49 protein-coding genes (1 of these 49 running past the window's edge) are annotated in these 51,096 nt (G+C 35.5%); 13 read left to right on the forward strand and 36 right to left on the reverse strand.

Annotated features, from left to right (window positions below; all coding sequences use genetic code 11):
- Window positions 1–542, forward strand: partial view of a glutamate synthase gene (locus Q0E03_RS06530; RefSeq protein WP_294835922.1) — the 3' portion only. 190 nt of this gene lie to the left of the window's left edge; the window shows 542 of its 732 coding nt (coding positions 191–732); its start codon lies off the left edge, out of view; the stop codon is at window positions 540–542.
- Between the two features lie 47 nt (window positions 543–589).
- A complete protein-coding gene (gene purF, locus Q0E03_RS06535; protein ID WP_297130658.1) occupies window positions 590–2,041 on the forward strand; it encodes an amidophosphoribosyltransferase in 1,452 nt (483 codons plus the stop codon).
- A 68-nt stretch (window positions 2,042–2,109) separates the two neighbouring features.
- Here purF and Q0E03_RS06540 read toward each other — a convergent pair whose 3' ends face one another.
- From Q0E03_RS06540 to Q0E03_RS06555, 4 genes are all read right to left on the reverse strand, one after another.
- The gene (locus Q0E03_RS06540) at window positions 2,110–2,952 is read right to left on the reverse strand and encodes an NAD-dependent deacetylase (protein WP_367270245.1); all 843 of its coding nucleotides are present in this window, start codon (window positions 2,950–2,952) and stop codon (window positions 2,110–2,112) included.
- A complete protein-coding gene (locus tag Q0E03_RS06545) occupies window positions 2,924–3,697 on the reverse strand; it encodes a protein-ADP-ribose hydrolase (protein ID WP_297130663.1) in 774 nt (257 codons plus the stop codon). The genes Q0E03_RS06540 and Q0E03_RS06545 overlap by 29 nt, the downstream gene beginning before the upstream one ends.
- On the reverse strand, window positions 3,694–4,305 hold the full coding sequence (locus Q0E03_RS06550; RefSeq protein ID WP_297130666.1) for a 4Fe-4S binding protein: 612 nt from the start codon (window positions 4,303–4,305) through the stop codon (window positions 3,694–3,696). Before Q0E03_RS06550 ends, Q0E03_RS06545 begins: the two co-directional genes overlap by 4 nt.
- Window positions 4,306–4,366: 61 nt before the next feature.
- The gene (locus tag Q0E03_RS06555) at window positions 4,367–5,200 is read right to left on the reverse strand and encodes a nuclear transport factor 2 family protein (RefSeq protein ID WP_297130669.1); all 834 of its coding nucleotides are present in this window, start codon (window positions 5,198–5,200) and stop codon (window positions 4,367–4,369) included.
- A gap of 284 nt (window positions 5,201–5,484) precedes the next feature.
- On the opposite strand from Q0E03_RS06555, the gene Q0E03_RS06560 reads away from it, so the two are divergent.
- Window positions 5,485–5,820 (forward strand): helix-turn-helix domain-containing protein, encoded by a 336-nt coding sequence (locus Q0E03_RS06560; protein ID WP_297130672.1) that lies wholly within the window; start codon window positions 5,485–5,487, stop codon window positions 5,818–5,820.
- A gap of 69 nt (window positions 5,821–5,889) precedes the next feature.
- On the opposite strand, the gene Q0E03_RS06565 is transcribed toward Q0E03_RS06560, so the two are convergent.
- The 3 genes from Q0E03_RS06565 to Q0E03_RS06575 all read right to left on the reverse strand — a co-directional run bounded on the left by Q0E03_RS06565 (window position 5,890) and on the right by Q0E03_RS06575 (window position 10,235).
- Entirely contained in the window at window positions 5,890–7,983 is a 2,094-nt protein-coding gene (locus Q0E03_RS06565; protein WP_297130675.1) for an alpha-galactosidase, read from the reverse strand.
- A 148-nt stretch (window positions 7,984–8,131) separates the two neighbouring features.
- Complete coding sequence (locus tag Q0E03_RS06570; protein WP_297130677.1) at window positions 8,132–9,238, reverse strand: 5-methyltetrahydropteroyltriglutamate--homocysteine S-methyltransferase; 1,107 nt, start codon at window positions 9,236–9,238, stop codon at window positions 8,132–8,134.
- Between the two features lie 91 nt (window positions 9,239–9,329).
- On the reverse strand, window positions 9,330–10,235 hold the full coding sequence (locus tag Q0E03_RS06575; RefSeq protein WP_297130787.1) for a LysR family transcriptional regulator: 906 nt from the start codon (window positions 10,233–10,235) through the stop codon (window positions 9,330–9,332).
- Window positions 10,236–10,456: 221 nt separating this feature from the next.
- Between Q0E03_RS06575 and Q0E03_RS06580 the strand changes: the two genes are divergently transcribed.
- The 4 genes from Q0E03_RS06580 (at window position 10,457) to Q0E03_RS06595 (ending at window position 15,398) form a co-directional block, all read left to right on the forward strand.
- Window positions 10,457–11,062: a TetR/AcrR family transcriptional regulator gene (locus Q0E03_RS06580; protein ID WP_297130681.1), complete on the forward strand. Its 606-nt coding sequence runs from the start codon at window positions 10,457–10,459 to the stop codon at window positions 11,060–11,062.
- 80 nt (window positions 11,063–11,142) lie between these two features.
- A complete protein-coding gene (locus Q0E03_RS06585; RefSeq protein WP_297130684.1) occupies window positions 11,143–12,969 on the forward strand; it encodes a ubiquitin-like protein in 1,827 nt (608 codons plus the stop codon).
- A 60-nt stretch (window positions 12,970–13,029) separates the two neighbouring features.
- Window positions 13,030–14,952: a choice-of-anchor J domain-containing protein gene (locus tag Q0E03_RS06590; RefSeq protein ID WP_297130687.1), complete on the forward strand. Its 1,923-nt coding sequence runs from the start codon at window positions 13,030–13,032 to the stop codon at window positions 14,950–14,952.
- 62 nt (window positions 14,953–15,014) lie between these two features.
- Window positions 15,015–15,398, forward strand: a complete 384-nt coding sequence (locus Q0E03_RS06595; RefSeq protein ID WP_297130690.1) for a hypothetical protein — start codon at window positions 15,015–15,017, stop codon at window positions 15,396–15,398.
- A gap of 76 nt (window positions 15,399–15,474) precedes the next feature.
- Here Q0E03_RS06595 and Q0E03_RS06600 read toward each other — a convergent pair whose 3' ends face one another.
- Both Q0E03_RS06600 and Q0E03_RS06605 read right to left on the reverse strand, forming a co-directional pair.
- Window positions 15,475–16,536: a leucine-rich repeat domain-containing protein gene (locus Q0E03_RS06600; protein ID WP_297130693.1), complete on the reverse strand. Its 1,062-nt coding sequence runs from the start codon at window positions 16,534–16,536 to the stop codon at window positions 15,475–15,477.
- A gap of 13 nt (window positions 16,537–16,549) precedes the next feature.
- Window positions 16,550–16,924, reverse strand: a complete 375-nt coding sequence (locus tag Q0E03_RS06605) for a hypothetical protein (RefSeq protein WP_297130696.1) — start codon at window positions 16,922–16,924, stop codon at window positions 16,550–16,552.
- 119 nt (window positions 16,925–17,043) lie between these two features.
- Here Q0E03_RS06605 and Q0E03_RS06610 point away from each other — a divergent pair, with 119 nt between their 5' ends.
- Window positions 17,044–17,178, forward strand: coding sequence for a hypothetical protein (locus Q0E03_RS06610; protein ID WP_297130699.1), 135 nt, complete (start codon window positions 17,044–17,046; stop codon window positions 17,176–17,178).
- Window positions 17,179–17,394: 216 nt separating this feature from the next.
- Here the strand turns inward: Q0E03_RS06610 and Q0E03_RS06615 are convergent, their stop codons facing one another.
- Together Q0E03_RS06615 and Q0E03_RS06620 are read right to left on the reverse strand one after the other, a co-directional pair.
- On the reverse strand, window positions 17,395–18,753 hold the full coding sequence (locus Q0E03_RS06615; RefSeq protein ID WP_297130702.1) for an MATE family efflux transporter: 1,359 nt from the start codon (window positions 18,751–18,753) through the stop codon (window positions 17,395–17,397).
- A gap of 497 nt (window positions 18,754–19,250) precedes the next feature.
- Complete coding sequence (locus Q0E03_RS06620) at window positions 19,251–20,753, reverse strand: glycosyltransferase family 39 protein (RefSeq protein ID WP_297130705.1); 1,503 nt, start codon at window positions 20,751–20,753, stop codon at window positions 19,251–19,253.
- A 135-nt stretch (window positions 20,754–20,888) separates the two neighbouring features.
- Between Q0E03_RS06620 and Q0E03_RS06625 the strand changes: the two genes are divergently transcribed.
- Window positions 20,889–21,857 (forward strand): glycosyltransferase family 2 protein, encoded by a 969-nt coding sequence (locus tag Q0E03_RS06625; RefSeq protein WP_297130708.1) that lies wholly within the window; start codon window positions 20,889–20,891, stop codon window positions 21,855–21,857.
- A 133-nt stretch (window positions 21,858–21,990) separates the two neighbouring features.
- On the opposite strand, the gene Q0E03_RS06630 is transcribed toward Q0E03_RS06625, so the two are convergent.
- The 5 genes from Q0E03_RS06630 to Q0E03_RS06650 all read right to left on the reverse strand — a co-directional run bounded on the left by Q0E03_RS06630 (window position 21,991) and on the right by Q0E03_RS06650 (window position 28,878).
- The gene (locus tag Q0E03_RS06630) at window positions 21,991–23,787 is read right to left on the reverse strand and encodes a recombinase family protein (RefSeq protein ID WP_297130711.1); all 1,797 of its coding nucleotides are present in this window, start codon (window positions 23,785–23,787) and stop codon (window positions 21,991–21,993) included.
- Between the two features lie 183 nt (window positions 23,788–23,970).
- Window positions 23,971–24,336, reverse strand: coding sequence for a type II toxin-antitoxin system PemK/MazF family toxin (locus Q0E03_RS06635; protein ID WP_367270242.1), 366 nt, complete (start codon window positions 24,334–24,336; stop codon window positions 23,971–23,973).
- Window positions 24,337–24,749: 413 nt separating this feature from the next.
- Window positions 24,750–25,274 carry a hypothetical protein gene (locus Q0E03_RS06640; RefSeq protein ID WP_297130714.1) on the reverse strand — a complete coding sequence of 175 codons (525 nt, stop codon included), beginning with the start codon at window positions 25,272–25,274 and terminating at the stop codon, window positions 24,750–24,752.
- A gap of 280 nt (window positions 25,275–25,554) precedes the next feature.
- Window positions 25,555–28,170 (reverse strand): ABC transporter permease, encoded by a 2,616-nt coding sequence (locus Q0E03_RS06645; protein ID WP_297130717.1) that lies wholly within the window; start codon window positions 28,168–28,170, stop codon window positions 25,555–25,557.
- 24 nt (window positions 28,171–28,194) lie between these two features.
- Window positions 28,195–28,878: an ABC transporter ATP-binding protein gene (locus Q0E03_RS06650; RefSeq protein WP_297130720.1), complete on the reverse strand. Its 684-nt coding sequence runs from the start codon at window positions 28,876–28,878 to the stop codon at window positions 28,195–28,197.
- A 249-nt stretch (window positions 28,879–29,127) separates the two neighbouring features.
- Between Q0E03_RS06650 and Q0E03_RS06655 the strand changes: the two genes are divergently transcribed.
- Both Q0E03_RS06655 and Q0E03_RS06660 read left to right on the forward strand, forming a co-directional pair.
- Entirely contained in the window at window positions 29,128–29,850 is a 723-nt protein-coding gene (locus Q0E03_RS06655) for a LytTR family DNA-binding domain-containing protein (RefSeq protein WP_297130723.1), read from the forward strand.
- Window positions 29,851–30,116: 266 nt separating this feature from the next.
- Entirely contained in the window at window positions 30,117–31,148 is a 1,032-nt protein-coding gene (locus tag Q0E03_RS06660; protein WP_297130726.1) for an ATP-binding protein, read from the forward strand.
- 42 nt (window positions 31,149–31,190) lie between these two features.
- Here the strand turns inward: Q0E03_RS06660 and Q0E03_RS06665 are convergent, their stop codons facing one another.
- The 19 genes from Q0E03_RS06665 to Q0E03_RS06755 all read right to left on the reverse strand — a co-directional run bounded on the left by Q0E03_RS06665 (window position 31,191) and on the right by Q0E03_RS06755 (window position 48,818).
- Window positions 31,191–32,879 (reverse strand): CHAP domain-containing protein, encoded by a 1,689-nt coding sequence (locus Q0E03_RS06665; RefSeq protein ID WP_297130729.1) that lies wholly within the window; start codon window positions 32,877–32,879, stop codon window positions 31,191–31,193.
- Between the two features lies 1 nt (window position 32,880).
- Window positions 32,881–33,612: a class B sortase gene (gene srtB, locus Q0E03_RS06670; RefSeq protein WP_297130732.1), complete on the reverse strand. Its 732-nt coding sequence runs from the start codon at window positions 33,610–33,612 to the stop codon at window positions 32,881–32,883.
- A 70-nt stretch (window positions 33,613–33,682) separates the two neighbouring features.
- A complete protein-coding gene (locus Q0E03_RS06675) occupies window positions 33,683–36,016 on the reverse strand; it encodes a VirB4-like conjugal transfer ATPase, CD1110 family (RefSeq protein WP_297130790.1) in 2,334 nt (777 codons plus the stop codon).
- A complete protein-coding gene (locus Q0E03_RS06680; protein WP_297130735.1) occupies window positions 35,997–36,371 on the reverse strand; it encodes a PrgI family protein in 375 nt (124 codons plus the stop codon). Before Q0E03_RS06680 ends, Q0E03_RS06675 begins: the two co-directional genes overlap by 20 nt.
- A gap of 11 nt (window positions 36,372–36,382) precedes the next feature.
- The gene (locus Q0E03_RS06685; protein ID WP_297130737.1) at window positions 36,383–37,219 is read right to left on the reverse strand and encodes a hypothetical protein; all 837 of its coding nucleotides are present in this window, start codon (window positions 37,217–37,219) and stop codon (window positions 36,383–36,385) included.
- A gap of 109 nt (window positions 37,220–37,328) precedes the next feature.
- Complete coding sequence (locus Q0E03_RS06690) at window positions 37,329–38,654, reverse strand: ATP-binding protein (RefSeq protein WP_297130740.1); 1,326 nt, start codon at window positions 38,652–38,654, stop codon at window positions 37,329–37,331.
- A gap of 175 nt (window positions 38,655–38,829) precedes the next feature.
- Complete coding sequence (locus Q0E03_RS06695; RefSeq protein ID WP_367270188.1) at window positions 38,830–39,186, reverse strand: glutamyl-tRNA amidotransferase; 357 nt, start codon at window positions 39,184–39,186, stop codon at window positions 38,830–38,832.
- Window positions 39,187–39,197: 11 nt separating this feature from the next.
- On the reverse strand, window positions 39,198–40,997 hold the full coding sequence (locus Q0E03_RS06700; protein ID WP_297130743.1) for a VirD4-like conjugal transfer protein, CD1115 family: 1,800 nt from the start codon (window positions 40,995–40,997) through the stop codon (window positions 39,198–39,200).
- On the reverse strand, window positions 40,984–41,175 hold the full coding sequence (locus Q0E03_RS06705; protein ID WP_297130746.1) for a hypothetical protein: 192 nt from the start codon (window positions 41,173–41,175) through the stop codon (window positions 40,984–40,986). Before Q0E03_RS06705 ends, Q0E03_RS06700 begins: the two co-directional genes overlap by 14 nt.
- 3 nt (window positions 41,176–41,178) lie before the next feature.
- Window positions 41,179–42,033 carry an LtrC-like protein gene (locus Q0E03_RS06710; RefSeq protein ID WP_297130749.1) on the reverse strand — a complete coding sequence of 285 codons (855 nt, stop codon included), beginning with the start codon at window positions 42,031–42,033 and terminating at the stop codon, window positions 41,179–41,181.
- Between the two features lie 5 nt (window positions 42,034–42,038).
- Window positions 42,039–42,767: a PcfB family protein gene (locus tag Q0E03_RS06715; RefSeq protein WP_297130751.1), complete on the reverse strand. Its 729-nt coding sequence runs from the start codon at window positions 42,765–42,767 to the stop codon at window positions 42,039–42,041.
- Entirely contained in the window at window positions 42,760–44,091 is a 1,332-nt protein-coding gene (locus Q0E03_RS06720) for a relaxase/mobilization nuclease domain-containing protein (protein WP_297130754.1), read from the reverse strand. The genes Q0E03_RS06715 and Q0E03_RS06720 overlap by 8 nt, the downstream gene beginning before the upstream one ends.
- On the reverse strand, window positions 44,082–44,417 hold the full coding sequence (locus Q0E03_RS06725) for a plasmid mobilization protein (protein ID WP_297130756.1): 336 nt from the start codon (window positions 44,415–44,417) through the stop codon (window positions 44,082–44,084). Before Q0E03_RS06725 ends, Q0E03_RS06720 begins: the two co-directional genes overlap by 10 nt.
- Window positions 44,401–44,544, reverse strand: coding sequence for a DUF3789 domain-containing protein (locus Q0E03_RS06730; protein ID WP_297130759.1), 144 nt, complete (start codon window positions 44,542–44,544; stop codon window positions 44,401–44,403). The genes Q0E03_RS06725 and Q0E03_RS06730 overlap by 17 nt, the downstream gene beginning before the upstream one ends.
- A 114-nt stretch (window positions 44,545–44,658) precedes the next feature.
- Window positions 44,659–45,003: a DUF3846 domain-containing protein gene (locus tag Q0E03_RS06735; protein WP_297130762.1), complete on the reverse strand. Its 345-nt coding sequence runs from the start codon at window positions 45,001–45,003 to the stop codon at window positions 44,659–44,661.
- A complete protein-coding gene (locus Q0E03_RS06740) occupies window positions 44,966–45,964 on the reverse strand; it encodes a DUF3991 and TOPRIM domain-containing protein (protein ID WP_297130765.1) in 999 nt (332 codons plus the stop codon). Before Q0E03_RS06740 ends, Q0E03_RS06735 begins: the two co-directional genes overlap by 38 nt.
- Window positions 45,965–46,039: 75 nt before the next feature.
- Entirely contained in the window at window positions 46,040–47,602 is a 1,563-nt protein-coding gene (locus tag Q0E03_RS06745; protein WP_297130768.1) for a hypothetical protein, read from the reverse strand.
- A gap of 4 nt (window positions 47,603–47,606) precedes the next feature.
- Complete coding sequence (locus tag Q0E03_RS06750) at window positions 47,607–48,578, reverse strand: radical SAM/SPASM domain-containing protein (RefSeq protein ID WP_297130771.1); 972 nt, start codon at window positions 48,576–48,578, stop codon at window positions 47,607–47,609.
- Window positions 48,579–48,590: 12 nt separating this feature from the next.
- Window positions 48,591–48,818 carry an LLM class flavin-dependent oxidoreductase gene (locus Q0E03_RS06755; protein ID WP_297130774.1) on the reverse strand — a complete coding sequence of 76 codons (228 nt, stop codon included), beginning with the start codon at window positions 48,816–48,818 and terminating at the stop codon, window positions 48,591–48,593.
- Between the two features lie 308 nt (window positions 48,819–49,126).
- On the opposite strand from Q0E03_RS06755, the gene Q0E03_RS09095 reads away from it, so the two are divergent.
- Together Q0E03_RS09095 and Q0E03_RS06760 are read left to right on the forward strand one after the other, a co-directional pair.
- The gene (locus Q0E03_RS09095; RefSeq protein WP_367270243.1) at window positions 49,127–49,414 is read left to right on the forward strand and encodes a nucleotide kinase domain-containing protein; all 288 of its coding nucleotides are present in this window, start codon (window positions 49,127–49,129) and stop codon (window positions 49,412–49,414) included.
- A 97-nt stretch (window positions 49,415–49,511) separates the two neighbouring features.
- Entirely contained in the window at window positions 49,512–50,114 is a 603-nt protein-coding gene (locus Q0E03_RS06760) for a nucleotide kinase domain-containing protein (RefSeq protein ID WP_297130777.1), read from the forward strand.
- Here Q0E03_RS06760 and Q0E03_RS06765 read toward each other — a convergent pair.
- Window positions 50,097–51,020, reverse strand: coding sequence for a hypothetical protein (locus tag Q0E03_RS06765; RefSeq protein WP_297130780.1), 924 nt, complete (start codon window positions 51,018–51,020; stop codon window positions 50,097–50,099). The two genes, Q0E03_RS06760 and Q0E03_RS06765, sit on opposite strands and share 18 nt — an antisense overlap.
- Window positions 51,021–51,096 lie beyond the last annotated feature (76 nt).

Here is a 51,096-nt window from a genome sequence, read left to right on the forward strand (position 1 = left end):
GCAAAATCGTTGTGTACGGCAACTGTCAGGACGCTGTCGGCAACACAATGAACGGCGGAGAAATCGTTGTTCACGGTCACAGCGGTGACGCTATGGGCTACGGTATGCGTGACGGACAGATTTACATCAGAGATAATGTTGCGTGCCGTGGCGGCATTCATATGAAAGAATTTAGGGAAATGCGCCCTGTTCTCGTCATCGGTCAAAACGCAGGTTCATTCCTCGGCGAATATATGGCGGGCGGAACGATTGTGCTCCTCGGTCTTGACATCAAGCACGGCGAAAAACTGTTCGGAACTCATTGTGCAAGCGGTATGCACGGAGGCAAAATCTTTGTCCGTGGCACATTTCCAAAGGAGAATTTGAGCTACAACATCAAGGTTGAAAAACTCGATGCCGAGGACGAAAAAGAGCTAAAATCTTATGTAAAAAAATACTGCAAATACTTTGACGCCGATTTTGAGGAAATTATGGCAAAGCCTTTCAAAAAGCTTGTGCCTGCAACTTCAAGACCGTACGCAAACCTGTACACACCGAATTAAACCAAAAAATCGTTTGTTTAATTTTGTGTTTTAGAGAGGTGTTTTGAATGTTTAATAATTTACACGAAGAATGTGGTGTTTTTGGCATATTCGAGCCGAAAACTTCTTATGTTGCACAATCGGTTTACTTGGCACTTTATGCGCTTCAGCACAGAGGTCAGGAAAGCTGTGGCATAGCCGTCAACGATGACGGAGTGTTTGCTCATCACAAAGGCAACGGACTTGTACCCGATGTTTTTACAAAAGACAAACTCGAACATTTGGGTATGGGAAATATCGCCATCGGTCATGTTCGATATTCAACAACAGGCGGAAAAAACATAAACAATGTTCAACCGCTTGTTATTCGTCACATCAAGGGCAATCTTGCGCTTGCACACAACGGAAACCTTGTTAACGCTATGGAAATCCGCAAGAATTTTGAACTCAACGGCGGTATCTTCCACGGAACAAGCGACACGGAATCCATAGCTTACGAAATCGTTTCGAACCGACTTTCGTGCAAGAGCACGGAAGAAGCCATAAAAAAAACTATGCCAACCCTAAAAGGTGCTTATTCCTGCGTTGTTATGACTGCCACAAAGCTGATTGCTTTTCGTGACCCAAACGGTTTCAGACCGCTTTGTTTCGGCAAAACCGCTGACGGGGCAATTTGTGTGAGCAGCGAAAGTTGTGCGCTTGATACTGTCGGCGCAAAAATAATCCGTGATGTTCTCCCCGGCGAAATAATCACGATTGATTCAAACGGTATTCATTCCGACAAAACGCATTGCAAAATCAACGGAAATCTTTGTGTGTTTGAATACATCTATTTTGCAAGACCAGACAGCATAATTGACGGTGCATCGGTTGAGCACGCAAGAATGAAGGCAGGTGCATTTCTTGCAAAAGAAAGCCCTGTTGACGCAGATATTGTCATCGGTGTTCCCGACAGCGGACTTGATGCGGCGCTCGGCTATGCCAACGAAAGCGGAATACCTTACGGCATTGGCTTTATCAAAAACAGATACATCGGCAGAAGTTTCATTCAACCAAATCAATCACAGCGTGAGGACGCAGTCAGAATCAAGCTGAATGTCATCAAAGAGAACATCGAGGGCAAGCGTGTTATTATGATTGACGACTCAATCGTTCGTGGAACGACCTGTGCAAGAATTGTAAATCTGCTCCGTGAAGCAGGGGCAAAAGAGGTGCATATGCGTGTGTCATCTCCTCCGTTCAAGCATCCGTGCTATTTTGGAACAGATGTTGACAGCCAGGAAAACCTCATTGCGTGCAAATACAATTCGGTTGAAGAAATCGCAAAGGTCATCGGCGTTGACAGCCATGCGTATTTGTCTGTGGAATCAACGCACAAATTAGCCGAAAGCGCAAGCACACATTGTTGTGACGGTTGCTTTACGGGCAAATACCCGATTGAAGTACCAAAAGAACAGCCAAAGGACAAATTCGAAGAAAAAATCAGCAAAACCTCAAGCTACTACCAAGTACTTGATTGATACAGTAAAAGCCGTAAGCGTTTTCACTTACGGCTTTTTTGGCGTGTTTCAGGAGCTTTATCGACAGTCTAAAAAGGAAAAATTTTGGTTATATCCACATCAAGGCAGATGGATTTATGCCGTATTTCGGGCGGGCAAACCGCTTGTCCGTTATTGATACAAGCATAGGTGGCATTGGGATTTTTCGCCGTCATCTGCCAAAACGGATATTTGATGATAACCGGTGTGTTGTAGCCGACTCCCAATTCAAGAAAGAGAATTTTTTCGTTTGCACGGGTGCGGAGAAAGTTTTGATACCGTTCTGACGCAAGATGCCAGCCCTCGTCCTCAACGAATTTGTCATCGCTTCGCAAGTTCATTGTGAGCGGTTTTCCGCAATGCGGACAGACAGGCAAAAGCTCGGTCGGAATTTTCATATCCTTTTGCCGTTTGAACATTTCAAGAACAACAGCCTCATTGTCAAAGGTTTCCTGACAGCACGGCTCACTGCATTGAAACAGTCCGTAATCACCCTGCGTGTAGAAAAGTCGCTTTTTGTCAAAGCCTGCCTTTTGAAAGCAATGATCAACATTTGTTGTGATTACAAAATAATCTTTATCCTTAACCGAGTCATACAGTTTGTTGTATAAATCGGTAGGCGGGTCCATATAGCGATTAACAAAAATGTATCTGCTCCAATATGCCCAATACTCCTCCGGAGTTTTGTAGGGGTAAAATCCACCCGAATACATATCCTCAAATCCGTATTTTTGGCGAAAATCGGAAAAGTATTTTTCAAACCTCTCACCGCTGTAAGTGAAGCCTGCTGCGGTGGAAAGTCCTGCGCCTGCACCGATTACAACAGCGTCAGCCGTGCGGATTTTTTCTTTTAATTTTTCTATATTATCCGAGATATTCTCGGTAAATTTCATAGTCTGAATTCTTGAAAACATTGAATATCACCTTAATTTTACTGTTTGTCAGCTTTTTGTATTCGCCGACTGTTTCGATTGCGATTTTTGCCCCTTTGTCGTTCGGAAAATGAAATTCGCCTGTGGATATGCAACAAAATGCAACACTGTTTAGCTTGTATTCATCTGCAAGTGCCAAGCAAGAACGATAGCAAGAACGCAGTAATTCGCAGTCCTTTTCTGTCAATTTGCCTGTAACAATCGGGCCTACCGTGTGCAAAATATATTTGCACGGAAGATTATATGCAGGCGTGATTTTCGGCGTTCCCGTTTCTTCATCTTTACCTTGATTTTTCATGATTTCGGCACATTTTAAACGAAGCTGAACGCCCGAAAAAGTGTGAATTGCATTGTCTATGCAACCGTGATTCGGGCAAAAGCAACCGAGCATTTGACTGTTCGCCGCATTGACGACGGCATCACATTTCAGCGTTGTAATGTCGCCCTGCCATAAATAAATATCAGGCTTAATCGGCTCTAAATCGTCAATACTTGTTATGCCTTTTTGAGCGATTTCCTCTTGCAAATATTCATCCTGCACTCCGAGAAACTCATCACATATCGGCAACGGCATACGAACATTGAATAACGCTCGAAGCAATTTCTTCTGTTCGGTTTCGTCTTTCGGAATTGAAATATCTGCGTATTCGGATCGCTCGTTCAATAATTCTGTTATTAAATATTGTCTTTTTTCAGCTTGGGTCATAATTTTTCAACCGCCTTTACGGGACAAATATTAAAGCAATTTCCACAATGCAGGCAACTGCTTTGAATAATTTTTGCGTATCCGTTTGCAAAATCAATACATCCTTGCGGACAGGCTTCCAAACATTTCTTGCAACCGATACACTTATCCGTTATACAATAGCCGTCAATTGTTTTTATACCTTTTCCAAATGAGAAAGAAGCTCTCTCAATAGGCTTTTTTGAAAGGTCAAACCATTCTCCGCAACCGTCATAAATTCTAAACACGGTAAGAGCCGTGCGTGACTCTTTTGTGGGATAGATTTCGCTCATATAGCTGTTTTTCTCAAACAACCTATTAAGATAATCACTTCCGACTTCCTCAACCTTTCCTCTGACGGAAATTGCAACGCAAGAAAGCGTGTCCGTGCCTTTTGTTCCTGTTAAAGAAACATATCCGTCACGCTTTAATCGAGCATAAAAATTCTTGCCCCTTGCGGTAATAAAGTACAGCCCGTTTTCGTCATAGTCCATAATGTCTATGGCGCATGTTATGGGCAAGCCGTTCTCATCCACAGTTGCCATAACGGTTGAATGTATTTCTTTCGTAAGATATTTAAGATAATTCATTGTTCCCTCCGTGCAAGGCAGAAAGCCACGCAAGAAAGGGCTTGCGTGGTTCTCGTGCTCATTAGAACTTGCCGTTCTGATTTTGCCAAGTTGATTTTTCGGCAATCGTTTCCATTACATCCCAATGTTCTGCGATTTTGCCGTTTTCAACTCTCCACAAATCATAATAAGATGTAGGTGCTCCGCCGAAAGTTCCCTCGCTTACTGCAAGCACATAATTGCCCTGTGCAAGCACTTGATGAACAGTAGTATAAATCATCTGAATGCCCTGCTTGCCGAGTGCTTCAAGTGCTGCACCGAGTCCTGAAAGTCCGTCTGCAATGCCTGTGTTGTGCTGAATGTAAGTGTCACCGTCAAAGTAATCGGGTGTCTTTTCAGGACGATTGCCCTGCATTACATCATAAAGGAAATTCTTTACAAGCTCACGGTTTGCCTCTGTTTTGTTAAGGTCTTTAATTTCTTTTGTGCCGTCTGTTTGTGTGTGACCTGACGGGTTAGGCTCTGCCTTGTTTGCAAGGTTGTCCCAATGCTCTGCAATTTTGCCGTTTTCGTCAAAGCGGAAAATGTCAAACGCAACCTGTTCGCCCGCACCTGCAAAGTTATAAACCGTCTGCAAGAACACCTTGTCGCCGTCCTCGAAAGCACGAATGTTGTTTACGGTTGTTTTTACGGGAGCGGATGCAAGGTAGGAAACCGAACCTACAAAAGCATCCCTGCCTGTGCCGTATGCAAGATTGTGTTGAATGTATCCCTCTGCAAGAAGCTCGGAAGCCTTTTCTGTGTCGCCTGTTGAAAATGTGTTAATAAGTGCAAGAGCTTTTTCTGTATTTGTCATTGTAATTACCTCTTTGTTGTCGTTTGATTTATTGCTAAAAATTTTTCTAAAGATATTCATTTTGGATTTCTCCTTGTCTGTGCTTTGAGCTACGAATCGGCCGTTCTCCGTAGCTCTTGACTTCATTATATCTGCGTCGGTATCACTTGTAAAGTAAGCACAATATTGTGCCGTAGTTACCAAAAAGATACTATTGGGCAGTTACCAAACAGAAACTAATGCGTAAACACAAGGGTTTTCGGAGTTTTTCTGATTTGAAAAAAATTTTTCACTTGACGGAAATAATTTCTGTATGGTATATTAAATCTGTAAGTAACCAAAAGATACTATTGCGGAGGTAGCATATGAACGAGAAAACAAAAGAGCTTCCGGCTTGCCCTGTGGAAACAACCTTGACATTAATCGGCGACAAATGGAAAGTTCTGATATTAAGAGATTTAATGCCGGGCACAAAGCGTTTCGGTGAACTGAAAAAATCCATTGGCACGGTATCACAAAAGGTGTTGACCGCACAACTTCGTGATATGGAAGCAAACGGACTTGTGCACAGAGAGGTATATGCCGAAGTTCCGCCGAGAGTTGAATATTCGCTTACCGAATTGGGTCAAAGCCTCAAACCGATACTTGACGCTATGTGGAACTGGGGCGAAGATTACAAAAGCAGTATAGAAAATAAATAGTAAAAAGTAAGAGCTATCAGATTTTTAAAGTCTGATAGCTCATTTTGTTTGCAATGAATGAAGAAAAATTTAATTTTTCAGTTTTTCGAGCAGCACGATTTCGTTATAACACGCACCGTGGATGTGGGCAGGAATTCCCACATTTGCCATATATGCGCCGCTCTTGATGTATTCCCTGTTTTGGAAGGTAAATCTATATTTTGCATCGTTTTCAAGTCCGTCAAAAAGGATGTTTATTCTCTTTTTAAAAAACCGTGTTCCCCTGCTTGCAATGAATGCAACGGCGCTTGATTTGTCACGCTCAACATAGACATTTATCAACACCTCGTTTTCATCGGGATTTGACACTCGATACAAATCGCCAAACTGCACGGTGTGTCTAATCGCCTTGTAAAGTGCGATGTTCTTCTTGGAAATCTCCTTGTCATCATCGGAATATTTCAGCAAATTTCCGCCGAGACCGAGTGCGCCCTGCATGGCGATGTTGAAACGAAAATCCAAAGTGCAAGGCTTGTTGATGCCTGCAATGTCCGTCACCCACGCACGCATTGCCTTAATCGGTCGCAAAAGAGAATAGCCGTGCTGAATTGTCATTCGGTCAATACCGTCTGTGTTGTCACTCGTCCAGCATTGGTCAAAATGGGAAAGTGCGCCCAAATCAGCTCTGCCGCCGCCCGATGCACAGGCTTCAAACTGAACATTGCAATGCTTCTCTTTCAATCTGTCAACAATGTCATAAACCGCCTTGGTGTGCAGATAATAAAGCATTTTAGGGCAGTCCAAATTTTCCGCTCCCGTTTCTGAAAACGGACGGTTCATATCCCACTTGATGTACTTGATGTTATGCTCACTCAAAAGCTTATCCACGCAGTCAAAAACATATTCCTGCACATCTGCTCTTGTCATATTCAGCACAAGCTGATGCCTAAGCTCGCTCTTAACCCTCGTGTCATAATGATATGCCCAATCGGGATGTGTGCGATAAAGGTCAGAATCGGGATTTACCATTTCAGGCTCCACCCAAATGCCAAAATCCATTCCGAGAGCGTTAACTCCGTCAATCAGTTCATCCAAACCGTTAGGGAATTTGTCCCGGTTAACAGTCCAGTCGCCGAGTCCTGCTCTGTCGTTATTCCTCTTGCCGAACCAACCGTCATCCATAACAAAAAGTTCAACGCCCAAATCGGACGCAATTTTTGCAAGTTCAAGTTGTTGCGACACATTGATATTGAATTCGGTTGCCTCCCACGAATTGTACAAAACAGGAAGCACCTTGTCATTAAACCGGCGAGGCAAAATATGATTGACCGTAAAAGTGTTCATCTGCCTTGACATTTCGCCAAAACCTTGGGTGTATCCCGCATAAACGCACGGTGTTGTAAAACTTTCACCGCTTTTGAGCAAATACGAAAAGTCAAAATCATTCATACCCAAAAGCACTCTTGTGTTTGAATACAAATCACGGTTTGCAATCACCTTGAAATTGCCCGAATAGGCAAGTGAGCCGAAATATACATCACCGCTGTTTTCATCGGCATTTTGATACGCAATAAAATACGGTGAATTGTTGTGACAGCTTGTTCCTTTTTTGCTGTCAAAAACCAAACTGCCTGCTGTCAGCGTGTCGTTTGTTTCGATGAACTCTCCGCCCCACGCACCGTTTGTGTTTGAAAATGTATATGCGTTCTTTGACGGCAAAGAGAATTCTGCGCTGAACAGCCTTTCAAATTGAATGTCGTTTTTGCTTTCATTTTTTACGGTGACACTTTTTTCAATAATATCGCAATCCGAAAAAATCCTGTAATTGACTGAATACACCAAGCCGTAATGCTCATCCTTAAAATTGAGCGTCAGCCTGTCGTTTTCAACATTTGCACCGCAAAAGCAAGAATTAATTTCTCTGCAAGAATCATAAAAATTTGCTTTAAGCACACATTCACGATACATTGTTTTGCCGAAAACCGTGCACTCCTGCTTCATTTCGTCGAGCGAAGTGTGATTTGAATTTTCGTCACCAAAAGTGAAAATTTCGTAGTCGTCCGCATCACATTTTTTGCCCCAATGAATCAACCTGTCCGTGCCGAATTCATCAACACCAACCACATAATGCGTGTTTTTCATATCAAGCACAAAAATGTTCTTTTTACATTCAATAATTTTCATAGCAGTCCTCCTGTTTCAAGGCTGATTTTATTTTACCATTCAATTTGACTAATGTCTATAAAAATCGCTCCGAATGAAAAATAATTTATTCCTTTATGATACAAAAAGGCTTGAAGCAAAAACACTTCAAGTCTTTTTTGTTTCGTGCTTATTTCCACACTTCATCTGCAATTTCTTTCACAAGTTTCAATTTTGCCCACTGCTCATCCTCTGTGAGTTTGTTGCCGATTTCGCAAGAAGCAAATCCACACTGCGGGCTGAGGCAAAGTCTTTCGAGAGGGATAAATTTTGTTGCTTCGTTAATTCTTGCAATAATCTCATCCTTACTTTCAAGTTTTGGAGATTTTGTTGTGACCAATCCCAAAACAACGATTTTATCCTCTGTCACCTTTGCAAGCGGTTCAAATCCGCCCGAGCGTTCGTCATCATATTCCAAAAGAAGTGCATTTACATTTTCGTTTGCAAAAACCCAATCTGCAACAGGAGTGTATGCACCACTTGAAAAATATGTTGAATGATAATTGCCACGGCAAATATGTGAAGTGATCACCATATCCTCCGGCTTGTCCTCAATTGCAAGGTTGTTCACTTTAAGAAGTCGGTTTTTGTATTCATCGGCACTTACGCCAAAAATCTCTGTTCCGCCCTCCGTAAGAACTGAACCCCAAGAGCAATCGTCAAGCTGAAGATTGCGACAACCTGCCTCGTAAAATTGAGCAATAACATCTCGATAAGCCGATGCAATGTCCTCAATCAGCTCGTCATCTGTTGCGTAAAATTTTCTTGTTTGTTCAATACTGCCCGGAACAGTGAACTGCAAATAAGTTTGTGCCGGTGCGGGAATTGTGTATTTTGCAACTGTGTTTTCATCCTCAAACTGCTTTAAGAATTTGAAATACTCAACAAAAGGATGCGCTTTTGCCTTGAATTTTCCAACCAAATAGGTGTCGTCAAGCACCGCAAGTTCACCGTTGAACGGAACTCCGCCGCCTGTTGCCTTGTGCTCAACACCGTCAAATCCCCACATAAAATCAAGATGCCAAAATGTTCGTCTGAACTCGCCGTCAGTGATTGCGTGATAGCCGAGTTCCTTTTGCTTTGCAACGAGTTTTGCAATTTCGTCATTTACGATGCTGTCGTATTCCTCTTTTGTAATTTCGTTATTGTTAAATCTGACTTTCGCATCTTTCAATGCCTGCGGTCTTAAGAAACTGCCTACAAAATCGTATCTAAATGGTGTTTTTAATGTGCTCATATTTAAACTGTCCTTTCAATTTGTTATGAACACAGTTTATCACATAAAAAACATTTTGAAAAATACATATAATTTGCTGTTTACCATAGTTTTAACCTATGGGCAAGTGCTTTTTCAATGCCTGAATATATGTGTCCGCATAACGAGAAAGCATAATATTCTTCTTTTTTATAATGCCTATGTGCATAGAACAATTCATATTCAAAGGTCGTGCAACAATATCTTCGCCGTTCAGCTTGCTGTCAATAACACCCGAACTGACAGTAAATCCGTTTAATCCTATTGCAAGATTGAAAAGCGTTGCACGGTCACGCACCTCGATGTTTTTCGGCATATCAAGCACGCTCAAAAACTCCTCGCTGAAATAAAAAGAATTTCGCTCCCCTTGCTCATAAACTAAATAAGGATAAGGCTTCAATTCCTCAAGGTTTATCTTTTCTTTTTCGGCAAGAGGGTGATTTTTGCTTATAAAAATATGCGGAGAGGCTTCGAATATTTCTTCAAAAACAAGGTCGTTTTTCTTAAACAGCTTTTGCAAAACTTCCTCATTGCTTTCGCTCAAATACAAAATTCCAAGCTCGCTGTTACCGCTTGCAACATCATCTATAATTTCGCCCGTTTGAGTTTCACGCAGAGTAAAGTTATATTCCGACGCATCATATTTTTGCACCACATCCACAAAGGCGTTCACGGCAAAGGAATAGTGCTGGCACGATACACAAAACTTGGGCTTTCTGTTTGTATCCGTGCAGAATTTATCCCTCATAATATCCGCTTGTTCAAGCAAATTGCGTGCATACGAGAGCAGTTCCTCGCCCTCTTTTGTAACAGTCATACCTTTGTTTGAACGCACAAATGCGGTGACATTCATTTCTTTTTCAAGACTGTGAATAGAAGCGCTGAGGCTCGGTTGAGAAATATACAACTTTTCTGCCGCAAGAGTTATGTTTTTACATTCGGCAACCGTCACAAGATATTTAAGTTGTTGCAGGGTCATCGTTCCGCATCCTTTCAAAATCATATTCTTAAATCGGTTAGTTATCATTAAATATAGCTTGATTATAATATCATTATATTTTGATGTCAATGCGATACCTTAAATTATACGAGAACACATTGTTGACACAAAAAAGCAATTATGTTATATTATATTTGAACGAACGGTCGTTCTGATACTAACAACATCTAAACAAATTACATATATTATTGGAGAAGAAAATGCAAACCGAAGAACAACACAGACAAAAGAAAATAGAAATTATGGAAAAATGCTTTGAATGCTACGCAGAACACGGCTTGACGGGAACGGGCGTGCAGATGCTTGCAGACGCCTGCGGTTGCAGCAAAAGCAATCTATACTCCTACTTCAAAAACCTTGACGAATTGATTATAGAATCAACCGCCTACTGCATGGAAAAGGTTGAAGACGATTATATGGCACTAGCACCCACAGACCCTGAGGATGTTATGCGTTATATAAAAGAAATCCCATATTGGACAGCCAAAAAACACGGCAAAAAATACCGCCTAATGTACCAAGTCTACACTCACCCGAAATACATTGAATACGGCAAAAAATTCTTTCTGGGCGTTAACGAACGATACACGGAATACGCAAAGCAATTAGAGCCGAAAATCGGCATACCGCACGAAATTATCACACCTCTTATATTTATTCTCGTAAGAGCCAGCGTGCACTATGCAATGTTTGAGGACGAATACTACCTAAAAAGTCAAATGGAAGTGCTAAAACAAAGCGTTATGCTTTTTATTGAAAAATATCAAACAACCATTTACATTAACCCGGAAAAAAAAGGACGATGACAAATAGAACGACCTTTTTTCAATTAATGAGCTAAAAAGTCAAAACTGAACCGACATACAAAAAACGGAGGTAACGGAAAATGAAAAAGCGAATTATATGTATCATCACGGCAATTTGTATGATTGTCTGCGCAATTCCGATTACAGCAAACGCAATGGATATATTTGTTGATTTTAACATTGCAGGAATAGCTAAAATGAGGCTTGGCGTTGAAAGTGGCGACAGCATTGATAATGTTAAAGAAAAAATTAATAAGAAAACAAATATAGACATCAATAAACAGGAACTGTATTTTAACGGCAAACGACTCCAAGACGACAGAACGCTTGCGGATTACAACATTCAAAAAGAAAGCACAATCGCACTTGAAATTACGCCAACCGAAGTTTCATCTTCTGACGAATTAACCAAAGCCACAAATCACGGCGGAATAATAAAACTTAACAACAACATCGAATGCGGCGAAATTCAAATAAAAGACAACAATTTTATAATACTCGACCTCAACGGCAAAACAATAAAGAACAACACAAGTTATTATACAATCGGTGTTTACGGAAGGGCATTCCTTTCAATTACAGACAGCGCCGTGGGCGGCAGGCTTGAAGGTGAGGTGTTGTTGTTTGCATCTTCAACCTGCTCACTTTCGGGTAATGCAAAAATAGAGAAACTGACGCTTACATCAGGCAACACAAATTTAACAATGGACGAAAATGCCGAAATAACAGGAGAGCTTTTGGTACATGAGCAGTCGCCATTAAATCCCATAATTATGCGTAGCAACGCAAAAATAACCGGTTCAGCAATATTTGAGTACCAGTCGGAAAACTCAGCAGGTTTTAAGCTTGAAGACAACGCTTATATTAACGCCATATATGGAGCTACCTTTGATAAAAAAATCAAAATCGAAGCAAAAGACAAAGCTGTCATTAATTATATTAAAGACTCTGTCGATTTTGATCTGTTTATAAGCGATAACGCAAAAATAGGCTCGCCGGAAACGAATTTAATTCTCCGTCATAGTAATTTGACAATAAAAGATAATGCCCAACTTATAGGAAAAAGTGTGCAACATTATTACAACCCGGACAGCGTTTTTACACTTGAGGATAACGCACAAATTATCGGCGATCTTGTACTTTTTAATGACGCAAAAATGACCTTTAAAATGAAAGACAACGCTGTTCTAAAAGGTTCTTTGATTTGCGAAGATAAGAATATTTCCATTGTAATGCAAGACAATGCAAAAATTGACGGTGACATTGAAGCAAATGATAACACGGTTGACGGAAAAGTTATTTGCTCGGGTGAGATTAAAAGCGGAATATTCAACGCCGATGTTGAAAACGACGGCACAATCACGGGCGGAACATTTTTTGGCAAGGTCACAGGCAACGGCACAATCGCCGACAGCGCAACGGTAAATGTAAACTTCAACCTCGACGGCGGTACGGGCACAACGCTCCAAAAAGTTTTGAGAGGTCAAAAACTTACCGAGCCGACAAAGCCGTACAAATCCGCTTACACCTTTGACGGCTGGTACAACGGAGAGCAAAAATACGATTTTGACACTCCTGTGTTTAGTGAAGTCACCTTAACGGCAAAATGGACTTATGTGGGCGGTTCATCATGGAATACAACAGAGCCTACCACCGAAAAGCCGACCGAACCGACAACAAAACCGACAACCAAGCCGAACAAGCAAAACAACAGCAAAAACGCCAAAGACAAAACAGATAAAACAGACAAAAACTCGTTATCGGCAGGTGCAAAAAAAGCCGATGCAAACTCAAACAATTACGAAAAATCTCCGCTCACGGGCAACGCATCAATATTTGCATCAATCATCAGCGCAGACGCAGGACTGATTATCCTTGCCGCAACGAAAAAAAGAAAAGACCGATAATGTTTCCGCATCTTTACCTAAACGGTAATTACACTTAACCGAATTTAAGGAGAAACGCAAATGAAAAAGAAATTATTTAGTATTATTATTGCAGTGTGCTTGGTTATTGCTACTGTTCCAACCATAGCTTTTGCAAGCAACAGCCAAAGCACATCACCTATTAAAATAAGAGTTGCTCCAAGTGAGCACGAAAAATCCGGTTGGAATGTTGAATGGAGTGAGAGTTTTGAACAGGGCATACCGTCAACATGGCAAAATATTGACAACGACGGCGACGGCTACAAGTGGTGGAAAGTGAAAGAAGAATCAGGTTTTGAAAATGACGACAAATCAACGCACCACGGCGAACAATCAATTCATTCAAATTCTTTTATAAAACAAAGCCGAAAAATACTTACGCCTGACAACTGGCTCATTTTACCCGAACAAAATCTGAGTAAGAAAAAAATCTATTCACTTACTTTTGATATTGTAGCATTTGACGGATTATATCTTAAAGATAAAATCGGTATATATATTTCGACCGACGGCGGAAACAGCTACACCCAGCTCGGTGATGATTTTGATTTCACTCAAAGTGAACTTGGCGACAGCTATAATGTCAAGGATGTTTGGCAAGAAGTAGAAGTTGACTTGTCTGCTTATTCAGGTAAAAAAGTCACCATTGCAATAGTTCACCATAATTCCCGTGATGAATATATGGTGGTTATGGACTGTATGTATATGTGGAGCAAGGATAAACACATGCACTGTGTATGCGGCGGCAACACTGAATTTAACGGTCACGACACGCACACAAATGTTGAGTGGAGTGAATGGAACAGCACAGATTCTTTGCCTACCGCTTCGGGAAATTATTACCTTGCAAACGACATTAATCTTGCTACAGAGCAAACTGTCAAAAACGATATAAACATCTGCCTCAACGGCAAAACAATAAAGAGCAACACAAGTGATTATGCAATCAGCGTTAACAGCAATGCGTCCCTTACAATTACAGACTGCACCGTGGGCGGCAAACTTGAATGTTCGATTGATAACTACGGTTCGTTTAATATGTATGCAGGCACGCTTCAAAGCGGATATGAGCTTTATACAGAACCTAATTCAAAAATGGCACTCAGCGGTAATTCAAAATTCATCGGCAATGTAATTTCAGAAGGAAACGCCGAAACTAAAATTGACGGCAACTCTGAATTTCAAGGTATGCTTCTTGTTAAACAATTGACAAGCGACAGCCGTGCATATATCGGCGGAAATGCAAAAATCACAGGCAAAATTGAATTTTTCCAACCACAGGAAAATGCCAAAATTGAAATAAAAGACAATATGATAATTGACGGTGATATTAAGTTTGATTACTTCACACTTAACAGCAACATTGTCTGCAACGGTAATATAATCAGCGGTATTTTTAAGGGAAATGTTGAAAACAACGGCACGATAACAGGCGGAACATTTTATGGCAAAGTCACAGGCAACGGCACAATCGCCGACAGCGCAACGGTAAATGTGAACTTTAACCTCGACGGCGGTACGGGCACAACGCTCCAAAAAGTTTTGAGAGGTCAAAAACTTGCCGAGCCGACAAAGCCGTACAAATCCGCTTACACCTTTGACGGCTGGTACAACGGAGAGCAAAAGTACGATTTTGACACTCCTGTGTTTGATGAAATCACTTTAACGGCAAAATGGACATATGTGGGCAGTTCGTCAAGCGGTTCAACAATTGAGACCACCACCGAAAAGCCGACCGAACCGACAACCAAGCCGAGCAAGCAAAACAACAGCAAAAACGCCAAAGACAAAACAAACAAAACAGACAAAAACTCGTTATCGGCAGGTGCAAAAAAAGCCGATGCAAACTCAAACAATTACGAAAAATCTCCGCTCACGGGCAACGCATCAATATTTGCATCAATAATCAGCGCAGGCGCAGGACTGATTATCCTCGCCGCAACGAAGAAAAGAAAAGACCGATAATTGCAATCTATTCTGTTTGTAATATAATGATATAGTAAGGTTGCAGAAAGCGAGATGATATTGTGGCTAAAGGTAATGAAAGCAAAATTAAAAAGCTTATGCTTTTGCAAAAAATTTTATTTGTAATTACAATCATATGCTTTTTCGGCTCGTTTGTTCCGTCATATTTGGTATTGATTTTGGTTGTGTTTTTTTCTATGGACGGCGGAATGTATTTTAGCGAAATGCTTGAATACATACTTTCGCTGTTTGCAGTTAACCTGCTGTATCTAATTCCGCAAGGCATAACTTTGTTTATCGACAAAAAATTCAAAAGTGTTTTTTCTGCCGACGACAAGGCTTTAAACCTGTCTTGCAAAATAAAGCAAATGAGCAAAATATTTATGATAGTATGGGCAACAGCTTTTGCAATCGCAATTGCCGCAATAATGTTTTTTTGTATTTAAAAGAACAATTTATTGACTCATAAGAATTGTTAAAGCACCGCAGACATTGAGTTTGCGGTGCTTTTTATATTTTGTGCTATTTAAAATTTAATGTAACAATACATTCGTGATTAACATCGGCGGCAAATTTGAACCTGATTTTTGTAGGATTGCCTTTTTGAACAACCTTTATTTCACAGGCATTATTTGTAGCTTTTTTAAGTTCGTCACCGTATTTCAAAGGGTCAAAATCTTTTTCTTTGCACGGTTCATTAACCGTTATTTTGTCGGCAGAAAGCAAAAAATACAGATCTCGACACGGATAAAAAATTTCCTTGCTGTTTACGGTATAGCTGCCGTCAAAATAATAAGGCGAACCCTCTCTAAACCCAAAATAAACAATGCCAATATCACCAAACGCATCGTAGGAACAATTTATGTTGAGCACTTTAAGATTATCGGACGAGCCGACAACAAAACTGCCGCACGAGGTTACGGTTGAAGGAATTGTGATTTTTGTAAGACTTTCGCAAAGAAAAGCTTTTTGACCGATTGTTTGCAAACCCTCGGGCAAATCAGCCTCTTTTAGCATACTGTCGGCAAATGCCTCCTTGCCTATGGTTTTAACGCTGTTCGGAATTTTTACATCGGTTATTTTGCTTTTGTAAAACGCATAATCGCCTATTTTGCAAACACCGTCGGGTATAACTGCCGTTGTGCTGTCGTTAAAACAGCAAAGCAATGTTGTTTTATCTTTATTGTACAAAACATCGTCCTCAATTGTGTAGTATGGACTTTCGGACTCAAAATTGAGTTTTGCGGAATTTTCGTTTAATTTTCTGAAAAACGAAGTTTCAAACTTAACATATTTGCCCTCGTACTTTACGGGAACGGTAAGGATTTTGCCTGTATCGAAATTATCGGCAATACCGCTTATGTAATATCCGTCATCTTGCACACAGCCGACAAAAGACAAACCGTCAGCCGAACCGTTTTGAGCGTTATTCAAAGTTGTTGATTTGTCAACAGCTGTCACCTCGTTGATATCTAAAGCGTTATTTGAATTTTTCTGCACGGCAAAAATCACACCGCAGTAAGCGGCAATTAAAACCGCCGCAACAACAAGAGCAGCAAGAACGGAATTGATTTTTTTACTCATAACGCACCTCTGTTTAACCGAAATCATCAAGAAGTTTAATAAGTCCGACGGATATTGTTATCCAAATGCCGAAATTAACGATATTAAAAGCTGTCATCATTCCGCTAAAAACGGATAAATCAAAATGCCTGCCGAGTTTTTGCTTGATTTTGAAATTACTGTTTTCCATAGGGCAGAAAATGATTGCCAAAATAGCCTCGGTTATATTGACAAAAGGAAAAAAGCCTGTCATAACCACATTACCTGCCGTTGAATTTACATCATCGAACAAACCCGTACCGCCGAGCAAAAGCAAGCCTGCATAGCCCATCAAAGTTGAACAGGCAAGCGAAGCAAGCAAAATAATCAATTTGAAAATAAATCTTTTTTCGTTTGTACTTTTTTTCATAATTACTCCCGACATTCAAGAAGTTTATATCCTTTCAGTTTTAAAATAACATATATTTATACTTATTGCAACACATTCCACAAGTATGATATAATAAGTATATAAAAGGGGTTGATATTATGAGAAAATGGTACAAGGGCGACACGCATTTGCACACAACAAATTCCGACGGTAATATGACGCCGGAAAAGCTGATTGACGCAAGCCGAGAAGCCGGAGCAACGATTTCGCTCAATCATCTGACGAAGATATAATCAAGCACATCATCAATGTTTGCAAGTGTGTCCCTCGTGAGGGCAAAGTAACAACCGGCGTCTTTCATTTAAAGAAAAACTCCTGCTCAAAACAGTGATGAAGAAAGTTAAAGGTACAGATGTGAAGCAGCTTTTGAGAGAATGCGGATTAATTAAATAATCAAGAATATAAAAATGCAGAGGTAGCTCAAATGAACGAGCTGCCTCCTTTTTGCATTATTCTTTTTGTTGTTCTTTCAAAGCCAATGCCTTAAATTTTTTCTGCTTCTTTAGGTATATGATTGCGAGAGGAATATCTGCAAGCAACCACGCCGCCGGAGCCGCATAGCACACGGCGTTGAAGCCGATGAGCGGAGTGAAAATGAGCGCTATTGATATTCTGCCTATCAATTCTCCTGCGCCTGCAACCGCATTTGCATATGTGAAGCCAAGACCCTGGAGTGTGTTCCTCAAAACGAACAACACGGCTACAAGGCTGAAGCACTCTGCCGTTGCAAGGAGATATTTTTTAGCCGCAAACAAAATTTCTTCGTTTGGCTCTGTCATAAACAATCTTACAATCGGCATACCGACAACGAGCATTGCAACGCTCAAAACAACAGAAAGCAATATATTGAGAATGAATATTTTTTTGACGGATTTTGTGATTCTTTCGTAATTTTTAGCACCGTAGTTTTGACCAACGAAAGTTTGCGTACCAACGCTCAAACCGCTCAACGGAATGTTTGCAAGATTTTCTACCCTGCCTGCTGCGGTGAAGCCTGCAATAGTTGCCGTGCCGAATGAATTTACCGCACTTTGAAGAATCATCGAACCTATGGAAGTGACGGTGAACTGCAAAGAAACAGGTATTCCCAATTTCAGCTGTATCAAAGCGGTTTTCTTGTCAAACTTGAGATTTTCTTTTGAAACCTCAACGCATTTGTTGTGCCTTAAAATATAATTACCCGTGAGAACTGCCGCCACGATGTGCGAAATAAGAGTTGCGAGAGCAGCGCCCTCAACGCTCCAATGAAACCCTACAATGAACAGCATATCCAGAACAAAATTCACAAAAATGCTCACTATAAAATAGTACAGCGGTTTTTTGCTTTCGCCGACCGCCCTCGAAATTGCGGTGAAATTGTTTGAAAGCATCTGAAACGGAATTGCAAAATAGAGAATATTTACATAAGATGACGAAAGTCCGAGGATTTCATCCGGCGTTCCGATAAGTTTTAACAGCGGAGTTGAAATGATGTGCGCAATCACAACAAGCAAAATTCCGAGCAAAAACGACACCGTAATACTGCTTCCGGCAAACCTGTTGATTTTGTTTTGGTCCTTTGCACCGAAAGCCTGTGCCACAGGTATAGTAAATCCGCTTGTAAGACCGAGCGCCGCACCGACAATAAATGAGTTTATCGAAGCAACTCCACCGACGGCGGCAAGAGCGTCCGTGCTCACATATCGTCCGACAAGAATATTATCCACCAAAGTGTAATTATACTGCAAAAGCGACGAAGCCATAATCGGTAAAGAAAACCTGACTATACTTTTTATAGGGTCGCCCGTTAGCATTGAATTCTGTTTCATTTTATATTCATCCCGCAAAATGTTTTTTTCATTATATAACCAAACCATTCATTTTTTCAATACTTTAAAAGAATTTTTACGAAAATATTTTGATTTGTGCTATAATATATTTGCAATAATATTGCGCTACCCGTTTACAACCCACTTTCAGTAAAAATTAAAAAAACACCGTGTTCAAGTCCTAAAAAATGTACTCATGCCTATTGCCATATTGCCTGCCTGCAAGATTTGTGATATTGTAGGTTCAGAAACAAGAAACGGTTGGAGGAGAAACAATTATGTCTGATGAGGAGTTTTTAGCAAGCTACAATTCCGACACCGCAACAAAGGAAGAAGAATTGCGATTGATAAACATATTGCTGAATATGCCTGATGAGGACGACTGACGGCACGAGTTTTTTAGAAAATCCTGTCAACACAGCCACCGCAAAACCGAATATTCTAACAAAAAGATAAAAACCGCTTGGGAATTTGAATTGTCCCAAGCGGTTTATTATTCACGCTACGCATCGTTCATACAAATAAAAGTTTACATAACACCCTTGATACAAATACTTGACTTTTTTGACAAGTTGGTATTTAGGGTTATTTTGACACAGCTCATCATTATAAACACAAATCACATAATCATATGTGCCATTTTGCAATCCTGTTCTATAATGTTTAATCATATCAGGAAAACCTGCATTAAGCGGTGAAACATATTTAAAATCCTCGAAGCACTCCATATACTTAAAAAACGGCGCCGAGTCAATACAATTTCCGCAAACGGTTACGGTTTTTGATTTGTTTTGTTCATCGATATACTGTGCAAATTGATAATAAGGAGTTTCTTCTTCATTTTCATTAATATAATGTATCGTAGAAGAATACGAGGTTGAAATAATTACACAAATCAAAACACAAAAAGAAGCAACGAATAGCTTTTTCAACCCATCTTTTTTCATTTTACTTACAAGCAATTCAAGACAATATACGACTGCCATAAAACCGGGAACGAGCAACACGGATAATTCCATAAAATAATAATCTATTCTTCCGCCGTTTCCTATAAGATAAATAAAAATGAAAAGCACAACATACATAAGTAAATTATAAGAAACTAATTTTTTAGGCAATTCTTTTTTGCTTTTTATAAAATGCAAAATTGCACCAAACAAGCCGATTATCGGAACGAACATATATATAAAAGTATATCTCACTCCGTTAGAAAGGCTCCTAACCAAATCTGCTTTTTGATAATATGTTGCCTGCTCTAAAAAATAGAACTTCAAAAATTCGACCAAATAATTATTTGCACCGAAATAAATAATCCACGGTATTGACGAAATCAAAACACCGGCTATGATTATCAAAACGGTTTTAAACAACTTATCTATTCTTTTTGCTTTTATCATATCTATTGCAGGAAAAACAAACCACGCAAGATAAATGCCGAGCAATGTATATTTGCTCCACAATACGCAACCTGATGTTATGCCGACAATTAAATACTCATACGGCTTTATTTCCACATTTTTGTAAATATATCTAAAGCCCAAATAATATAAATACATCAAAAACGGCATCATCATTAATTCAGCCGTGTCGCCACCATAAGTATTAAGCGGATAGCAATACATAACCGATGCAACAAGCATTGTGCAAAGCACGGCTTTGTCCATAGAAAACTTCAAAGAAGCGATTTTATAGACAAAAGTCAATGTCAAAAAAGCAAAAAGGATTTCTATAAAATATAAGCCTATATAATCAGCCGTAGAAATAAGGGAAGCAATACCATATATTGCAAATAGAAACGGACCTTTTTGGTCAACAACATCTCTGTAAAGAACGCTTCCGTCAAACATTCTTCTGCCAACTTCGAATATCACGGTTGCATCGGGAGAATTGTTAAAACCGTACAACGGTGAGCATTTTGAAAATACAGTTATAAAAAATGTTGCTATAACAAAAACAAATAAATAAGCAACTGTACTTTTATTCTTTTTCCTTATCATCATTTCAACTCCAAACTATTGTATAAATAAAATTTTAACATAATATTTCTTATATGTCAAAATTATTTGGCAGAAACTATTGAAACAATGCCCAATTTGATTTATAGTATTATTATAAGATGCAAAAGAGGTTAGGTTATGACAAAGCTCTACATTGTTATTCCTTGCTACAATGAGGACGAAACATTAGATTATACAACAGAAAAACTTTCTGAAAAGCTTGAACAATTAATTTCTGAAAAAAGGATTTCGGCTGACAGTAAAATATACTACATTGATGACGGAAGCAAGGACAAAACTTGGGATAAAATTGAATCTTTGCACAACTCAAATAAATTTGTAAACGGAATTAAGCTGAGCAAAAATCGTGGACATCAAAATGCTTTGCTTGCAGGACTTCTGCACATCAAGGACGATTGCGATTGTTGCATTTCAATTGATGCCGATTTGCAAGACGACATAAATACAATTGACAAAATGCTTGCAGAATTTGAAAACGGCTGTGAAATTGTATACGGAATTCGTAACGACCGAAAGAGTGACACATTTTTAAAGCGTTCAACTGCACAACTATATTACAAAATCCTGTCTTTTTTCGGTGCAGACATCGTATATAATCATGCAGATTTCAGACTTATGAGTTCAAATGCCTTAAATGCACTTGACGGATTTAAAGAAGTCAACCTGTTTTTAAGAGGAATTGTTCCACTATTAGGTTTTAAAACAGGCACGGTTGAATACGCAAGAAACGAAAGACTGTACGGCAAAACTAAATACAACCTAAAGAAAATGTTTGCCCTTGCAGTAGACGGAATAACAAGTTTTTCAATCAAGCCAATCCGTATGATTACTGCGGTTGGACTTATTGCTCTGCTAATCAGTTTGGGAATGTTGATATACAGTTTTGTTCAATGGGCACTCGGCAACACCACAAAAGGCTGGACATCAATTGTTTGGTCAATTTGGTCTGTCGGCGGACTTGAACTTCTCGCCATCGGAATTATCGGCGAATATATTTCTAAAATATATTTGGAAACCAAATCTCGCCCGAGATTCATAATTGAAAAAACACTTGAGGAAAACAAAATCGATAAACAAATTCAATAATTTTAAACGACTGCGTAAATCAACATACCGTACGCAGTCGTTTTTATATGCAAAAATACCGAGGCTCAAATGAGCCTCGGCTTTGTGTTATGCCGTTAAAACGGCGATATTGCATTATGCGATGATTAGTCGTTCATCTCAGCGATTGCTGCCTGTGCAGTGTTTCCACCGTAAATGATTTTTTATCATTGAAATATAAAATATCACTTGTATGTAAAGGGGAAGTATCCCCAAATTCATCTATTGATACTAAGGCATTTTTCTTATTACCTACAATATCAACATTTAATTGAGTATCTGATTTACCATCCAAATTCAAATACCATATAAAATGATTTTCACCATTTGGCACAACTTTTGCAATAAATCTCTGCAATAGTTCTCTATCCATCTTGGGATTTGAAAAATCAACGATCTCATTTAATGATTTCAAAATTTCATCATAATCAATTTGTATTTGTTTTGTGTCGATTTCAATACAATTTTGAAGTTCACTTTCAAGCAAAGACAGTTTTTTATTCAATACTTCTTTTTGTTCCAAAAATTCATCTTTTGTAATTTCTCCGCTGGTTCTCATATCCAGTAAAATATTCTTTTTACTTTTAATTTTTTCAATTTGGAATATTATACTATTCTTTTGGTTATTTTCGCCCTTATTTTCCCTATAGCATCTTTTAATTATTTTAATTGTTTCTGATATGCAATCAGTGCGATTCTTCCAAACTTCTTCAAAAACCATTTTTGCCATAAGTTCAAGTTTCCAATCTGCAATCATCCTTTGATCACAATAACCCTCATCATCTTCTCCGGCTAATCTTCTTTGTTTTGCCGAACCGTTATTTAATTGATTATAACATTGATAACCATATGACCAATCACAATTTTTATTTTTGTGCCATCTATTTTTTCTAAATGATGCACCACAAGAACATTTTAATTTTTTAACCCACACATCTTTTGATTCTATCTTTCCGTGATTTTTTGGTTTTCCATTAACTGTAGTGCCAAAACAAGAAGTAACACGATTTCTCTTGATTTCTTGACACTTATTCCATACTTCTTCAGAGATAATAGGTTCAAAATCCCCTTTGGCATACATATATGTTGATGTATCGTAATTATTCACTCTACGCTGTTCCAAGTAATTATTACTATATGACTTCCCATAAACCACATATCCGGCATAAGTTTTATTATTTAATATTCGATTTATTGTTGCCGCAGTCCATTTTACAACTCCCGAAGCATTTAATTTATGCATTTCTATTAGTTTATTTGCAATTTTCATTGTTCCGATGCCGTCATTCATATACATATTATATATAAGACGCACAGTTTCTGCCTGTTCTTCATTTATAACATAGCTTTTTCCACATCTGTCATATCCTAAGATATTACCCGAACCATATAATGTTGCTTTTTCTCGGCTAATTTGTTGTCCCGCTTTTACTCGCTCAGAAACTTTTCGACTTTCTTCTTGTGCTAAAGTCGCCATTAGTGACAAGCGTAATTCACCATCTCCGTCCATAGTCCAAATGTTATCTTCAACAAAATATACCTCTATACCAATATTTTTTAATTCTCTTGTAGTCACAAGAGTGTCGACAGTATTTCTTGCAAATCTGCAAACCTCTCTTGTTACAATTAAATCAAACCGTTTTTCTTTGGCATCATCTATCATTTTTAAAAATGCCGGACGCTTTTTTGCCTGTGTTCCCGTAATACCTTCATCAATATATTTATCAATAATAGTCCAATTCGAGTGATTTTTTGCTTGTTCATCATACCATTGAATTTGATTGCCCAATGCAGATATCTGAGCCTCGTGTTCGGTAGATACACGCCCATAAAACACAACCCTTCTTTCTCTGTTTCTATCAAGAAAGTCATATGGATTAAAAGACTTTATTGATGTTCTTTGATTAAACATATTAACACCTCCAAATAATTTGTCATTATTATAGAATGATGATACTGATTTGTTAATTATGCGATTTAATATTATTACAAAATGCTTTTATGTTTTGCATTGTTTCATCATTTATTAAACCTTTTTCATACAATATTTCAGTCAATATCATAACAGCATACTTTTCATTTACTTGTTTCATCATTATTCACCCAACATTCCTAATCCAACACTTATTGAAAGTGCCTCATTAACTCCGTCAATATTCTTTTGACTTAAATGACCTATATATGAATCAAGTCGTTTTTTATCAATTGTTCTTATTTGCTCAAGCAAAATAATAGACGGAGCTTGGAGTCCGTCTTCTGTGTTTATGAAATAATGCGTAGGCAGCTTCGCTTTGATTCCGACTCTGCTTGTAATAGAAGCAACAATTACTGTTGGACTGAATTTGTTGCCGACATCATTTTGAATAACAAGGACAGGTCTGTAGCCTTTTTGCTCCGACCCTATACCTCTGCCGAGATTAGCGTAAAACATATCGCCTCTGAGTAATTTTTTGTCTTTCATTTTTATATACCTCCTTCATAGACTTTTGCCTATGTAAAAAGCCAACCACAGAATTAACTACGGTTGGCTTTTATCAGAAGATAATATAATTTGTCCCCGACACCCCAATTATCAAAAGGAAATCATCAAATGGTCTGTTGCGAGCAGACTCCACAGGAGTTTCACCTCTCCGAGTTCATCCGAGCTGCTCTCATTAGTTGCGACGGTTTTGTCACGCTCGACTTGTGACTGAGCAGGAGTATCATTATACCTGCTGCCTGTTATCGCCGTTTCGGTAGCAGTCCGAATTTTATACCGATTATTTGTCGCTCAGCTAATGCGTCTTGGCGTAATTGATAAAGTGGCTTGTGCTTTGCACAACAGCAGGAAAGTATCTGATGAATGCGTATTAAGTTGTACGAAAGGATGTCCTTTCATAAACTTAAACTTGTTGGGGTATTTTTGTTGGGGTGTTTGTCCAAATATTTTAAAAATTTATTTTTTCCTGCTTGTACCGATTCATAAATTGACTTGATATTTCTACTTTCAATATCGGCTATTTGGCGATATGTAAGGTTATCTATGTAATACATTTTAAACCTGCGTCTTTGAACAGGTTTTAGATTTAACAAGAAATTTTTTAAGTACATTTCAATTTCTTCATTTTCTAATGATTCTCCTATATCAATTTCATAAATGTGAGAAACATCACTCTCAAGCCTTTTTGATTGTCTTATTTCTCGCATTTGATGTTTAGATTCATTTCGGTTATATAGCTTGTTGATTTCTAAATACTTCTGCCATTCACCATTACTGAAAACTTTATTAAAATTCATTTTCAGCTCAGGCAGTATAGAAAAGAGCTTGTCCTGTTTTAAACTACTTACACAAACTAAAATTGAGTTTTCTTTCATTTTATATTCTTGAGATACATCATATATCTCACAAATCTTTTTCATAGTTAAACCTCCGAATTTTGAATTGTTTATTTTCAAAATTCAGAGATTATGGATATTTTGCTATGAAACATATCCATATTGTTTCAAAATTTAAAAAAAAGCAGATATCAGATTCACATATAAATGAATCTGATATCTGCCTTTTAAGTTAATTATATTAAATTTCAATAAAAATATTATAATTCAAATTATACGGTTAATGAATTACCCTAATAAACAATTCATTACAACTAATAATGTAATAATTGAATTATATTTAACTACATATAAATACAATTGCTTAATCATTTAAAAGTTCTACAAGTTGTTTTTTTCTTAATGGATTATACGATATTAATGCTGAAAATATTAGCACTGCAAATTCAAAAACTATTGAAAGCGAAAGCTGAGCCATATTCACATAATTTATTGTATCAAATAATCCACCAAAGAAAATAGTAATTACCAAAAGTGAAATTAATATTGAACAAATTATACTTATAATGCCAATATATATGGACCTGATTACCAATATTTTTTCAATAGAAAAATCATCTAAACCATTTAAATGCAAAAGCGCATAAAACTTTTTATTTCTGTAAATTGTAATTTTATCCTCAATTAGTATAATAGAAATCACTATTAAAGATATTATCCCTATTAATGAATAACAAAGTATATTTATAATTACTTTAAACTCTTTAAACTCTTGCAATTCGGCTGCATTATTTCTAAATGAAAAGCCATTCAATTCATTTTTGTAATATTGGATTATTGAATCAAAATCTTCATACGACGATGTATCTTTTAGAAAAACTTGTGTTCTTGATACTGTAGGAGAGAGAGCTAGATGTTTTATAGTATCATTTAAACCAATTAAAGTGTACGCTGTTGGAGGTTGACTTAAACTATCAAACCAAGCAATTCGTTCATATATTATTGCTCCAATTTTCACTTTACGACGCACACAATTTAATTCATTCTTGGCTTGTTCTTCATTGATATATCCTTTTAAATTATTGTTTTTCGGTAAAAATTGTATAATTTCAATTTCATCATTAACAGAATAATTTGTATCGATATATTGATTTTTTCCATTATATTCATCAGAAGTAATAAAACTTTGCACTGTATACCCATTCAAGTTTTTTAATTCATACATAGGTGCCATTAACACTATTTCTTCTCCTGAGCGTATTTTATCGATATTTATTTCTCCTTCAACTACTTTTGAATTCATTTTGAGGAGTTCATCTTCTGAATAACCAAAATATTGAATTCCTCTAACATTACCATTAATAGAAAAACAATTTTTCATTTCATCATTCAAAATATCATCATTAAAATAGCCTTCAAGATATGGTGTGTCATTTTCAGATGGAGAATTAAGTAAATATAAATCGTTAATTTCAAGATAGTTATTAACAGTTTTTATATCGGGTTCGTGTTTCATTTCATTGACTATTTCATCACTTATAATTTTAGTATGATCCATAACATAATAAACAGAATCCTCGTTAGGAATGCTATTCAAATTGGTCACTTTCCCATTCTCATTTACATAAGATATATCAGAAATATACTGGTCCGTAAGAAATTCATAATCAAAGTTTAATGACATTCGGCCTTGTACATCTGACTTTTGAGATGCATACGACTTCATATATACAGATAGAGAAACAAATAATGATAAGGAAAAAGACAATAACAATATTATTATAATGGAATTTTTGAAATGTAACTTCAATTCTAAAAATGCTAATTTAAAAAGATTTATTCTTCGAGTTTGATTTTGTTCTTTTAAAAAGAGCCTATTTTTACCATTTATATCTTTTTTTATTATTCCAAGAGGTGTTAATTTAACTATTTTTATTGAAATAATAATAAAAGATACTAATAAAGTTATTAAACATATAATAACGCTAAAAATTGCGTATGCTGGTACAAATATTACTTCATTATCTAACAATAATACTTTGTTAAAAATCTTTATTATTATTGCGGAAATACTATACCCTAAGAGTATACCAAATGGCAAACTAATAAAAAGCATTACTATTACTTTAACAAAACTATATAATATAGTTTCTGCTTTTGTCAAAGATAAACACCTTAATATTGATAGTTTCTTTTTTTCTTTTTCAAAATAATAGAAAAAAATATAAACAGTCAACAATACAGAACAAATGGTAGTTAAAACTATAACAAAAATTGGTATATTATATTTTTTTCCTTCATTTTTTTCACTTCTGTTTACATTTGATACTAGCATCTCATTCTCTGAATATATTTCTGCTGTAAAAGGATTAGAATTTTTCAATAAAAAATGTGTTTGCAAAATGTTAATATATTTACTTTTTAAATCATAACTAATTAAAGCATTAGGCAGCAATATATCATTATTATCAGTGGGTTTGTTCCACAATGCATAATAATCATTTATAATGCCAACCAATTTATATTCCTTTTCTTGAATTTTTATAATGGAGCCAATATTTTTAGATAAATTATTTTTATAAATAACAGAATTACACAAAGCAATCTCATTTTGATTCTTAGGATATTCTCCCTCTATTAATTTTATACTTGCTAATTCTCTTGCTGTATCATCAAAATACCCAATAACAAAATCAATATTATCAGAATTATTAGAATTTACCTTCTGTAACACCTCAATTTTTCCAGCCGAATCAATAAAATCAGAATATTTTTTTTCATCTGAATCATTAGTGTCATATAAAATATTATCAAAATATCCATACATTTTATTTGCTTCTTTATTGGCAGTATCAATAAACGATGATGATGTAAAATACAAAACAATTGGTATTATAATAACTAAAATAATACTAAATATAACGAGTAATGAGCTTTTTGATCTAAAGATGTCTTTTAATATTAAAGAAAATTTTTTCATTGAAATATTATATCTCCCGTAACATTATGATATATTGTTATCTGATATGATAACTCCATCATCAATAGTTATTATTCTATTTGTTCGATATGCAAGTTCTTGGTTATGTGTAACAATTACAAATGTTTGATTATACTTTTTGTTGGCATTAATAATAAAATCAAAAAAAGCATCTCCTGAAGCTTTATCTAAATTACCGGTAGGCTCATCAGCTAAAACAATATCTGGTCTTGTAATTAATGCTCTTGCTATTGCAACTCTTTGCTGTTGCCCTCCAGACAATTGTGATGGTCTAAATTTAATTCGTTCTTTAAGGTCAAGAAGCGTTAATAAATCATTTTCAAAATTTTTATCATATTTTGACTTACCTAAATCTAATGGTAATCTAATATTTTCTAGTACATTAAGTTCATCGATTAAATTATAGTTTTGAAAAATAATTCCAATATGTTTAGCTCTAAATTTTGTTAAATCAGAATCACTCATATCTAATATAGATTTGCCTGCTATAGATATCTTTCCAGAAGTAGGAGTATCAATACCACTTAACAAATTTAATAATGTCGATTTACCTGACCCGCTCCTTCCTACTATTGATATCAATTCACCATGTTTAATTTTTAAATTAACATCTTTCGCTCCAAAAACAACACTATTTCCTTGATAATATTTTTTTGTTAAATTAGAAACCTCTACAGTTGTTACCATTTTCATGTCCTTTCTTTACTATTAATATAGTAATAACCAAATTTATTTTTACTTATAAAAAATAAAGAAATAAGTAAAATTAGTAGTCTTAATAAAATATTGCCATATTTTTTATTGCTTTTGTTATAATTGTCCAAAGTGATAGTCGATTTAGAAAAAGTGAAGTCTTTTAAATTGATAATAATCCTAAAGAATTAATGACAAACTCCTCCTATTAATGTATAATTGTGTTAATAGGAGGAGCATTTTATGATTAATATTTTAGTTTGTGATGATGATAGAAATATTACCGATGAAGTTTACAACTTATTAGATGGTATAAAAAATGAAAGCAAAAATGAATTCAATGTTGATTTAAAAAATCATGGAGATTTTATCGATTTATGTAATGAACCTTATTATGATATAGCTATTGTGGATATTGAAATGCCGGGTATTGACGGTTTAGAATTATCGGAAAGACTAAAAGAATTAAATCCTGATGTTATAGTTATAGTTTTGACTTCTTATCAAAATTATCTTGATGACGCTATGCGAATTCATGTTTTCAGATATTTATCAAAGCCAATTGATAAGAACAGATTCTATGAAAACTTTAATGATGCACTCACTGAATATAAATTTTTAAATAAATCTATAAATGTTGTTTTTGAAGACGAAGTACATCATATTAAGACAAAAGATATTTTATATTTTGAAAATCTAAAATACGGTTCACAAGTTCATACCAAGAGAGGAACATTTAGAACAAATAAAAAAGCCGACGAATGGTTAGCAATATTAAACCAATTTGACAGCTTTGAATATTCTTACAAAGGCATACTTGTCAATCTTCAAAATGTAATTGATTTTGATAAAAAATATGTTTTTATAAGAAAAAATGATTCAGAAATAATTACTGTTTATGTATCTCAAAGAAAATATAGCAGTTTCAAAAAATCATTTTTTCGCTTTATCGGAGGTAATAAATGAATACAATTTGTTATTTATTTATATTTATTTTTGAACAGTTTATTTCATATTTATATTTCAAAAGTAAATATGAATTCAAAAGAAAAACATGGATAATTTTTATTTGCTATTTTATTTCTTTTATTGTTCAATATACAACAAATCTTTTTAACAGTCCTTATTTAAATCTTCTTAGTTTTTTTATATGTAATTTATCTATTGTGCTCATTTGTTTTAGTTCGACTTTGAAACAATCTCTATTTGATGTTGTCCTACTTGAAGGTATTATGATTACAACTGAAGTTGTAATCATGTATTTGTTTTCTTCAATCTTAGAAATAGATTTATTAGAATGTAAAAATAATGAATTAATCATTTTTTTAGAAACAGCTGCAACAAAAATACTATATTTCATCATAGCGTATATTATTTCGAGATTTTCTAAAAAAGCAGACAAATATAAAAGTGTTATTAACAAATATTCAGTACTACTTTTCTTAATGCCAGTTTCTTCAATATTAGTAATTTCTAGTTATGCCTATTTATCTTTTAATTATAATATAAACAAAACGACTAATTTTCTTTTTACTTTTTCTTCTTTAATAATGCTTATCTCCAACATAATTATTTTTATAATTCATGAAAGAATAATTGATGTTTTAATAAAAAATACAGAATTAGAACTTGAAAAACAAAAATCACATATTAATGAAGAATATTATTTAGAACTAGAAAAACAATATGACTCTTCAAATATTCTAATACATGATATAAAAAAGTGTCTGGGAAATATTAAAGGTTTATTGTTACAAAATGATAACAGCAAAGCAATTGAATATATTGATTCAATATATGATGGATATGATATAAAACAAATAAAAAAATATAGCAATAATAAATTAATAAACGTTATCGTAAGCAGATATGCACAATTATGCTACAATAACAATATAGAATTCAGCATTGACATAAGAAATGTAGATTTTTCATTTATAAAGGACAGCGAAATAACAGCCCTTTTTGATAATTTATTTGAAAATGCTTTTGAAGCTGCAAATAAGTGTTCAAATAAATTTATTACTATTGAAGTTGATTATAGAAATGAAAATTATATTTTTATAAAAATGCTGAATTCAATCAATAACAAACCTTTGTTTCAAAATGGGCTTCCAATAACAACGAAAAAGGATAAAAAAGGTCATGGAATTGGTATAAAAAGTATATTGAAAATCGTAAAAAAATATCACGGTAATTTAGATTATAATTATGTTGAAAATGAAAATATATTTATTACTACTATTTTACTAAAATCGACTTAACTATCACAAGAGAAGCCATACATATATGGTTTTTCTTGTGATTCACACTAACTCCTTCCCATTCTCCCAACCCCAAGCAAAGCCTTTGTAAGTTTTAATCCAACTTTCAAGGCTTTGTATTTTTATTTCACCGATATTGTGAGCAACCATACCGTTGCCGATATAGATACCGACATGACCGTAGGGGTTGGAGGCATAACCATAAACTGTTGCTCCTACAGGTATCTTGCTCCAATCACTTGATACTGCCCACATATCTGCCGCACATAAAGCACAGTGAGCTGAACCTCTTGAACCTGTAACAGCTTGGTATACATCTGCAACCCAAGCCTGACAGTAACCTGAACGGGCAGAAATACCGTATTTAGCCGAATTTGTCGCTACCGCAACGATTTTCTTCTGCGTGTCATTGACCGTTTCGTTTGAAAAGTCAAGGTCTTTAATGTCAATACTGCCACCACCCGATACTCCGCCGATGTTGTAGATAAGCGATGCCCAAAGCTTGTTGTTTTTGTCACTCATCAATTCGGCTAAATATTTCTTTTGCGTATCATTAAACGAGTAAGAGGTTGACATATCCTCAGCACTCTTGCCGGTTAAGGTTATTACAAGATATTTCTTTTCAACTTGCTCTGTTGTTTCGATTGTATTCCCCTGCTCATCGGTTGATTCTTTCGTTACCGTTTCTGTCCGTGTTTCAACAGATTTTGATATGCCGTTCATATCCCAAAAGATTGATGATAAAATTGCCTTTTTGTTTTCGTCAACAGTAGCGACTTCCATAGGGTTGTTTTCATCGGTAGTAGTCTTAACTGCATAGATAGATAAAATATCTTTCCAATTAGAGCGACTGCCGATTACTTCTACTCCGTCAAAACTGCCTGATGATTTAATTTCGTCAATCTTGTCATCAAATTCATTGTTGATTTGCTGAATTACAGAAGTTATATTCATACCGCTTTGCGATGTTTCACTTGAAAAGAATATACCGTAAAATGATGAACATAAGGCGGCTATAAGACTTATTAAAATGATTATGACAACAGATACCCAACCACCTGCAATAATCGCATTAACAAGTGCTTTCGTGCTTTCAATCATAGCTTTGATTGCTCTTTTAGTTGCTCTTGCGGCTTTCTTTGCACCTTTGGCAAATTGCTTTGCCGTTTCTTTAGCTATTTGAGATGATTTGTTAATGGCTTTTGCTGTGTCTTTCACAGATTGTTTGCTTGCATTTATAATAGGTTGGTTTGATTTAACGGCAGATACGGTTTCTTTTGTTTTGATACTGCTTGCACTACGGACTTTGTTTTGAGTATTCTTTGGTGTGTTTTTAGATATATTATCATCGGTCTTAACGGTTTCGGTTTGTGCTTTGGGTGTGTATCTATCAGGGTTATTTATCTTGCTTTTATCTTTTTTAATCTTTCTTTTTGCTCGAACTTCTTCAATAGATTGTTCGAGTTTTTTTGTATTCTTAACAGTTTCGTTTACACTCTTTTTGCCTTGCTTGTTGAAAAGATAAACTGCGTTCTCCGATACACTTTTAGCATTATTCTGAACTTTATCAATAGCATAATTAACAGGGCTTTCGGAATTATCGCTGACATTTTCCGATACCTTTTCTTTCACTTTTAAAGCTATCCCTTTAGCCTTTTCTGTAGCTATACCAAGATTGTCAGCAGTTTTAAGAGTTTTCTCGGTAACCTTTTTAATTTCAATCTCGCTCATATCACTTCACCTTTTTGGCAACCACTACAAGCCTGCCGTTTTCTTGACTGTATTCGCAAGTGGATAGCGTTATTAACTTATCACCGTAGCCGCACGATACATCGGTGTTGTAGTATTCGCTTTCTTTGCATTTTGATATATACGAATTAAATTCATCGAAAGAATCAAAGACAGTATAATTTTGATAATCGAATTTGCTCGGTGTGGTTTTGAATACACATACAACCTCATACTTTCCTAAATCTACAAGCGTATCAAAGTGAATGTATCTGTGCTTTTCAAAAAACTCTTTTGATTTGTATTTATTCAAATCGCCGAACATAGTGTTATCTCGCATATTGTGACCGTAGATAACTATATTGTCGGTAAGTTTCATCGTATCGCTTTTCTCACTTAAATACGGTGTACCGTAATATGAATACTCTTTATTAAAATTACGGTGCAAATAGTAATCAGGCGTACTGCTTTTCATAACAGGATAATTTATGTGCGTACCGTCAATTTTTATCCAACCTACAAAGTCGGAATTTTCCGTGTTCAATTCGATATATCTTTTAAGTTTCTCATCTGTATAATCAGAACTGTCATCTTCAACTTGAACAGATGAAGCAATATTTTCAAATACTTCATATTGCTTTTTATCCTCAATAGTTTCTTTAACAACAAAATACATACTGATTGAAAAAGCAGATATGAAGAATACAAGTAAAATAACAAAAACAGATTTTTTCATAGTGTATAACTCCTTAAAAAACAATGCCACCGACATTAAGTCAGCGGCACTGTATGATTGTATTTAATAATTAGATAGCCTCTCCCGGTTTTGATGTCATCAACTTGTAGAGTTGTGTATCCTTTGGAAATTTATTTACAAACGGCACAAGATTACTGCCTATCTTCATTAGTCCTTGACCTGCGTCCTTGTTTGTAAAATACTGCGTTTGGTTAGGCGTGATTTCAAGAAGCCTTGAAAGTTCAAGCACATCACTTGCTTTTTGATTAAGCATAATAACGAACTCGGAATTTGATACCATAGTTCTTGCTGTGTTGCTTTCAAGCATATCTCCCACATTCTGTGTAATACCTATCGCAAACGCTCCGTATTTTCTTACTCGTTTCCAAATACGGTAAAGGAATTTTGCCGTATATTGATGAGCAAAAAGCAAATACATCTCATCAATAAAGATATATGTTTGTCGCCTTTTCTCTCTGTTTGAAGTAATCTTGTTTAAAAGATTATCAAGTACGATAAGCATACCTACAGGCAGAAGCGAATCACCGAGTTCAAGAATGTCATATGATATTAGCCTGTTGTTAATATCAACATTGGTAGGCTGTGCAAAAGTGTTAAGCGAACCGTCGGTAAATAACTCAATGGCAAGTGCCAAATCATGTGCCTCGGTTTCCTTTTGCTTTAACAGTTCTTCTCTAAAATCTTTGAGAGTAGGCTGCTGTGTGCTGTAATTGTTTTTGATATATCCGTCATAAACATTCTTGCAGCATCTGTCAATGATAGACTTGTCTTTAGCGTCGGCAGATGTACCGAGTAACTGTTCGCAAAGGGACATAATAAATTCCGATTTTGTGGTTACGGGATTGCCCTCATCTTCATAGTTTGCATTCATATCCATAGCGTTAATATGGTTTGGTGAATTAGCGGATATGTTGATTACCTCTCCGCCGAATGCTTTAACAAGAGCGTTGTATTCTCTTTCAGGATCTATAATTACAATATCGGCATCGGGATTTGAAAGAAAGATTGATACAATATCTTCCTTAACCATAAATGATTTACCGCCACCGGGTACACCGAGTACAATGCTGTTACCGTTAAGAAGCGAATGCCTATTAACAAATATCATATTGTTACTGATAGCATTTTGACCGTAATACGCTCCACCCGGATGACTGACCTCTTGAGCGTGAAACGGCATAAAAGACGCAAGCGATTCCGTTGTAAGCGTACGGTAACATTCAATTCTTTTAACGCCAAACGGTAAAACAGTATTAAGTCCGTCAAGCTGTTGATAACGAAGCGTTGCAAACTGTGCCGTGCTGTTCTCGGAAGCTTTTGCAAAAATACTTTCGGTTAAGTTATCAAGTTCCTGCTTACTGTCGGCAGTTATCACCATTGAAATTATCGTGTCATAAATTCTTTGGTCACGGTAACGCATATCGTTTCTGATTTCAAGTATTTCCTTTTCTCTTTGCTCAAGGTCATAATTGGTAGCACCGTAGTTTTGGTTTTGTGCCTGACGGCGATTGAAGTTCGCCTTATCCGATTGAACGCCAAGCAAAATGTTATCTACATCTTTGTTTGCTTCATCAACTGGAATAGGGATAAAATCAATAGAGAGCATTAAGTTTTTATTTATTGAAGTAAGCTCGGTTATGATATTATCATCAACAAATGTACCGTAATTACGAAGAAAAACAGTCCTGCAATACTGACCGTTAATCATCATATAGTCGCTGTTGAAGTCCATAGAATCGGGAGAAATATAGTCACGGACATCACAGCCTTGATTTTGCAAAAGTTCAAAATCGAGATTGAAGTTTTCTTCACTCCCTGCACGGTAGAAATTATGGAATATCTTAAGCCTGTCGGTTGCGTTTAACGGCTCGCATTTACTGCCAAGTGCAAAAAGATTTGTTGACAGGTTCTTTTCAATACGAGTAAAAAATGCTCGTGCGTCCTCATAGCACTTTTTATTTACCGTAACGGTAAAATACTTATCCTGAACAATACACTCGGATGTTGCCGCTTTATTAAGCAGCATTTCGTTATATTCCTTACGATACACATCAAGATTATCATAGTAATACGGCATAAGGATTGATTTTTCAAAATCTTCCTTATCAAATCTATGGTTGTTGATTGTGAGCTTAACGGTAACACCGTTTCCGAAAGAATTGATAACTGCCCAATACTGACGCATTAAATCATTCTTTTCGTTTTCACAAGCGATATAGTAATTAACATCGGTAAAGAGAAATGTTTTGGAATACATATTTTTACCGACAAGAAAAATGCCGTCTTTATAGACGGCTTTGATAGGAATAACATTTTGAACAGTTTTGGGTATAACGAACTTTTCCTGTTCAAGTTTTTTCATTTTATTGCGAGTTTTCATTATTCTTGAAAACCTCCTTTTCATTTTGTTTAATCATTTCTTTATTCTCAATATGAGTTTTGCTTTCTGCTTTAAAAACAAGTCTTTTGGGAATTAAGAGTTCCGATTTTATCCACGCACAGGCAAATTTTTCAAAAGTCATACCGTGGTATGTTACAAAACCCAAAGCAGCAAACGGTGCGGCAAGCAGTATGCACAGCCACGATATTGTATCGGTACTGAGCTTATCTTTAAGCAATATATATGATACTATTGCAACGCCGACAGCAAGAAATGAAAATATCAACTGTCGCATACTCAGTCCGAAATACACCTTTTCACGATAATCTCTAAACTCTTTATTGATTTGTATTTGCATTATTTACCTCCTTAAAGTCCCATCATTTCCCGTACAATACGGTCTGATGTTTTAACCGCTCCGACAAGTACAAGCATATTGAATATGAGTTCACCCACATATTTCCACACCATAGTTACCGCAGGTGCAGTTGTATCAACTTGCGGCGGTGACGCTGCAAATAGTGAGAATATGACGCAGGCAAGAACAATAATTGCACCTTCCAAGCATACTGCACAATAGCTTTTGATAAAAGACTTGCCAACATGCTGTGACGGCTCTCCTGCAAATGTTGAAAGCGGTATCGGTGCAATGGCAGTATACATATACAACTTAAAAAATCTGCCGTAAACAGTCATTATCATAATAAATGACAAAACTGTTATCAGCAGACTTCCTATTAGTGTTACTGCCCACAACGGTATACTTTCAAAGAAATCGCAATTTTCAATAGCCGTAATCATTTCTTGTGGCAATGTCGTTTTGTTTGCTTGTCCGAATCCGGCAGAAGTCATTATTGTTGAGATTGTACCTTGAACAATTTTGAACAAAGAAAGCATTAAATCAAGTCCGTAGGTTATTGCACCTTTTGCAAGTGCAAAACGGATAAACAGTCTAAATGCGTGTTCGGGTTTCTTAACTTCGGCAAATGAACCGCAGGTTTTCATAACACCGACAACAAAGAACAAAACAAGCAGAGCTGTACCGATTACCTGCAATGCTCCGTTAATATCGAGTATGACATTCCATATTTTACCGCCTTTGAATTCTTCGGGTGTAGCGGTCAGCAATCCCCATATCTCTGTCAGCTTATCATTCCAAGTTTCAAGAGCGTTTTCAAGATTGCGTACTACCCAGTTATCTGACATAATTTCATCTCCTTTTGTAAAATAGAAAATCCCAAACGGTATTGATTTTCCGTTTGAGATTTGTTTGTAGTAATATATTTGGTTATTTGAGGATTTTACAGTACCTAATCTAAAAATCATTAAGCAAAAATCCCATATAAAGCGGTAAGGTTAAAATATTATTCTCTTCACCTATATTATAATCACCAAGTTTTATTGCGCTGTCAAGGTGATATACCTCTGTGTTTTTTAAAACAGTTTTCAGGCTTTTGGTATTTCCTTTAGTTGCTTTGACTTCTATAGGCGTACATTTACCTTTATATCTTATGAAGAAATCAATTTCAAGTCCTGAATCTTTATGAAAATAATAAAGTTTTCTACCCATTTTTGTAAAAAAGTCCGCCATAAGATTTTCAAAAATTGCGCCTTTATATCCCAATAAATTTCCGCTTAAGACATCAAACTGAGTACCGTCCTCAAGCATACTGATAAACAAGCCTGTATCCACCATGTACACCTTAAATATGTCTTCGTTAGCATTACCTTCAAGCGGCAATTCTGTAGTAAAAAGATTATAGCATCTTGTAATAATTCCCGCATCTTCAATCCATTGAAGGCTACCCGCAAATCGGGATGCGGTTGATCCCTTTTTAATAACTGAATACTGAAACTTTTTATTTTCTTTCGCTAACTGTTTCGGTATGGACTGAAAGCACTCTTTGATTAATGATTTGTCCTTTGAGTTTGCGTATTTCACCATATCATCTTCATAAGAACGGACAATATCTCTTTGCATTTGAAGAACAGTATTCATCTGCTTTGTATCGACAAAAGTCTGAACAACATCAGGCATACCGCCAACTGCAACATATTGCAAAAGTAATTGGCGATATCTGTTATGCAAAGCCTCTTCAACAGGTGTTTTTGCAATCAAATGCTCTTTTAATTTTTCAATCAACATTTCATTAATTCCGTTAGCCCATAAGAATTCTTCAAAATCCAGCGGATACATAGTTATTACTGTTTCATATCCGACAGGCACTGATTTAGGTTCTTTACCATAGCCTTTAACTCCAAGCAGCGAGCCTGTGCCGATAACATCATATCTACCATCTGTTTTGAAAAATTTCAATGCTGTTCTTGCCTCAGGACATTCCTGAATTTCATCCAAAATGATTACTGTTTCATTCGGCACAAACATTACATTAGGTCCTAACACTGCAGACATCATCATTGTGAGATTATCCACCTCTAATGAGCCGGAAAATACAGACACATAATCAGGATTTGAAAAGAAATTGATATACACCACATATTTATAATTTTCTTCTGCAAATTTCTTTACAGAGTATGTTTTGCCGCACTGACGGCAGCCTTTAACAATTAACGGCTTATGATTTTTAGTGTTTTTCCATTTAATTAAATCCTGTTCAATTTTTCTTTTTAGCAAGTCCATCACCCTTTATATTATTGCTTTATACACTCTTATTATACAATAAAATTAAACTTTTTCAAGGGAGTTTTACCAAAAATCATAAACTTTTTCGAGCGAGTTTTTTGAACTTTTGAATATTTTTCGTTGAAGTATAGAATGAATGGAAATGCTTTTGTTTATATCATATTGCACTAATTTATCCCGTAATAAGATTAAGGATTTCTTTTGTAAATGTGATTACAACACCTCCGGCAAGGGTGAGAAATCCGTTAGAGCGCTGTGACGGATCGTGAGTTTGAAACGATAAGCCTACCTGAACAATACCCCAAGCGAGAATAATAAGTCCTACTGCTCGGATAAGACCGAAAATAAAGGTTGAAAGATTGTTTACAACCGTAAGTGGATCATCGTCTGCAAAAGCTGTAACAGCAAAGCAGAACATTGTTGCAATAAGCGTTGCAAAAAACATAGTTGCCTTTGCAACAGCATTTGATTTTTTAGTGAGTGGTGAAGTTTTAACTTCATCACTCTTTTTTGTTTTGAATTTAAGCATAAGTTTTCCTCCTAAATATTGAACATCAGTTCAAGTTCTTCTTTTGTAATTAAGTCAAAATCATAATCGTCTGCAATATCATCTTTTTCCTGCTTTTTATCACTTTTAATAAAAGTAAAAGTAATTGAGGCAATAGAAGATTTTTCTTTACCGTAAATAAAAGGCTTGGCTCCACCGTCTTCTGTATACTTCAAATTCGGATGTTTAAGAATATCATACTTGAGGTCGATAACAGGTCTTTCACCACGGATAAAGAGAATTGCATATCGGTTATCAAGCATACGCACTTCGGCAGGCGTCATTAACTCTCTGCCTGATATTTGGTAGTTGGTAGAATAGTTACCGTTTCTGCCAAAACTTCGTGCGTATGTGTTTGTGTCGATAGTTTCCTTGCCGAGTTGCTCGGAAACATATTTGTGTGTTGATTGCTCATTTCCGCCGAGATAAAGAAATTGGTCGCAGTTGCCGACAATACTTTCCCATTGCTTTTCAAACAAGGCTTTAAGCTGAGAAAGATTTTGAAGTATTATTGATACGAAAATGTTTCTTGAACGCATTACGCTGAGTAGCTTATCAAAATCATCGGGTAATGATACATTCGCAAATTCATCCATGAGGAAGTGTACGGGTATCGGTAACGCTCCGCCGTGCTTTTTGTCGGCACAATAAAAGAGTTGTTGAAACAGTTGAGTATATAAAATAGAGATAAGAAAATTAAAACTTGTATCGTTGTCGGGAATAACGGCAAACAAGGCTGTTTTCTTTTCTCCCATAGTTGATAAATCAAGTTCATCTGTCTTGGTTAAAGCTGCAAGGCTTTCAAGATTGAACTTTTCAAGTCTTGACATCAAGGTTATCTGAATTGATTTAAGCGTCTTTGACGAGCCTGAATGATAAGACTTGTAATACTTAACTGCTATGTGTTCGGGTTTCTCGGTTTCAAGATTATAAAACAGACGGTCAAGTGGTGTAAGGCACGGGCCGTCCTCGTCATCTTCAATAGCACCTGCACGAAGCATATACATTACCATTGCAAAATTCTGTTCTTCTTCGGGTGCTTCATAGTGAAGATAAAAGATTAAAGCAAGTAAAAGCATTTGTGCCGCCGTATCCCAAAACGGGTCATTAGTTTGCGAGCCTTTCGGTGTTGTGCTTTTGAAAAGATTAGTTACAAGCTTTTGTATGTCATTGTCATTTTCAAGATAAACAAACGGATTGTAGCAATAGCTTTTTTCCATATCAATCAAATCAATAACCTTAACATCATAGCCTTTCTTTACAAGCAGATTACCGTCAGCCTTAACTATTTCGCCCTTTGGGTCGGGAATAACAAAAGAGGTGTTGCACTGCATTAAATTCGGCTTTGCGTAAAATCTTGTTTTACCTGCGCCGGCACCGCCACAGATTATCGTATTAAGATTTCGCCTGTGTTTTTTGCAGTTCATACCGATAGCGACATTATCAGTCAATATCTTGTTTTGATTTATCGGCTTTTGAATATACTTTTTACCAACCTGTTTTGCTTTGCCCCACTTAGCAGAACCGTGTTCTTCGCCACGCCTGTAATTTTTCTTTGAAGAAAAATATACCAACAAAGTAATACCGTAGATTAAAAGCAAAATGAGGACAGCTTTTAAACTGTCCTCACATAAGGTTATCTTAAACGGTTGTGCAAATACTTCGCCAAAGCTATTAAGAATTGATATTAAACCGTTTGACATATACGGTGCAATCTTTAGACCAATATATATCAAAGGTACAACAAAAACTGCGAAAGCGATTGTTTCTGCTTTTTTGTTATCGTTCCTCATTTTGCTTTACCACCTTTATCTTTTTGGTAGGTGCTTTGCAAACCTTTAACAGCACTTCATCTACGGCAGCGGTTTCTCTTTTATCGCTGATTAAATCTGTGCGTAAATCATTGAGAGCACGAATAACTACGCCTTGTTCAAAATCATCAAGAACTAAATGGTAGCGTTCTTCTTTCATATATTATCGCTCCATTTCCTTGCTCTTTGCCTGCCTTTGGCGATAGATTTCATCATTAACTCTGCTGACAATTTCCTTGTATGCAGAATTTACAGAGGAGAGTTCACGGCGAATATCTTTTGCGTCCGCCTTTTTCCAATTATCCGGCAAGCTTTCAATAGCGAAAGCGTTTTTATCAACACCGTATTTGGTGCAAATCATATATGCAAGACAAATTGCTTTAAAGCCTTCGTCTCTACGGCTATATGATTTCTTACCGTCGGCAAGCTGAGCAAATGCAACCTCTTGAGCAAGGCACTCAAAAATCTGTTTTGTATCGGTAAGATTTTCATTGAGTGTAATTTGCTGTGTTTCAAAGTTATAGAACGCACCGAGGTTTGAGTTTGGTATTTCGCCTACAACAATTTCAACAGGCGAAGCATTTACAAAGTTTTTGAGAGTATGTTTCAAATCATCGGTCTTTTGAGCTGCCTCTCTTTTTGAATTTGTTTGCGAACGGTCAAACACTCTTTTAACATTGTAGCCAAGACCCGGTGTGCCGTCGCTCTTTGTATATTCGACAGGCTCAAGGATTGCTATGCTCTTTTGCTTTTGGCGGACTTGGATGCCGTCCTTGTTCCAATCTTCAAAAGATTTAAGCTGTGTTGCATTAGGCATTTGCTTAAAGATAAGCAAAGTGTTTGCCGCCGAATACATATCAAACTTTGCCTGAACATCAAGAAATTCTTTTAGTTTATCGGGACTTCTTGACACCTCGATTGCCGTATCGTCAATCATTTGATATGTTCTTTCTTTTTCTGCCTTTCGATTTTCAGCATACTTTTGTGGGTTATATCCTTTTTTGTAACCGTAACTCATATCAATTACCTTTCCTTTATTGATTTAGCAGATTTTACTACGGTATCTGCAACCGCTTTTGATTTATCTGCAATATCTTTTGCTCTGTCGGCTTTAATCTCATCTTTATAACCGTCAAGCAATTCTTTAACAGACTGTTTTTTGTCTTTAGCGTCCTTATCATTGATAGCTTTCGATGAACTCTCGGACAGACTGTCTTTTTCCGTCCGAGATAAAGAGGGGTTTTTATCCGTTTCCTCCGTACTCTTTGCCTCAATATGCTCAAGGATAAGGTCACCATTTGTTTTTTCTTCGTTACTTTTGTTTATCTTTTCGCTGACGGACTTTTCAACCTCATTGGTGATAGAGCCTTTGTCAACCGTACCGAGTTTGAATCTTTCGATAATCCTATCGATTTTGGATGCGTCCTCGGCACGGGCAATAATATCAACGGTGACATTTTTACCTTTTGCATTTCTGTCTTTAAGAACAGAATACAAAACACCGTATCTCTTTGCCTGCTCTGTAAACTTTTTCAAATCCTTTTGATGAATTGAAAAAACTTTAAGTTCTTTGCCGGACTTAATCAAGTTTGAAAGTCTTGCCTTACCTTTGGCTTTTTGTTCCTGCTTTAATGCGGCAAGCAGGAGAACCGCAATATTCTTTGCAGCTTCTCCCGATACCTTTGCAACAACCTCAAAGCCTTCAAGTGACAGTCTTACAACTTGTTCGGCGGCGTCGCCTGAGTTATTCACGATACTTTTCCTCCTTTTGCAATTTCTTTTGCTCATCAATTTCTGCTTGCTCTAATTTTTCTTCAATTTCATTTGAACGCTCGGCAATATCGTAAATGAGCAAAATTTCCTTGCGTATTTCTTTTAACCGTTTGCCGATATCGGATATATCTTCTTTAACCTCATTCAGATTTGAGCAATTCTTTCTTTTTGATTTATTTCGCAGTTGCTTTCTGCTTTCGGTTAATGTTTCAATTTCCTTTTCGGCTTTCGATTTATATGAGAAAAGCTCCTCGACAGTATTTATCCCATACTGTTCAAGGAGCCTTGCCTCGTTTGATAATTTATCAAGTTTCATCAAATCTTCTCTTAAAAGATAATGAACTCTTGAATTGTTTCTCGGTTTATTCTTTGGCAGATAACCAAGCTTATATAGATAATAGAAATACAAACCACGAAGTCCTTTGATCTTGCGTAGTCTTGTACCTCTTGTTGAAAGTTTATATTGCACCTGACCTTGCACAAACGGTTTATATTTTACAGGTCTGTTATTTTCCAAAACAGCATTTAAAATATTTTCCTTTGAATACTTTTCACCAAGCCTATATGTTCTGATAGGTCTGTCATATCCTTTCGGTGTCACAGTCCAATACTTATGATTTACATTAAAATTACAACTGTAACCGAGTTTTTTAAGATTGTATTCAAGTTCTTTTATGCTCTTACTGTTTTCGATTGCAACATCAAGTGTTTCTTTTGCAAGGTTATATCTTGTTGGCATTCCTGCTTGTTCTTTTTGATTGATATAACTTCTGTCAACTGTCCTATTAGGCTTATCAATCACAGAAATACCGTATTCCTTACAAACTTCATCAAAAACCATTTTATTTTTAAACCACGAAGTTTCTCTGCACCTTTTGCCGTCAACAAATGAAACGGAGTTAATGATAAAATGATTATGCAAACAATCTGTATTCAAATGAGTATCCACAACCACTTGAAATCTTTTACCCCAAATTTGTTTGGCGGCTTCAATTCCGATTTTATGTGCAAGTTCGGGTGTGACCTCTCCCGGCTTAAAACTCATATATCCGTGATAACCGAGTATTCCGTCTGTTTTACCATATTGTATTTTAACTGTCATAAACTGTTGGTAAGCAAAATCGGCGTCACAATTTATTCCTGTAGAGTATAACTGCCTTTCGGTTTTGTCAGGGTTATCACCGTAACCGAGAACTGTTTTTAGCGGGTCATAATCGGGATTGGTGGTTTTCTTTTCATTACTGCCGTAATTTATTACCTTGTCAAGTCTGCTGTTGACATCCCATATCTTACTTACTGCCATTTTTCATTTTCAACAGGTCTGAGATACAACATTTCAATTTTTGTTCTCAACGCCTTAAGTTTTTTTAATTCTTCTGTTAAAAGAGGTGCGTCAACAAAATTCAATGTGTTAGCTTTTGCGACAATTTGATTTATGTTTCTGCCGATAGCCGATAAATCATTCATAGATTTATAGAAACGCTCGTCAGGCTTTTCTCTTGGTTCATAACCTCTTATCAGATACCTCATCAATGCAGCTTCGGACAAACAGGCTTTTTCGCATTTCAGCTTTAAAATTTCATCATCTTCAGGTGTTATCCAAAACTGTTTTTTAATTGTCTTGTTCATCGGATGAATCCTCCTTTTCAAAACGTTCATTGCCGTTAGTCCTATTGATTTGCACCAAACACATTGTTGTAATTCCTGCAAATCCTCCGAATAAAAATGAGAGTATTGAAATAATTATAGTTTTCATTTTGTAATTTCCTTTCTGTGTGTAATTGGGGTATTAGGGGAGAGCCCCTAACAAGCGTGTTTTTGCTCTTTAGGAGTAAAAACGCACTGCTTGCTAAGACAAGTCAGCATAGTATTATGCTGCTTCATTTATCGAATAAATCCGTATATTATCAATCAAATTATCGTCTAACGAATGATATTCGTCATCAAATTCACTTGCACCTACAAGGATAAAACTGCCGTATATGAGTTCTGTTTTGCCTGTTTCAATATCGGTTACGGTATGACTTGCAGAAAGAGAAAGTCTTTTACCGTCAGCGTTACAAAGCAAGGCAACATCATCTTCAAACGGCATATATTCGTCTACATCACCGTAGATAATTTCACTAATCGCTTGGTAATTGTTTTCGATTGTAATCATCTTCGGCTTGTTAAACGGTTCAACGAGCAATACCTTTATCAAGTTTTCTTCGTTCACTTGGTATTCTCCTTTCAGATACAACCGGCTTCATACCTTTGCTTAAAAGCAAAAAATCGTTGACATCTTTTCCTCTCGGAACAGGGTTGTCAACGATTTCAATTTTGGGATATTCAGTTGGTAAAATGATTTTTAATGTTTTTGTGGCTAATCTTCCGGCATAGTCGCTGTCAAGATGCAAATATATCTTTTCAATGTACGGATGACTTTTAAGATATGTCACAAGTGCTTTCGGTATCTTGCTTTCTTCGATTTTTTCTTTAGGCGTACAAACACCGGCAAGAGAAATCATAGAAACATTTTGCCAATCTTTACCGTGCATTTTAACAAGAGTGGCATAAGACAAAAGATCGATTGCAGATTCAAATAGATGAATATTTGCATTATCATTTGTCAATTTAAAGGAATATGACTTATCGCTTCCCTCACATTCGCCCATAATTCTTTTGTTCTCCGTTGCACGAAATGCTGCATACTTAGGTTTATTTTGTTCATTGAAACCCACAAAGACAGCATTATGATACGGTAAACTTTCAAATATGAGTTTATGCTCAAGGCAATAATCTATGATACTTTCATCAATACCTCTGCCGGTTAGGTACTCTTTAACCTTATCATCTGTCGGACTTTTAGGCGGCAGTTTCAGGTTATATACTCGCTTCTTTTTAGGTGCAATCGTTTTAACCGGAGGTTGTAATTTTTCTTTTTCAACAATAATTTTGACAGCGTCGATAAAAGAATATCCTTTAACCTCGGTCAAATATTTAACTGCACTTTTGCCGCCTATACCTCTTGAATTCCAACACCAAAGCCCGTTTGATATTTTCAAACTGTCGTGTTCTTTGGTGCAATAGGTATCTCCCGAAAAATGAACAAGCTCATCGGGTTCATAGTTTTTAAGATATGTGAGCAAGTCCATTTCCTTTGCTTTTTTGATTACTTCTTTTGAATAATATGGCATTTTAACCTCCTTAAACGCAAAAAGCCGACTGATTTTCAAACGAAAACCAATCGGTTCATATAAAATAATTATAAGTTATGAAATCAGGTCAATAGAAAATTTTCGTTCGCTCCAATTTTCAGGTTTGCAAACAGACTCATCAACTTGATTTTCATTTTGGTCATATAAGTTAAAACTATTTTTATCAACGCAGTTTATTTTCTCAAAGAACGATTTATTATATTTAGCATTTATTTTCGATGTAGATTTGTTATATTTAACATTTACATTAAACTCGGATGCTTTATCTTTATCAACATCTAATAATAGACTTATTATTATGTCATCATTATTATTTATATCCAAATTTCTTTTAAATGAAAAATCTCTGTTAGCTGTATCTTGACCATCTCTGAAAATTGTAACATAAACCAATGATTGCTTACGAAATCTATCTATTAACTGCATCAAAGAGTCATCTTGTTCATCATGCGATAATGTAATTGATTCACGTATACTACAACTATTTGCTTTGTTTTCCATAAAATTAAATGCAATATCTGTTAGTTTATACGATTGTCCTGACTTTATATATAACTCGGAAATATTTTTTCTACCCCATTCCTGCGTATCATCACATATTCTCAACAAAAAAGCGAATGAACACATATAGAGCTGATAAACATCATCACAAGTATGTGATGCAATTGAACGCAATATTTCTCTTCTTATATAAAACTGTCTGCAATCTTCGATATCGAAAGTATAATCTTCATTTATATTGTAATCTGACTCTAAAAAATAGGTGAGCAATTTATATATTATTAGCGTACTCAAAATACCATGCGAATTTTTTTCTAATGATTTTTGAAATTTGAAATAATATTTAGACTGTAATCTTGCCACAAAAACTGGTTTTTCTTCGTTATTTTTACTATCCTTTTCAAATCGTTTCTGTTTCATTCTAGAACTCATTAACCTTACAACATAATCATTCATATAATTTTGGACGCCATGAAATGAAAAATCCTTTGTAATATCAGGGTTTGAAACAAATGTCGATACCATTTCCTGCGTAACATCAATTATTCCTTTTGCTTTTTCCAAAGGGTATCCCAAATCGTGTGTTAGAGCGATTATTGTCCAAATACTAATCTTCTCAAAATTATTAATCTCTACATTTATTTCTTTTTCTTGAATTTTCATTTTGCTTAAATATACGCCATCGTTTTTTGTCAGTAACTTAATTCCTGTTAACCAAGTTCTGAAAACATGAATAACATGATCTCTGTAAAATTTGCTTGTACCGTACAATACTTTTTCAAACTTTGAATATCTATCATAATAAGCTTTAAGATCATTAATTCCATAAGCTTTCGGTGATTTATTTGAATCTTGATTTTGAAATGGTTCTCTTTTATCATAATATCGTAAACACTTAATAGACTTTTCCAGTAATTCAACCCATAAATCATCTATTTCATCTTTAAAATAAAATATTTCATAATCATCACTATTTTCTCTTAATTTTTCATGTATTTGTTTTAAATTATCTATGATTGTCTTATCTAAAGGAAATTCACATTTACTATCAGAAAACAAAGTTCCTTCGGCACTAATAATACAGTCATTTAATAAAGTCTTATCTTGATTAGACATAAAACTATTTCTCCTTTTTTAAATTCATCATATATTGACCAATGCAAGTTTCACACGATATATTTTTTTGAAATTCTTTTGAATAATTCCTAACACTTTTTAAATAATTTGAATTTAAATATATTTCTTTCAAAGTTTTATTATAAATACTTTCTGGCTTTCCATATTTTAATATGTTTTCAAATTTTTTGTTTTTAAACACTTCACATGGATATACATTACCATCATACTTTATATTTAGCTTGCCATCTGCAGCTTCACATTTGGCACATCCACTATCTTTTAATAATGGAACACCTATACGAATTGATATATCATTATTTCTTTTTTCTAATTTACTGAGTTGTATCCTTAAATCATTAAGTTCATCATTTGAAAGGGCAATTTTTTCTTTGTTTTCATCAGCTCTTCCATGCAATACCAACCTCAAAAAACTGATTTTCGAAACATTAAGTTGCATACACATTTCAATAACTTTATCTATTTCTAAATAATTGATTTTCATTGGAACAAAATGAGCTTCTGTCACTATATTAAATTTATTTGCCAACAAAACAGAATGCTTCATTTTCTCAAAACAATTTTTCGTTCCCATTATTTTGTCATATGTTTTACTGTTTGAACCTTCAATATTGAATATCAATTTTGATGCATAAGCTGAAATTTTTTTCATTTTTTCTTCAGGAATTGAACATGGGCTCATATTTTCATCAACAACAATACCACTAGTATAAATATAACAATCCAATCCACTATCACTAACAAATTTTGTCATTTCAATTATATTGTCGTGCAAAAAAGGTTCACCACCAGATAAACAAATCGTTTTAGCTCCTAATTCTTTAGCATCATTAACAATTTTCACAAACTCATAGTATGGTAACTTTTCACTTCGTTTTAAATTGGAATTTGATGAGCAATATAAGCAATTATTTGGACATTTTCTAATTATTTCAACTGAAATTTCTTTAAGCATATTATTTTCTCCTTATTGTTTTTTCAAATGAATTTCTACGCCTATAATATCTGCAATTTCTAATACTTCAGAAAACTTAATGGTTCCTCTTGACAATTTATTAGATATATTTTGAACCGTTGTTTTTTTTCTTTCAGGATGATGTTTATTTATTTCATCAACCACACGAGTTAATGACCACCCTTGCTGAATCACGAGTGCTTTAATATCATTTCTTATATTGTCTGTTTCAAATTTCAAACACTCGCCTCCTGTAATTAAATATCTTATCATTTATTATATCACAACATAACTCATTAGTCAATTATAACGAATATTATTATTTTATAGAGTATATTACTTTCAGCAACAGTATAATTTTATTTGTTATAGTGTAAACACTGCATTTGCTTTTTTTTAACACTAACACGATTATTATAATATTATCCAACGAGATAGTCAACTATAACAAATATTTTTATTCGTTATAGTTTAATGTGTTGATTATTTCTCGCTTTTTCTTGTAATTTCCACTAAAATAAATACAAATATATTATCAGGAAAAATCAATGGAATTTCTATCACTTTATAACATAAAAAGAACTGAGGTTTTCGACACCTATTGGAAATTTGCATATGAAAGGCAAAAAGTTTTCTTTAAAAAGATTCAAGGATACGATTATCCATGGACTACCGATAAAGTGTTGCAAAAATATAAATTCACAAATGCGTATAGAGCAAGTGACCGAATTAGCCAATATTTAATAAAAAACATTATATATTCATTTAATAATGATACTGAAGATTTGCTATTTAGAATTTTATTGTTCAAAATTTTCAATAAAATAAGCACTTGAGAATATCTCGAAAATCATATGGGTCAAATCAATTTTAAAAATTTTTCAAAAAAATTATTCATTAATATTAAAAGAACTTTATGACTCAAAAAACAAATTGTATTCTGGTGCTTATATTATGCCTTCAGGAAAAAGAGAATTTGGTCATACCAAAAAGTATGAAAATCATTTAGATTTGTTGGAATTTATGTTTAAAAATAATATTTCCTTAAAAATAGATTCATGCAAAAAATTAAAGAAATTATATATTGTTCTTTTGAACTATCCAACAATAGGTCCATTTCTCGCTTACCAATATGCAATAGATATCAATTACAGTAATATTTGTGATTTTAATGAAATGGATTTTGTTGGTGCAGGACCAGGAGCAATTTCAGGAATAAGTAAATGTTTTATTGATATAGGCAATTACAACACAGCCGATATTATAAAATATATGAGTTATAATCAAGAAGCTGAATTCCAACGTCTAAATTTAAATTTTCAAAATCTTAATGGAAGAAGGCTTCAACTTATAGATTGTCAAAATTTATTTTGTGAAACTGACAAATATGCTCGTGTGATTCACCCTTCGATACATGGAAACTCCAACAGAAAAAAGATAAAACAAATATATATTCCAAACAATAATAAAATCGAATACTTTTATCCTCCAAAATGGAACATAAACTCTTTTTGTGGTTTATCTACAAATACATAGTCCTTCTTTTTTTACTTCATCTTTCACTTCATCAACAGTTTCCTCATCCCTAACATCAAGATTAAGTTGAGTATTGAGTTCATCAAGTCGGGTAGATTTTTGTTTGAGTTCATCTTCAAAAGCAAACGGTTTTTCTACCTCTGCCTTTGCATTTTCAAACTGAAGCATAGTGTTTTCGAGTTCGGTTTTGCACATTGCAAGCCTGCTTGGCATATCCTTAATGGCATTATCTATCCTGACAATATTGCCGTTAGCATCGGTACCTAAATCAACGCTGTGACTGATTTCGCCTTTAAGAATAAATCTGTAAATTCTTGAAAATGAATCAAAACAAATTTCGGTTTTGAAACCTCTGTACTCACCAAGGTTAATGGTGTCTGCCGATGAATTGATTGTTTTGCAGGCGTTTATGATTGCCAAACCGGCTTTTGACTTTTCAAAATAAGGAACACCCAAGACTGTCATACCGCAAAAGGTATCTGTCTTTGGGTGTTCTTTTGCCATTTGTATGTCTTTTTCAAGTCCGATGATTTGTGAATTGTATTTAGCAATTTGTGCCGGATATGTCTTTAATATAGCATCTTCCAAATTGAATTTTTGGCTTAGGTAAGCACTCCTTAAAACTTTAAGTTCATTTACTTTTAAATCCAAGTTCATTTTTTCTTTTATTAATGGATTACCCGTTGCAAGCATTTTTATTTCAGCATAAGAAAGAGCAGTTTCGTCAATATCATCTGCCGAACGGGCAGGAGATTTACTTGTCATAATTTGCGATGCAAATTTTTGTTTACCTTCAACAAGTTGATAAAGGTATGCGTCAAAGGTTTGCTCTGTTACATAACGATAAATTTCTACTTTTCGGTTTTCATTACCTTGACGGACAATTCTGCCGAGTCTTTGCTCCAAATCAGTCGGTCATTTTTTGCGGACAGTTCATACATGCTATCCTTTTCTGTTCTCTGCTCCTGCGTTTGCTCTCGTT

Origin of the sequence: uncultured Eubacterium sp., from assembly GCF_934525195.1 — a bacterium.
Lineage (GTDB): Bacteria > Bacillota > Clostridia > Oscillospirales > Acutalibacteraceae > Eubacterium_R.

Bases quoted from the DNA above. Each gene is read 5' to 3' on its own strand.
- Q0E03_RS06565 (WP_297130675.1), bottom strand. From the start codon at position 7,983: ATGAAAATTATTGAATGTAAAAAGAACATTTTTGTGCTTGATATGAAA.
- Q0E03_RS06580 (WP_297130681.1), top strand. From the start codon at position 10,457: ATGCAAACCGAAGAACAACACAGACAAAAGAAAATAGAAATTATGGAA.
- Q0E03_RS06680 (WP_297130735.1), bottom strand. From the start codon at position 36,371: ATGCAAATACAAATCAATAAAGAGTTTAGAGATTATCGTGAAAAGGTG.
- Q0E03_RS06750 (WP_297130771.1), bottom strand. From the start codon at position 48,578: ATGCTTAAAGAAATTTCAGTTGAAATAATTAGAAAATGTCCAAATAAT.
- Q0E03_RS06555 (WP_297130669.1), bottom strand. From the start codon at position 5,200: ATGAATATCTTTAGAAAAATTTTTAGCAATAAATCAAACGACAACAAA.
- Q0E03_RS06655 (WP_297130723.1), top strand. From the start codon at position 29,128: ATGATTAATATTTTAGTTTGTGATGATGATAGAAATATTACCGATGAA.
- Q0E03_RS06705 (WP_297130746.1), bottom strand. From the start codon at position 41,175: ATGAAAGAAGAACGCTACCATTTAGTTCTTGATGATTTTGAACAAGGC.
- Q0E03_RS06610 (WP_297130699.1), top strand. From the start codon at position 17,044: ATGAGAAAATGGTACAAGGGCGACACGCATTTGCACACAACAAATTCC.
- Q0E03_RS06570 (WP_297130677.1), bottom strand. From the start codon at position 9,238: ATGAGCACATTAAAAACACCATTTAGATACGATTTTGTAGGCAGTTTC.
- Q0E03_RS06700 (WP_297130743.1), bottom strand. From the start codon at position 40,997: ATGAGGAACGATAACAAAAAAGCAGAAACAATCGCTTTCGCAGTTTTT.
- Q0E03_RS06740 (WP_297130765.1), bottom strand. From the start codon at position 45,964: ATGCCATATTATTCAAAAGAAGTAATCAAAAAAGCAAAGGAAATGGAC.
- Q0E03_RS06590 (WP_297130687.1), top strand. From the start codon at position 13,030: ATGAAAAAGAAATTATTTAGTATTATTATTGCAGTGTGCTTGGTTATT.
- Q0E03_RS06550 (WP_297130666.1), bottom strand. From the start codon at position 4,305: ATGAATTATCTTAAATATCTTACGAAAGAAATACATTCAACCGTTATG.
- Q0E03_RS06690 (WP_297130740.1), bottom strand. From the start codon at position 38,654: ATGGACTTGCTAAAAAGAAAAATTGAACAGGATTTAATTAAATGGAAA.
- Q0E03_RS06730 (WP_297130759.1), bottom strand. From the start codon at position 44,544: ATGAAAACTATAATTATTTCAATACTCTCATTTTTATTCGGAGGATTT.
- Q0E03_RS06630 (WP_297130711.1), bottom strand. From the start codon at position 23,787: ATGTTTAATCAAAGAACATCAATAAAGTCTTTTAATCCATATGACTTT.
- Q0E03_RS06695 (WP_367270188.1), bottom strand. From the start codon at position 39,186: ATGCTTAAATTCAAAACAAAAAAGAGTGATGAAGTTAAAACTTCACCA.
- Q0E03_RS06575 (WP_297130787.1), bottom strand. From the start codon at position 10,235: ATGACCCTGCAACAACTTAAATATCTTGTGACGGTTGCCGAATGTAAA.
- Q0E03_RS06685 (WP_297130737.1), bottom strand. From the start codon at position 37,219: ATGTCAGATAACTGGGTAGTACGCAATCTTGAAAACGCTCTTGAAACT.
- Q0E03_RS09095 (WP_367270243.1), top strand. From the start codon at position 49,127: ATGGAATTTCTATCACTTTATAACATAAAAAGAACTGAGGTTTTCGAC.
- Q0E03_RS06665 (WP_297130729.1), bottom strand. From the start codon at position 32,879: ATGAGCGAGATTGAAATTAAAAAGGTTACCGAGAAAACTCTTAAAACT.
- Q0E03_RS06650 (WP_297130720.1), bottom strand. From the start codon at position 28,878: ATGGTAACAACTGTAGAGGTTTCTAATTTAACAAAAAAATATTATCAA.
- Q0E03_RS06720 (WP_297130754.1), bottom strand. From the start codon at position 44,091: ATGGCAGTAAGTAAGATATGGGATGTCAACAGCAGACTTGACAAGGTA.
- purF (WP_297130658.1), top strand. From the start codon at position 590: ATGTTTAATAATTTACACGAAGAATGTGGTGTTTTTGGCATATTCGAG.
- Q0E03_RS06640 (WP_297130714.1), bottom strand. From the start codon at position 25,274: ATGAAAAAGATTTGTGAGATATATGATGTATCTCAAGAATATAAAATG.
- Q0E03_RS06540 (WP_367270245.1), bottom strand. From the start codon at position 2,952: ATGAAATTTACCGAGAATATCTCGGATAATATAGAAAAATTAAAAGAA.
- Q0E03_RS06710 (WP_297130749.1), bottom strand. From the start codon at position 42,033: ATGAGTTACGGTTACAAAAAAGGATATAACCCACAAAAGTATGCTGAA.
- Q0E03_RS06660 (WP_297130726.1), top strand. From the start codon at position 30,117: ATGATTACAACTGAAGTTGTAATCATGTATTTGTTTTCTTCAATCTTA.
- Q0E03_RS06545 (WP_297130663.1), bottom strand. From the start codon at position 3,697: ATGACCCAAGCTGAAAAAAGACAATATTTAATAACAGAATTATTGAAC.
- Q0E03_RS06625 (WP_297130708.1), top strand. From the start codon at position 20,889: ATGACAAAGCTCTACATTGTTATTCCTTGCTACAATGAGGACGAAACA.
- Q0E03_RS06560 (WP_297130672.1), top strand. From the start codon at position 5,485: ATGAACGAGAAAACAAAAGAGCTTCCGGCTTGCCCTGTGGAAACAACC.
- Q0E03_RS06615 (WP_297130702.1), bottom strand. From the start codon at position 18,753: ATGAAACAGAATTCAATGCTAACGGGCGACCCTATAAAAAGTATAGTC.
- Q0E03_RS06645 (WP_297130717.1), bottom strand. From the start codon at position 28,170: ATGAAAAAATTTTCTTTAATATTAAAAGACATCTTTAGATCAAAAAGC.
- Q0E03_RS06635 (WP_367270242.1), bottom strand. From the start codon at position 24,336: ATGAAAGACAAAAAATTACTCAGAGGCGATATGTTTTACGCTAATCTC.
- srtB (WP_297130732.1), bottom strand. From the start codon at position 33,612: ATGAAAAAATCTGTTTTTGTTATTTTACTTGTATTCTTCATATCTGCT.
- Q0E03_RS06600 (WP_297130693.1), bottom strand. From the start codon at position 16,536: ATGAGTAAAAAAATCAATTCCGTTCTTGCTGCTCTTGTTGTTGCGGCG.
- Q0E03_RS06725 (WP_297130756.1), bottom strand. From the start codon at position 44,417: ATGAACAAGACAATTAAAAAACAGTTTTGGATAACACCTGAAGATGAT.
- Q0E03_RS06585 (WP_297130684.1), top strand. From the start codon at position 11,143: ATGAAAAAGCGAATTATATGTATCATCACGGCAATTTGTATGATTGTC.
- Q0E03_RS06620 (WP_297130705.1), bottom strand. From the start codon at position 20,753: ATGATGATAAGGAAAAAGAATAAAAGTACAGTTGCTTATTTATTTGTT.
- Q0E03_RS06605 (WP_297130696.1), bottom strand. From the start codon at position 16,924: ATGAAAAAAAGTACAAACGAAAAAAGATTTATTTTCAAATTGATTATT.
- Q0E03_RS06745 (WP_297130768.1), bottom strand. From the start codon at position 47,602: ATGTCTAATCAAGATAAGACTTTATTAAATGACTGTATTATTAGTGCC.